Here is a 57,154-nt window from a genome sequence, read left to right as displayed (position 1 = left end):
CGTGCGGATGGCGCTCCTGCTGCTGGTCGCCGGGCACGAGACGACCGCGAACATGATCTCGCTGGGCGTCCTGGCGCTGCTGGAGAACCCCGACCAGCTGGCGGAGATCGTCGCGGCCCCGGCCAAGACCCCGACCGCCGTCGAGGAACTGCTGCGCTACTTCACCATCGTCGAGGCGGCGACCTCGCGAACCGTGACGGAGGACGTCGAGATCGGCGGTGTGGTGATCCCGGAGGGGGAGGGCGTCGTCGCGCTGGGCAGTTCGGCCAACCGCGACCCCGAGGCCTTCGACCAGCCCGACGAGCTGGACCTCGCCCGCAACGCCCGCGGGCACGTCGCGTTCGGCTTCGGCCCGCACCAGTGCCTGGGGCAGAACCTGGCGCGGCTGGAGCTGCAGATCGTCTTCGACACGCTGTTCCGGCGGCTGCCCGGGCTGCGGCTGGCCGTCCCCGTCGACGACCTCCCGTTCAAGTCCGACGCGAACATCTTCGGGATCTACGAGATGCCCGTGACCTGGTGAGAGGAGTGATCATGCGGATCGAGGCGGACCTGGACCGCTGCGTCGGGGCGGGCCAGTGCGTGCTGACGGAACCGGCGCTGTTCGACCAGAACGACGAGGACGGCCGGGTGGTGCTGCTGGCGGCCGAGGTGGACGACGGCGACGCTGGCTTGGCCGCGGCGGCCCGGGAGGCGGTGCACGTCTGCCCGTCGGGCGCACTGTCGCTGGTCGGCGACCGGTAGTCGCGGCGTGAAGCGGCGCCACCTCCCCCTCTCCTGGAGATGGCGCCGCCGGCGTGGTTGAGCCGCCACAGCGCAGCTTGCTGGCTGTGGCGGGCCGGTTGCAGGGCATTAGGTCCCTGGACAGGACCGATTAAGGTTTTCTTGATCTTTCCCGCACCAAGTCGGTGATTTCCCGGGCTGCCGCGCGGCCGGCGCGGTTGGCCCCGATGGTGCTGGCCGACGGCCCGTAGCCGACGAGGTGCAGCCGGGGCTCGGCGACCGCGCGGGTCCCGGCCACCCGGATGCCGCCGCCCGGTCCGCGCAGGTGCAGCGGCGCGAGGTGGGCGATGACCGGCCGGAAGCCGGTGGCCCAGAGGATCACGTCCGCGCGCTGCGACCGCCCGTCGGCCCATTCGACGCCGTCGGCGGTGATCCGCTCGAACATCGGCAGCCGGTTCAGCACGCCCCGGTCCCGCGCGGCCTGCACGGCCGGGGTGTTCGGGAGCCCGGTCGCGCTGACGACGCTGCCCGGCGGCAGGCCGAGCCGGACGCGGCGCTCGACCTCGGCGACCGCGGCCCGCCCGTCGACCGGCGTGAACTCGGCGTCGGTGAACTCCGGCGGCCGCCGGGTCACCCAGGTCGTCTCGGTGACGTCGGCGATCTCCAGCAGGTGTTCCACCGCGGAGATCCCGCCGCCGACCACGATCACGCGCCGGCCGCGGAACTCCTCGGGGCCGCGGTAGTCGGCGGTGTGCAGCTGGCGGCCGGCGAACGAGTTCTGCCCGGGGTAGTGCGGCCAGAACGGGTTCTCCCAGGTGCCGGTGGCGTTGAGGACCGCTCGGGCGGCCCAGGTTCCCGCCGAGCTGTCCACCAGCAGCCGTTCGCCGCCGTCGCGCACCGCGTCGACCTTGACCGGCCGCAGCACCGGGAGCTCCTGCTCGTACTCGTAGCGCCCGAAGTACTCCGGGACGACCTCGGCGGCGGGGCGGGCACCGTCGGTTTCGCGCAGCGGGCTGCCCGGCAGGTCGTGGATGCCGTGCACGCTGCCGAGACGCAGTGACGGCCAGCGGTGCCGCCACGCGCCGCCGGGCCCGTCGCCGTGGTCGAGCACCACGTGGTCGATGCCCGCTCGCTGCAGGTGGTACGAGCCGGTCAGGCCTGCCTGGCCGGCCCCGATCACCACGACGTCGATGTCCTCCACACCCTGCGGAACAGCCGCCGCGGCGGATTCTTCCCGTGCGGGAGGTGGTCTGTGCCACTGCCCGCGGAGTTGTTCGGATAGGCCAAGAGAGTGCGACGGAAGACACCCGTGGGGTGGCTTTAATCCCGCTCGAACAAAGCCCTACGATTGATTCCGTAAGCAGTGGTTCCCCAAACCTTCTTCCGTTCGTCCTGCCCTTTGCCGGGCGGTGCCTCGCGCGCGTGCGGAAGACGGGGAGGTTTGCAGAAGGGAGGCAAGAAGTGACAACGGTGTGGGTGGCCCTGGCGGCCGAGTCGGTTGTACTGCTGGCGGTGGCGGGAGCGATGACCAAGTGGGCGTGGCGGCTGCAGCCGGGCACCCCGGACCAGGTGATCGAGCCGGTCGGCCCCGCGGCCGAGCGCATCGCCTGAGCAAGCGCGCGGCGGGTTCGCTTCCACGACGGGAACGGGCCCGCATACCTCGAACCGGCCATGGCGGCGAATTCAATCGTCGCCCGGCCGGTTTTCGTTACCCAATTCCAGGTGCATTTTTCGCATTGACCGCATCGCGTTCATTCCGCGTTTAATTCGGACTCGGTTGTTTGCAAAGGTAACTAGCGCCGCGGGTGTCCCGGGCGCGCGGTGATCGACATGTGATGCAGCACATGCGGGTCGCGGCGGGTGTGGCGCCCGATAGGGTGGGCCGAACGAGGTCAGCACGCCGATCGGGAAGGGCATCCGTGAGTCCAGTCGAACAGTCCAGTGGTCCACAGCCGGGTGGTCCGGTGCTGCCCCGTTCGGGCTCCGGATCGGTGCTGACCCACTACCGGACGTTCATCGAACGCGCGGTCCGCAAGCCGAACCTGGTCGGCGCGGTCGCGCCCAGCTCGCCGAACCTGGCTCGCGAGATGGCGGCCGTGGTGCCGACCTCCGGCAACCCGGTGGTCGTGGAGCTCGGGCCTGGCACCGGGGCGCTCAGCGGCGCGATCGCCGAGCGGCTGCCCGCGGGCGGGCGGCAGGTGGCGATCGAACTGGACGCCGGGATGGTCGAGTACCTGGGCTCCGAACTGCCGTGGCTGGAGGTAATCCAGGGCGACGCGGCACGCCTCGGGGACCTGCTCGCCGACGCCGGTATCGACAAGGTGGACGCGGTGGTCAGCGGCCTGCCGTGGTCGATCTTCCCGGCGAAGCTGCAGCACGACATCCTGGGTCAGGTCGGCGCGGTCCTCGCGCCTGGCGGCGCCTTCACGACCTTCGCCTACGTGCACGCGCTGGGCATGGCCGGCGCGCGGCAGTTCCGCCGCCGCCTGGACCTGAGCTTCGACGAGGTGCTGACCTCGCGCACGGTGTGGCGCAACGTCCCGCCGGCCCGCATCTACGTCTGCCGCCGCCCCCGCCGGCTCTGAGCGCCGGGTCGCGCCCGGCGACTGCCGGTAGGGAGTGGTCCGGCATGGCGCGGCCGAAGCGGCGCCGGAAGGTTGCCGGGCTGCCCGAGCTCGTCCGTCGCGGCTGAATCCGCAATGCCGACAATGGAATCCTCGCGCATGAGGCGAACGCGGAGATCCAGCCGGGCCGGACTGGCCGGCACGTCGCCGAGTCCCGTGCTGTGAGTGGAGTGAACGGACCGTTTGTCGCGTCTAGCGCGGTGAGCGGTCCGTTCGCTTGATGTGGCCGCCTATTGACCTGAGCGCGGGGTCGGCCGCTGGGCTACATTTAGTCACGAATCTTGACTATCAATCTTCGTGACGGAGTTTCGATGCGGCTTTCCCTCGACGCCGGCCCGGCGTCGGTCGAACTGGAGACCGGCAGTTGCGCGGTCCTGGTGATCGACATGCAGAACGATTTCGCGGCGCCGGGCGGCATGGTCGACCGGGCGGGGCTGGACATCGGCCCGGTCCGGGACACCATCGAGCCGATCTCCCGGGTCACCGCCGCCGCGCGGGCCGCCTCGATGCCGGTCATCTACCTGCAGCACGGCTACCGGCCCGACCTGTCCGACCTCGGGGCACCGGGATCGAAGAACCGGCTCATCCACGAGGCGGTCGGCGTGGGCGACCGGATCACGACGCCCGCCGGCGGGGAAGGGCGGGCGCTGGTGCTGGGCACCTGGAACACCGAGATCCTGCCGGAACTCGCGCCCGGGCTCGACGACGTGGTGCTGCCGAAGAACCGCTACAGCGGCTTCTACGACACCGATCTGGACGCGACCCTGCGGCGGCTCGGAACCACGTCGCTGATCGTCACCGGCTGCACGACCAGCGTCTGCGTGGAGTCGACGATCCGGGACGCGTTCTTCCGGGACTACCTGCCGGTGCTCCTCGCGGACTGCGCCAGTGAGCCGCTGGGTCGGGCCAACCACGAGGCGTCGCTGGCGGTCATCGAGCACAACCTCGGCTGGGTGTCGGACTCGAAGTCCTTGCTCGCCGCCCTCACGCCCGTTCCGTGATGGTCCGCAGGGATTCCTTGAACTCGCGGTAGCGGGGCTCGGTGATCGCTTCGGCGTGCCGCCGCTCGATCGCGGCGATGATCCGGTCCGCGGTGCGCTGCTCGGCCAGCCCGCGTTCGGTCGGCACCACCAGCTTCGCCCGCCGGTCGGCGGGATCCGGCTTGCGCTCGACGTAGCCGAGCTCTGCCAGCTCGTCGACGATGGTGCCGATCACCTGTTTGTGCTGCCCCGAGAGCTGCGCCAGCTCGCTGGCGCGGACGCCGGCCGGATCCAGGTAGGCCAGCACGGCGCCGTGGCGCGGGGTGAGGTCGGCGAATCCCCGCTCGGCCAGCGCGTCGAACAGTTCCCGCTGCAGGGCGAGCAGCAGCCGCGCGCTCAGGGCCGCCAGATCGGGATCCGACGTCATCCGCTCGACCCGACGGTTGCGCTGCACTGCCACCTCGCCAGCCGTCGTCGGTCAGGACGCCCGCCAGTTTACGGGGCTCCCCAACGGGAACGGGCCCGGTGCGCTTGTGGCGCACCGGGCCCGTTCGGTAGTGCCCGCCGGATTGGCAGGGGATCAGGAGCGGATCATCTTGCGCAGCACGTACTGCAGGATGCCGCCGTTGCGGTAGTAGTCCGCCTCACCGGGGGTGTCGATTCGGACCTTGGCGTCGAACTCCACAGTGGAGCCGTCGGCCTTGGTCGCGGTCACCTTCACCGTCTGCGGCGTCTCGCCCTCGTTGAGCTTGGTGATGCCCGCGAAGTCGAAGGTCTCCGTGCCGTCCAGGCCCAGCGACTTGGCCGTCTGGCCCGCCGGGAACTGCAGTGGGATGACGCCCATGCCGATCAGGTTCGAGCGGTGGATGCGCTCGAAGGACTCGGCGATGACGGCGCGGACGCCCAGCAACCGGGTGCCCTTGGCCGCCCAGTCGCGCGACGAACCGGAGCCGTACTCCTTGCCGCCGAGCACCACCAGCGGGATGTCCTGGGCGGCGTAGTTCTGCGCGGCGTCGTAGATGAACGCCTGCGGGGCGCCGTCCTGGGTGAAGTCCCGGGTGTAGCCGCCCTGCACGTCGTCCAACAGCAGGTTGCGCAGCCGGATGTTGGCGAAGGTGCCCCGGATCATCACCTCGTGGTTGCCGCGGCGGGAACCGTAGGAGTTGAAGTCCTTGCGGTCGATGCCGTGGTCGGTGAGGTACTTGCCCGCGGGCGAGTCCGGCTTGATCGCACCGGCCGGCGAGATGTGGTCGGTGGTGACCGAGTCGCCGAGCAGCGCGAGCACGCGGGCACCGGAGATGTCGGTGACCGGCGCCGGCTCCATCGCCATGCCCTCGAAGTACGGGGGCTTGCGCACGTAGGTGGAGTCCGCGGCCCAGTCGAAGGTCTGACCCTCCGGAGTGGGCAGCGACCGCCAGCGCTCGTCACCCTTGAAGACGTCCTCGTAGGACTTGGTGAACATCTCGTTGGTGATCGCCGAGTCGATGGTGTCCTGGACCTCCTTCGGCGACGGCCAGAGGTCGCGGAGGAAGACCGGCTTGCCCTCGGTGTCGGTGCCCAGCGGGTCGTTCTCGAAGTCGAAGTCCATCGAGCCCGCGAGCGCGTAGGCGATGACCAGCGGCGGCGAGGCCAGGTAGTTCATCTTGACGTCGGGGTTGATCCGGCCCTCGAAGTTCCGGTTGCCCGACAGCACCGAGACGACCGACAGGTCGTTGTCCTGCACGGCGGCGGAGATGTCCTCCGGCAGCGGGCCGGAGTTGCCGATGCAGGTGGTGCAGCCGTAGCCGACCAGGTGGAAGCCGAGCTTCTCCAGGTATGGCCAGAGCCCGGCCTTCTCGTAGTAGTCGGTGACGACCTGCGAACCCGGGGCCATCGAGGTCTTCACCCACGGCTTGCGGGTCAGGCCCTTGTCCACGGCGTTGCGGGCCAGCAGCGCCGCGCCCAGCATCACCGACGGGTTGGAGGTGTTGGTGCAGGAGGTGATCGAGGCGATCACCACGGCGCCGTGGTCCAGCTCGAACTCGCCGAGCTCGTCGGAGGACACCTTGACCGGCTTGGAGATCCGGCCGTGGGAGCCGTTGGCGGCCGAGACGGCGGCCGGTGCGGACTCGTGGTGGGTGACCGCCGGGGCGTCGCTGGCCGGGAAGGACTCCTCACCGGCCTCGTCCACGGCCCGGTCGTCGGCGGTCTCGACCTTGGCGTAGTCGGTCAGCGCGGTGCGGAACGACTGCTTGGCCTCGGACACCACGATCCGGTCCTGCGGGCGCTTCGGGCCGGCGATGGACGGGACCACGGTGGACAGGTCGAGTTCCAGGTACTCGGAGAACTCCGGCTCGTGGCTCGGGTCGTGCCACAGGCCCTGCTCCTTGGCGTAGGCCTCGACCAGCGCGACCTGCTCGGCCGGGCGGCCGGTGAGCTTGAGGTAGCGGACGGTCTCGTCGTCGATCGGGAAGATCGCCGCGGTGGAGCCGAACTCCGGGCTCATGTTGCCGATGGTGGCGCGGTTGGCCAGCGGCACCGAGGCCACGCCGGAGCCGTAGAACTCGACGAACTTGCCGACGACGCCGTGCTTGCGCAGCATCTCGGTGATCGTCAGCACCACGTCGGTGGCGGTGGCGCCGGCCGGGATCTCGCCGGTGAGCTTGAAGCCGACGACGCGCGGGATGAGCATCGACACCGGCTGGCCGAGCATCGCGGCCTCGGCCTCGATGCCGCCGACGCCCCAGCCCAGCACGCCCAGGCCGTTGACCATGGTGGTGTGCGAGTCGGTGCCGACGCAGCTGTCCGGGTAGGCCTGGCCGTTGCGGGACATCACGGTGCGGGCCAGGTGCTCGATGTTGACCTGGTGCACGATGCCGGTGCCCGGCGGGACGACCTTGAACTCGTCGAAGGCGCCCTGGCCCCAGCGCAGGAACTGGTAGCGCTCCTTGTTGCGGCCATACTCGAACTCGACGTTGCGCTCGAAGGCGTCCGGCCTGCCGAACACGTCGATGATCACCGAGTGGTCGATCACCAGCTCGGCCGGGGCCAGCGGGTTGACCTTGGAGGTGTCGCCGCCGAGGTCGGCCACCGCCTCGCGCATGGTGGCCAGGTCGACCACGCAGGGCACGCCGGTGAAGTCCTGCATGATCACGCGGGCCGGCGTGAACTGGATCTCGGTGGCCGGCTCGGCCTTGGCGTCCCAGTTGGCGAGGGCTCGCACGTGGTCGGCGGTGATGTTCGCGCCGTCCTCGGTGCGCAGCAGGTTTTCCAGGAGGATCTTGAGGCTGTAGGGCAGCCGCTGCGCGCCGTCGACCGCGCTGAGCCGGAACACCTCGTAAGAGGCGTCACCGACGTTCAGCGTGCCGCGGGCGCCGAAGCTGTCCTTGCTCGCAGGTGCAGTCACGTTCAACTCCATCTCGCGACGGGCGCAAGTTCGGGAACGATTGCGAGTCTCGCGCACGTCAGCAGAGCATGCGCGGGGACCCGCTCTCTTCGGTGCTAACAGTACGCTTGTCCTGTATTCGCCCTCAACTAAGGGTCGGCAAACTCTCGATCACATGTACCGGGGTGTGCAAAACCGCCGTTTTTCCGGCCTTCCCAGTGAGTGGGACGGAAGTACCGAAAGCGGGTGCCGGGGCGTCGGAGCGGCGTGCTTCGATTGGCGCATGCGCAACCTGACCGACAACGCGAAGTCCGCCGGTGTGGCGGTCGCGATCGTCTCCGCGTTCTGCTTCGGCGGATCCGGGCCGTTCGCCAAGCCGCTGATCACCGCGGGGTTCACCCCGCTCCAGGTGGCTTGGCTGCGGTTGGCCGGTGGCGCGCTGCTGATGCTGCCGTTCGTGATCCGCTACGCGCCCGCGGTGCGCCGCGCGCCGAAGCTGCTCACCGGGTACGGGTTGTTCGCCATCGCCGGGGTACAGGTCTTCTACTTCGCCTCGATCGCCCGGGTGCCGGTCGGGGTGGCGCTGCTGATCGAGTTCCTCGGCCCGGTGATGGTGCTGGGCTGGATCCGGTTCGTCCGCCGCAAGCCGGTGACCCGCTCGGCGGCCATCGGCGTGGCGATCGCGATGGTCGGCCTGGCGTGCGTGGTGGAGCTGTGGTCCGGGCTGAGCTTCGACCCGATCGGCCTGCTGCTGGCGCTGGGCGCGGCGGGCTGCCAGGCCACCTACTTCCTGCTGTCCGACAGCGGGCCGGAGGTCAACCCGTTCGCCCTCGCCGGCTTCGGGCTGCTGCTCGGCGCCGCGGTCGTCACGCTGCTCGCGCAGCCGTGGGAGCTGGACTGGGCGCTGCTGCTGGGGCAGGTCGAGCTGGCCGGGTACCAGTTCCCGGCGCTGCTCGCGGTCGGCTGGATCGTCGTGCTGAGCACGGTCCTGGCTTACCTGACCGGGATCGTCGCGGTGCGCCGCCTCTCGCCGCAGGTGGCCGGGGCGGTCGCGTTCCTGGAGCCGGTGGTCGCCACGGTGCTGGCGTGGGCGCTGCTGGCCGAGGCGCTGGGCCCGATCCAGCTGGTCGGCGGGGCGCTGATCCTCGTCGGTGCCTTCGTCGCGCAGCGCGCGGCACCGGCGAAGACCCAGTCCGCCGAGCTGGCCGGGGTGTAGGTCAGGCGGTGCGGATGGCCGACCTCACCAGGTGGATCAGCAGGGTCTCGATGAGTGCGATGGCCACGCCGGTCAGGACGGTGGTGAGGAACTGGGGCATCTGTCTGCTTTCTCCCGCGTTGCTGCGTCGTTACGAACCGAATGTGCGCCAACCGGGTTAGCCGCCGTTGCGCGGGAGGTGAAGCGCAGGTGAATCGAGACAGAACAGTGCAGGTCAGACGCTGTTCGGCGACCACTTCTGCCACAGCAGCACCGCCAGCGTCGCCGCGACCGAGGTGCCGAGCGCGATGAGCCAGTGGTGCGGCAGGAGCGGGCTGCTGCCGAAGAACTGGCTGACACCGGGGACCTGCACCAGCCCGACGAGGACCAGCGCCGACCCCACGCCGGCGACGAGGACCAGCGGCGTGCGGCCGCGGACCGCGAGCGTCTGCGCCAGCTGCGCGGCGACCAGCGCGACCAGACCGGTGGTGCGGGCCTGGGCCGCGGTGGACAGCGGCCTGGCCAGCATCCAGGCGAGCCCGGCAGCTCCGGCGGTGGCGGCCGCGCGGGCGGAGACGTCGCGCGCCAGCGCCGAGCCGAGCGAGGCCTCCGGGCCTTCCGCGAGCAGCTTCTCCGGGGTGGCGTGCGGTGGCGGGCGCACCGCGATCGCGATCGCCGGCATGATGTCGGTGAGCAGGTTGACCACCAGCAGTTGCCGGGCGTTGAGCGAGGCGCCGGCGCTGACCAGGCCGGTGCCCAGCGCGTAGCCGATCTCGCCGAGGTTGCCGCCGAGCAGGATCGACAGCGCGTCGCGCACCGAGGTCCACATCGCGCGCCCCTCCACGATGCCGTCCGTCAGCGTCTCGATGCGGTCGTCGGAGACGACGAGGTCGGCCGCCTGCCGGGCCGCCGGGGTGGCGCGGGACCCGAACGCGATGCCCACCTGTGCCAGGTTGATCGCCGGGACGTCGTTCGCGCCGTCGCCGGTCATCGCCACGACCCGGCCGCCGGCCCGCAGCCGGCGCACGATGCGCGCCTTCTGCGCCGGGCTGACCCTGGCGAACACGGAGACCTTCGGCAGCTCGCCCGCGAGCTGCTCGTCGTCGAGCTGATCGAGCTCCGCGCCGGTGAGCACCCGCTTGTCGCCGAGCATGCCGAGTTCGACCGCGATGGCCTCGGCGGTGCTGGGGTGATCTCCGGTGATCATGATCACGTCCACGCCTGCTCCGCCCAGCTGCGCGACCGCGTCGGCGGCGGTCGGGTGCACCGGATCGGCCAGGCCCAGCAGCCCGACGAACTCGAGTCCGTCCACATCGGACTCGGTGAGATCGGTGCCCGCCGGGACGGCGCGCTCGGCCACGGCCAGCAACCGGTAGCCGCGCAGCGCCAGGCGCTCGATCTCCGCTTCCACGTCGGCGCGGGCCTCGGCGTCGAACGCCCCGCGATCTCGCCAGCCGGTGCACCGGTCGAGCACGACCTCGGGCGCCCCCTTCACCGACATCAGGTCGCGGGTTCGCACCGCGTGGAAGCCGCGCGAGGGCTCGAACGGCAACTCGGCCAGCACAGCGCCATCCGCCGCGACGCCCGCCGCGCGGGCGCCGTCGAGCACCGCCCGGTCGGTGAGGTGCGGCAGCGGGTGCTGGTCGTGCGGGCGGGGCGTGGCCCGCACGCCCGCGGCCACGATCTCCCGGTGTCCGTCGTCGAGGTCCTCAGTGGACTGGCCGGTGCGGCCGTCGGACACCTGGCGCAGCGTGATCCGCCCCTGGGTGAGGGTGCCGGTCTTGTCGAAGCACAGCGCGTCGACGCGGCCCAAGGCCTCGATCGTCGCCGGACTGCGCACCAGGACGCCGCGCTTGGACAGGCGGCGCGCCGAGGCGAGCTCGGCGAGGGTGGCGACGAACGGCAATCCCTCCGGGACCGCCGCCACCGCCAGGCCGACCGAGCGCGCGACGGTCTGGCCCAGCGGGATGCCGCGCACCAGATCGGCGAGGAACAGCACGACGCCGGCGCCCACCGAGATCGGCAGCACCCGCTTGGTCAGCTCGCCGAGCCTGGCCTCGACGCCGCCGTCGTGCTCCGCCGTGGTGCCCTGCGCGGTGCGCCCGAGCTCGGTGGACGTGCCGACGGCCACGACGATCCCGGTGCCGGCGCCGCTGGCGATGGCCGTGCCCTGGTAGAGCATGCACGCGCGGTCGGCGACCGCGGGCGCGGTCGTGGCCTCGATTTCCTTGGCGACCAACTGGGATTCGCCGGTGAGGCTGGACTCGTCGACCTCCAGGGCCTCGACCGCCAGCAACCGGCAGTCCGCAGGCACCCCGTCGCCGGCCCGCAGCTCGATCACGTCGCCGGGCACCAACTGGTCGGCGGGCACCAGCTGCGCGACCCCGTCGCGCCGCCGCCGCGCGGGCATCTGGCCGGCTTCGAGCAGCCGCGTCAGCTCGCGGTCGGTCGCGACCCGCTGAACGCCGTCGACCAGCGCGCTCGCCAGCAGCACGCCGCCGATCAGCGCGGCGTCGATGATCGATCCCAGGCCCGCCGAGATGACCGCGCCCGCCCCGAGCACCGGGGTGATCGGGGTGATCAGGCCTTCCACGGTGGCTCCGGCCACGGTCGGCGGGACCCGGTCGCCGTCGTGCGGCCGGTGCCGGGAATCGGCGATCGACTCGCTGAGCCCCCGTTCGGAACTGGACAACGCGGACAGCACCGCGGGCGGCGGCATCGCGTGCCACGGGGTGCGTTCCTGCGGGACCGGGGGAGCGCGGTTCGCCGCGGACATCCCGGCCCAGGTGCCGGTGACGTAGGCGGCCAGCGTCGCGGCGTGCACCGGCATCGAGGCCCGGGCGGGCGCGCCGAGCGCCGGGCCGAACGCCGCGAACAGCGCCGCGATGCACGATCCGGCCACTGACAGCACCGCGGCGTGCCGGCTGGCGCGGCGAGCGCTTTCGGTCGCGGCCAGCAGCATGTGGGCCACATCTGCCCTCGGGCACAGCACATCGGCGCCCCACAGCTGGGTGACCATTGTGGACAGTCCGATGCCGACGTCCGCGGCGGCCAGCGCGGAGTGCGCGCGGTCGGACACGACGGCCACGACGGCACCGTCGGTCTGCAGCCGCCGCACCGAGCGGGCCAGGTTGTTGCCGCCGGCGACGAGCCGATCCAGCGGCAACCGCTGGTCCAGCCGGCTGCCGATCCCGGCCACCACCGCCGATCCGTTGGCGCGCGCGGCTTCCACCAGCGCCTCGGCCAGCGGATCGAGTTCGTCGGAGACGCTCACCAGGGCGACCATCGTGGCGCCCCGGTTCAGCGCCAGAACCGTTGCGCCGCGCGAGGATTCGGCCTCGACGACGTCACGTGCGGCATCTGGGACGTCGTCCGGGAGCGGCGCGGTCGACCACTCGCCGCGAACCCGCTCGGTCAGCGGGTCCCGGGGATCGACGAGTTCGCCGGCGCGGGCGAACAGCTCCGCGGCATCGGCTTCGGGATCCAGCGGGATCACGGCGTCCAGGACCCGGCGACCGGTGAGCAGGACCGGCGCGTCGAACACGACGGTGTCGACCCGGTCCAGCCGGCGCAAAGCGTCGGGTTCCAGCACGAGCCCGCCGCGCGCCGAGATCGCGGTGGTCAGGTGGGTGGCGAAGGCCTCGCGACCGGCCTTCGAGGGACGCGGCACACCGGCCAGCAGCGCCGCGAGGGCGCGCTGCGGGTTGCGCGACCCGGCGAGGACGATGCCGTACCCGGCCAGCGCCATGCCGCCGGAGACGCCCGCGACCCGCTCCACCGGCCCGTCCGGGATCGGGAGCGGGCGGGCGGTGACCTCCACCGGATCGCAGCGGTGCGAGACCTGCTCCCAACGCTCCCAGGCCAGGTTCCGCGCGATCGCCTCGCGGGACGCGCAGAACCTCCCGCACATGTCGGTGAGCACGCCCAGCGGGCGGCGAGCCAGGCCGTGCGTGATGGCGCCGCCCAGCGCCAGCGTGGTGTCGACCGGGGCGCGGCCGAGCTTGCGCTCCAAGCCTCCGCGCATCCACGGCACCGAGTCCACCAGCGACACCACGGCCGGAACCAGCGGGGAAACGGCCCGCACCGGCAGCAACGCGCCGACCGCGGAGTAGCCGAGCCCGGCCACGCCCGCGAGCAGGGCGCCCACGTCGCGGAGCACGGCTTCGGCGTTTCCCGGGTGCGCCGCGCTGCGCGGCGACATCGGCTCGTCGTCCAAGCCGTGCTCAACCTCGGTTTCCGCGATCATGCGGGCGAGCGCCGCGATGTTCACGATCTCCGGATCGTGCGTGACCACGACCCGGCCCAGCACGCCGTTCACCTCGGCGTCGCGCACTCCGTCGACTTCGCGCAACCGCTGCTCGACGTCGCGCGCCGCAGCCTCGGTGCCGGGCTTGTGCACCCCGCGCATCTCGAGGTGGCTGCGGTTGCGGCCGACCCACACCCGCCGATCGGCCGGTGCGGCGGCCACCGCGCGGGCCGCGCGTGCCACCGGTGCGACGACCTCGGCGGCCTTCGACAGGAGCCAACCCAGCGGCATCGGAGATCCTTCGCGATCAGGCCTCGCTGATCTCCTTGTGCACGCTGCGCTGGATGAGCGCGTTGCCGATGCCGATCGCCGCGGCCACCGGCCATTCGATCAGGCTGAACGCGGCCGCCGCGGTGAGCCCGCCGTAGAACAGCGCCTGTTCGCGGGATGGCAGCTGACCACGCACGGTGTCGACGGCGGACGCAAGTTCCTTGCGGCCGGGCAGCCCGGGCAGGTGGACCTTGGTGGTGTGGAGCTCCGCGGTGACGTAGGGCAGGGTGATATCCGTGCCGCCTTGCGCCCGGCCGGCCCTGGTCGGGGGCTGCTTGCGAGTGCGGTGCGAGGTGCCCGAGCTCGTCGACGAGGTGCTCGAACTTGTCGTGGTGGCCATCGTTGGGACACCCCCTCCTCCGGAGCCGTCGCCGTTCAGGCCGCGCCGGACGTCAGATCGCCTTTTAAGCCGGTCGATCCCGTTGAAGTACCCCGATCCGCGCGGACGAATCCCGGTGTGGGGAGTTCGGGCGGAGGAAAACGCGATCGTGCACCGCCGACCGGTAGCGGCGGGCGATCAGTTCGATCACGCCAGGGTGGGTGCCGATCGGCTCGGCTACGCCGGCCACCGGCAGCTCCGCGAGCCGCCGGTGGAACGACCCCGGGGCCAGCAGGTATGGCGCGACGAAGTCGGCCGGACCGCACACGTCGGCGATCGCGGGCGAGGCGGTGGCGACGTAGCTCGGCGTGAGCCACCGGCCGACGCGGCGGCCGAGCAGTCGCGCCGCGGCGCGCACGTCGGCCAGCGCCCGCTCGTCCGATGAACCGGCTGCCGCGAACGCGACCCGGTCGCCGGGCCGCCACCCGGCGGAGACCAGCCGCCGCAGCATCGCCTCGACGATCTCCGGCGCCGGGCCCAGCGGGGCGCAGACCGCCACGTCCTCGCGCCCGGTCGCGGCGATCTGCGCGGGCAGATCGGTGCGCACGTGGTAGCCGGCCGCGAGGAAGGCGGGCAGCGCGACCACCGGCCCGTCGCCGGCCGCCCGCAGGGCATCCGCGACGGTGGGGCCGATGACGTCCACGTACGCGACGTGCACCGGCACCCGCAGGCGGGCGGCTGCGGCTTCGGCGAGGCGTTCGACCACCCGCGGCCCGGCGGGATCGCGGGTGCCGTGGGCGACCAGCAGCAGCGGGGGAGTCAGGGTTGCGGATCGGCGCATCGCGATGCGTTCCCCATCGGTTCCAGCGGAAGTCGGTATCCGCGCTTGATCACGGTCTGCACGAGCTCCGGCGCCCCCAGCGCGGCCCGCAGCCGCGCGACGGCCTGCTCCACGGCGTGCTCGTCCGCCGGGTTCCCGGCGCCGTTCAGTGCCTCGGCCAGGCTGCGCCGCGACACCACCCGGCCGGGCCGTTCGGCGAGCGCGCGCAGCAGCGTTTTCCCCTGCGGTGAAAGCGGTTTCACGACGCCGTCGACGACGGCGGCGTGCCCGCGCACCTGCAGTTGCCTGCCGCCGACCGGCAGCGTCGGCGCCCGGCCCGGCAGCGCGACGCACAGCGAACGAACCAGCGCGCCGATGCGGAACCGCTGCGGGATCACCGCGGGAACGCCGTGATCCGCCAGCGGGGCGTGCGTCACCGGCCCGACGCAGGCGACCAGCACCGGTCCGCGCAGGGCGGCGAGCAGCTCGTCCTGGCAGCGCCGCTCGGCGGCCAGCGACAGCAGGCTCGCCGCCGCCGGCGCGCTGGTGAACGTCACCGCGTCGACCTCCCGCGCGCACACCGCGGCCAGCAGGTTGTCCAGCGCGGTGATGTCGGCGGGCGCGGTCCAGCGGTACACCGGGACCTCGATGACCTCCGCGCCCGCGCAGCTCAGCGCCTCGACGAAGTCGGGCAACGGCTGGCCGTGCAGCTGCACCACCACCCGGACCCCGTCCAGCGGCTGGTCGAGCAGGTGTTCCAGCAGTTCCGCCGACGATTCCGAGGCGGGCGACCACGGGTCGGGCAGCCCGGCGGCACGGACCGCCCCGCGCGCCTTCGGCCCGCGAGCCAGCAGCTGCGCCGGGCGCAGCGCGTCGAGCAGCTCGGTGCCGATGCCCCAGCCGTCGGCCGCCTCGATCCAGCCGCGGAACCCGATGCCGGTGGTCGCCACGACCACGTCCGGCGGGTCGGCGACGCAGTCCCGGCTCGCGCGGCGCAGCTCCGCGTCGTCGGCCAGCGGCAGGATCCGCAGCGCGGGGCCGTGCAGGACCCGCGCGCCGCGGCGCTCCAGCAGGGAACCGAGTTCTTCGGCCCGTCGTGCCGCGGTCACCGCGACGGTGTAACCAGCGAGTTCGTCGGTCAAGGGACGGCGACCTCCACCACGTCGGCCCGGCGCCGCACCGGGTAGACCGGCAGCCGCGCGCCCGGGTCGTCCAGGCACCGCCCGGTCCGCAACGAGAAGACCTGCTTGAGCATCGGCGAGGCGACCGTGGGTTCGCCGTCGCGATCGCCGACGATGCCGCGGCACATCACGCCGGCCCCGCAAAACGGGTCCACGTTGCCGACGGCGAACAGCTCGTCGTCGCGGGTGCGGAACAGCGCGACCGCGTGGTCGCTGATCAGCGCGGGCAGCCCGAACTCGGGCGGCAGCAGGTCGAGTTCGCAGATCTGTTGCCAGTTCACGTGAGCACCTCCTGGTTCGGGACGGCGGGCATCGGGAGCGCGATCGGGCCGGGCCGGATCTGGCCGCGCTCCTGGACGAAGCGGATCGTCGGATCCGGCGCGTCGGGGGCGTTGACGAAGGACACGAAGCGGGCGAGCTTGCCGGGATCGGCCAGCACCCCGGCCCACTCGTCGGCGTAGTTCTCGACGTGGCGGTGCATCGCGGCTTCGAGCTCCTCGGCGATGCCCAGGGAGTCCTCGACCACCACGTCCCGCAGGTGTTCGAGGCCGCCGTCGAGCGCCTCCAGCCACGCCGAAGTGCGCTGCAGCCGGTCGGCGGTGCGCACGTAGAACATCAGGAACCGGTCGATGGTCCTGATCAGCCGCTCGTCGTCGAGGTCGGCGGCAAGCAGGTCGGCGTGCCGGGGGGTGAAGCCGCCGTTGCCGCCGACGTAGAGGTTCCAGCCCTTGTCGGTGGCGATCACGCCGAAGTCCTTGCCGCGCGCCTCGGCGCATTCGCGGGCGCAGCCGGAGACGCCGGCCTTGATCTTGTGCGGCGCCCGCAGGCCGCGGTACCGCAGCTCCAGCCGGATGGCCATGCTCACCGAGTCCTGCACGCCGTAGCGGCACCAGTCGTTGCCGACGCAGGACTTCACGGTGCGCAGGGCCTTGCCGTAGGCGTGACCGGATTCGAACCCGGCGTCCACCAGCCGCCGCCAGATCAGCGGCAGCTGCTCCACCCTGGCGCCGAACAGGTCGATGCGCTGCCCGCCGGTGATCTTGGTGTAGAGGCCGAAGTCCCTGGCGACCTCGCCGAGCACGATCAGCTTCTCCGGCGTGATCTCGCCGCCGGGCACCCGGGGCACCACCGAGTAGGTGCCGTTGCGCTGCATGTTGGCCAGGAACCGGTCGTTGGTGTCCTGCAGCCCGGCCTGCTCGCCGTCGAGGATGTGGCCGTGGCCGAGGCTGGCCAGGATGGAGGCGACGGCGGGCTTGCAGATGTCGCAGCCGCGACCGCTGCCGTGCCTGCCGATCAGATCGGAGAACGAGCCGATCCCGGTGGCCCGGACGATCTCGAACAGTTCCGCGCGGGATTGCGGGAAGTGCTCGCACAGCGCCTTGGAGGCGGTCACGCCGCACTCGGCGAGCAGGTTCTTCAGCATCGGCACGCACGAGCCGCAGCTGGTACCGGCCTTGGTGCAGGTCTTGATCCCGGGCACGTCGGTGAGCCCCTGCCCGGTGATCGCCGACGTGATGTCCTCTTTGGACACGTTGTTGCAGGAGCAGACCGTCGCGTCGGCGGGCAGCGCGCCCGCGTCGACGCCGGAACCCGCGGGCAGCAGCAGCTGTTCCGGCGGGGCGGGCAGTTCGCGGTCGATCAGCGGCCGCAGCACCGAGTAGGCGGTCGCGTCGCCGACGAGCACGCCGCCGAGCAGGATCCGCGCGTCATCGCTGAGCACGAGCTTGGCATAGGTGCCCGCGGCGTTGTTGGCGTAGACGACCTCCAGCGCGCCGTCGGCCTGGGCGTGGGCGTCGCCGAAGCTGGCGACGTCGACGCCGAGCAGCTTGAGCTTGGTGGACAGGTCCGCGCCGGGGAAGGTCCCCTCGCCGCGGGCGAGCAGCTGATCCGCGACGCCCTCGGCCATGCTGTAGCCGGGCGCCACCAGGCCGTAGCAGCGGCCTTCCACCGCGGCGCATTCGCCGATGGCCCAGATGTTCTCGTCGCTGGTGCGGCAGCTCGCATCGACCAGGAACCCGCCGCGCTCTGCGCGCGCCAGCCCGGCGAGCTCCGCGAGCTCGTCGCGCGGCCGGACACCGGCGGAGAACACCACGACCTCGGTGTCGATCACGGTTTCGTCGGCCAGCGTGACGCCGCGGACGCGCCCGTCGCCGTCGATGGACTTCGTCGCGGCGCCGCAGTGCACCGTCAGGCCGAGATCGCCGACCAACCGGCCGAGCACCTGGCCGCCGCCCTCGTCGACCTGCAGCGGCATCAGCCGCGGCGCCATCTCGACGACGTGCGCGCGCATGCCCAGCAGCCGCAGCGCGTTCGCGGCCTCCAGGCCGAGCAGGCCGCCGCCGATGACGACGCCCGGCTCGCCCTCGGTGGCGGCGGCGCGGATCGCGTCGAGGTCCTCGATGGTGCGGTAGACGAAGCAGCCGTCGAGGTCGTGGCCGGGCACCGGCGGCACGAACGGCCGCGAGCCGGTGGCCAGCACCAGCGCGTCGTAGCGCAGCCGCGAACCGTCCGATGTGGACACAACGCGGGCTGCCCGGTCGATGCCTGTCGCGCCGGTGCCCAGCCGCAGGTCGACCATCGGGTCGCCGAGCAGCTCGTGGCGGACCAGGCTCAGGTCCTCGGCGCTCTTGCCGTCCAAGTAGGACGACAGCGCCACCCGGTCGTAGGCGGGCCGGGATTCCTCGCCGAGGACGACGATCCGCCAGGTGCCGTCCGCGTCGCGCTCCCGGAGCGCTTCGACGAGCCGGTGGCCGACCATGCCGTGGCCGACGACGACGAGCGTGCGGGTCATGCTGCGCCCTCCTCCTGGTGTTCGGTGCGGTCGGCCAGCGCGCCGCAGAGGCGGCCGACGTCGTCGACGCAGCCTCCGCAGCCGGTGGTCGCCCGCGTTGCCCTGGCCAGCTCGGGGACCGAGCGGGCGCCGCCCCGCCAGGCGGCGGTCAGGGCCTTCTTGGTCACGTTGTTGCAGCGGCAGATCACCGCGTCGTCGGGCAGCTCGGCGGGCGCGCCCGGCACGGCGGCCGGCGTGCCCAGCAGCAGCGCGAGGCGGTCGGTGGGCACCGGCAGGTCGCGGTCGTGCAGCTGGCTGACCGCCGCGATCGCCTCCGGGAAGCCGAAAAGCACCGCGCCGGCGATCCGTTCCTCGCGCAGCGCGAGCTTCGCGTAGCGGCCGCGGGCCGGGTCCGACAGCGTCACCACCTCGGCGTCCGTGCTCTCGAGGCAGTCGACCGAGCCGATCGAGGCGAGGTCGATGCCGCGCGCCTTGAGCCGGGTGACGGTGCGGGTCCCGCGGTAGCGGGTGTCGCCGCCGGCGAGCAGCTCCGCCAGCGCGTCGGCCTGCTCCCAGGCCGAGGCGATCAGGCCGGACGCCTCGCCTTCGTGCTCGGCGCAGTCGCCGATGGCGTGGATGCGCGCATCGCTGGTGCGCAGCCGGTCGTCGACGACGATCCCGCGCCGCACCGGCAATCCGGCCCGCACCGCCAGCCTGGTCTCCGCGGTGACTCCGGTGCACGCCACGACGAGGCCGGCCGGCACGACGTCGCTGCTGTCCAGGACGAGCTGCCCGCGCCGGTAGGCGACCGCCCGGCGGCCGAGCCGGAGCTCGACGCCGAGCTTGCCCAGCCGCTCGGCGAGCAGGCGCCCGCCGACGTCGTCGAGCTGCCGGTCCATCAGGTGCGGATTCGGGTGCACCAGCGTCACCTCGTGCCCGCGCGCCAGCAGCGCCCGCGCCGCCTCGACGCCGAGGATCCCGCCGCCGAGCACCGCGACCGGTCCCGCGGCGGAGCCGATCCGCGCGCAGTCGGCGAGCGTGCGCAGCGCCTGGAGGCGTTCGCCGCACAGCCCGGGGATCTCGGGCAACCGGGGCCGGGAGCCGGTGGCCAGCACGAGCACGTCGTACGGGTGCTCGTCGCCGGTGTCGGTGCGCACCACCCGTCGGCTGCGGTCGATCTCGGTGGCGGTGACCCGCAGATGCACCTCGGCGTCCACGATGGGCAGTGCCAGGGTGGCGGGCGTCAGCGTCCGGTCCAGGACTGCGCCGAGCAGAACCCTGTTGTAGGCGGGGTGTTCCTCGCGGCCCAGCACCGTGATCCGGCCCGCGTGGCCGTGTGAGCGCAGCCGCTCGACCAGCCGGTGCGCGGCGGGCCCGTTGCCGACGACGACGATGCGGTTCATCGGGCGGCCACCTCCTCGGCGGGCTCGATCCGCACGGCGCTGACCTTGAACTCCGGCATCCGGCTTCGCGGGTCCAGCGCGTCGCCGGTGAGCAGGTTCGCGCGCCCGGGGCCGGGGAAGTGGAACGGCAGGAACACGGTGTCGGTGCGCATCGTGGCGACGATCCGCACGCGCGCCAGCGCGCTGCCGCGCGGCGACGTGACCCGGGCGAGGGCGCCCTCGGCGAGGCCGGCGCGGTCGGCGGTGTCCGGGTGGATCTCCACGAACGCCTCGGCGGACGCCTCGTTGAGCTCGGCCACCCGCCGTGTCTGCGCCCCGGACTGGTACTGCGCCAGCACCCGGCCGGTGGTCGCGGTCAGCGGGAACGCCTCCTCCGGCGTCTCGGCCGGAGCGCGGTGCTCCACGGCCTCGAACCGGGCCAGGCCGTCCGGATGCGCGAAGCCGTCGAGGAAGAGCCGCGGCGTGCCGGGATGTTGCGAGTCGGGACAGGGCCAGTGCAGGGCCTCGCCGGAATCGAGGCGGTCGTAGGTGATGCCGCTGTAGTCGGCCTTGCCACCGGCCGACGCGCGGCGCAGCTCGTCGAAGACCTCCCGGGGCGAAGTGGGGTAGCGGTGGCCGGGCTCGCCGAGCCGGACCGCCAGGCCGTGCAGCACTTCGAGATCGCTGCGGGCGTGGCCGGGCGGCACCTGCAACCGGCGGCGCCGCAGCACGCGGCCTTCGAGGTTGGTCATGGTGCCCTCCTCCTCGGCCCACTGCGTCACCGGCAGCACCACGTCGGCCAGCTCCGCGGTCTCCGAGGGCACGAAGTCGGCCACCACCAGCAGGTCCAAAGCGGACAGCCGCTCGACGACGTGACCGGCGTTGGGCGCCGAAACCGCCGGGTTGGAGCCGAAGACCAGCAGTGCCCGGGGGCCGTCGGCGCGGCCCGCCGCGTCGAGCAGCTCGTAGGCGCTGCGGCCCGGACCGGGCAGCACCTCGGGCGGCACGCCCCAGACCCCGGCCACGTGCGCCCGCGCGGCGGGATCGGTGATCATCCGGTACCCGGGCAGCTGGTCGGCCTTCTGACCGTGCTCGCGCCCGCCCTGACCGTTGCCCTGACCGGTGAGGCAGCCGTAGCCGCGACCAGGTCGTCCCGGCAGGCCGAGCGCGAGGGCGAGGTTGATGAACCCGGACACGGTGTCCACGCCCTTGCTGTGCTGCTCGGCCCCGCGACCGGTGAGCACGTAAGCGCTTCTGGCCTCGGCGAGCATCCGCACCGCCTGCCGCTGCGCCGTCACCGGAACCCCGGTGACCCGCTCGACGCGCTCCGGCCACCAGGTCGTCGCCCGCTGCCAAGCCGCGTCGAAACCCGTTGTCCGGGAGCGGATGTAGGCGGTGTCGGACCAGCCGTCGACGACGGCGATGTGCAACAGCCCGAGCACCAGCGCCAGGTCGGTGCCCGGGGCGGGCCGCAGGTGCAGCGCGGCGCGCTCGGCGGTCGCCGTGCGCCGGGGATCGATGGCCACGAGCTGCGCGGCGCTCAGGTGCTGTATCAGCGGCGGCATGGTCTCGGCCGGGTTCGCCCCGGCCAGCAGCACCACGTCCGCGCCGCCGAGGTCGGTGACCGGGAACGGCAGCCCCCGGTCGACGCCGAAGGCGGCGTTGCCGGCGGCCGCGGCCGAGGACATGCAGAACCGGCCGTTGTAGTCGATCTGGCTGGTGCCCAGCGCCAGCCGCGCGAACTTGCCGAGCAGGTAGGCCTTCTCGTTGGTCAGCCCACCGCCGCCGAACACCCCGACCGCGTCCGGGCCGTGCTCGCGCCGGACCCGGTCGATGCCGGCGGCGACGGTGCCCAGCGCGGTGTCCCAGTCGACCGCCACGAGCTCGCCGCCGCGGCGCACCAGCGGGTTCCGCAGCCGGTCCGGGACGTCCAGCAGGGCAGGCGCGGTCCAGCCCTTCTGGCACAACCCGCCCCGATTCACCGGGAAGTCCGTCGGCCGCACCGACACGCCGCGCCGCTCCCGCGTCAGCCGGGTGCCGCACTGCAGGGCGCAATAGGGGCAGTGGGTGGCAACGGTCCGGATGTCAGGCACGACCGACCTCGGCTTTCGACGGCTCCTGCGCCGGCCGCGACGTGGGCGTGCTCTTGAGCGCCCCGCGCAGGTACACGACCCAGGTGACGAGCCCGCAAACCACGTAGTAGCCGAGGAACGTCGTCAGGGCGGCGTCGCCGCTGGCGGCCGCACCGCCGTAGGAAGCCCGGAAGGCGAGGTTGATGCCCACGCCGCCGAGCGCGCCGATGGCACCGGCGATGCCGATCACCGCGCCGGACATCCGCCGGGCCCAGGCGAAAGCCGCGATGGCCTCGCCGCCATCGGTCACGTCGTCCTCGGCCTCCTTGGCGAAGATCGCGGGGATCATCTTGTACGTCGAGCCGTTGCCGATGCCGGTCAGCACGAACAGCGCGATGAACGCCGCGAGGTAGAGCGCGAAGGAGCCCTGCGACGACGCGAACAGCAGGACTCCGGTGCCCGCCGTCATGCCGGCGAAGGCCCCGAGGGTGACCCGGGCCCCGCCCAGCCGGTCGGACAGCCAGCCGCCGAACGGCCGGGACACCGAGCCCATCAGCGGGCCGAGGAAGGTCCAGCTCGCGGCCTGCAGCGGGGTGAAGCCGAACTCGGTCTGCAGCACCAGGCCGAAGGCGAAGCTGTAGCCGATGAACGAGCCGAACGTTCCGATGTAGAGGAACGAGACCCACCACGTGTGCTTGTTCGCGGCGGCCTCGCGCAATGCGCCGGGGCGGGCCCGCACCGCGTCCACGTTGTCCATGAACAGCGCCGCGCACAGGGCGGCCACCACGATCAGCGGCAGGTAGATCGCCGCGACGTAGGACGGGTGAGCGTTGCCTGCGGTGGCGATCACCAGCAGGCCGACGACCTGGATCGCCGCCACGCCGAGGTTGCCGCCGCCCGCGTTGAGCCCCAGCGCCCAGCCCTGGTGGCGCTGCGGGTAGAAGGTCGTGATGTTCGTCATCGACGAGGCGAAGTTGCCGCCGCCGACCCCGGCCGCGGCGCCGATCAGCATGAACGTCCACAGTGGCGTGCCCGGCTGCTGCACGAAGTGGAACGCCAGCGCGGTCGGCACCAGCAGCACGGCGGAGCTGAAGACCGTCCAGTTGCGGCCGCCGAAGCGGGTGACCGCGGCGGCGTAGGGCAGCCGCAGCACGGCCCCCACCAGGTTTGGGGTGATCACCAGCAGGAACTTCTCGGCCGCGGTGAACGGCAGTCCGATGTCCGGCGACATGAACAGCACCAGCACCGACCAGATGCTCCAGACGGAGAAGCCGATGTGCTCCGAGAGGATCGAGAAGATCAGGTTCCGCCGCGCCACGTGCTTGCCGGTCGATTCCCAGAACCGCTCGTCCTCGGGGTCCCAGCCCTCGATCCAGCGGCCGCCGCCGGCCTTGGCTCTCGCGGTCAACTCGGCTCCTCTCGTCGGATTGCTCCGAAGGTAGGAACCGGGTGTTTCGCGCGAGGGCGTCGATCGTTACCACGGTGCAAACCGGCCTTCACAAGCGCAGGTCCAGGCGGTGTGAGCAGCGGAACGGTCCCCGAGCACGCCTCGGCCGGTCGGTCCATGGCACCGTGGAGTCGTGATGCAGCGAGGCACGGCCGACGGCACGGGTGACGGCGCGGACTGGCAGCGCGCCCGCGAACTGTTCGGCCGCGCGCGCCGGATCACCGCCCTCACCGGCGCCGGGGTGTCGACGGCCTCCGGGATCCCGGACTTCCGCGGACCCAACGGCGTGTGGACCAAGAACCCCGCCGCCCAGCGGCTCACCGACATCGACACCTATCTCGCCGATCCGCAGGTCCGCGAGGAGGCCTGGCGCAGCCGCGCCGAGCACTCGGCCTGGCACGCCGAGCCCAACGCCGCCCACCGCGCGTTCGTGGACCTCGACCGCTCCGGGCGGCTGGGCGCGCTGCTGACGCAGAACATCGACGAGCTGCACCAGCGCGCCGGCCTGGACCGCGACCGGGTCCTGGAGCTGCACGGCACGATCTACCGGACGGTGTGCCTGGACTGCGGCGCGACGGGCCCGATGAGCGCCGCGCTGGAACGGGTGGCGGCCGGCGAGCCGGACCCGCCGTGCCGTTCCTGCGGTGGCATCCTCAAGTCGGCGACCGTCTCCTTCGGACAGTCGCTGGATCCCGACGTCCTGCGCAGCGCCCAGCGCGCGACGCTGAACTGCGACCTGTTCGTCGCGGCCGGCACCTCGCTGACGGTGTACCCGGCGGCGGGCTTCGTGGAGCTGGCCGTCAAGGCGGGCGCGGCGCTGGTCATCTGCAACGCCGAGCCGACCCCGTACGACGACGTGGCGTCGGCGGTGCTGCGCGAACCGCTGGTCGAGGTGCTGCCGGAGCTGGTCGCGGCGCCGCTGGTCGACTCGCCGAATCCGCTGCGCACCTGGGGCGACCCCAGCACCTGGGGCTGAACATCCCTCCATCGATGGGACACGTGTGGCTGATGTTGCACGTGTCGTGATCGTGCCGAGTGGTGCAATCGGGACAGGAGTGGCAAAGTTCGTGGCTGTCGTGTGACTCCATTCGGCTCATTGGCTGACCGCCAATCGGGCGCATCAGCTGGAGGTGGCGGTCGTGTCGCGAACCCGAGGAGCGCTCCACGCGCGGAGCATTGCCACGATCACGCTGCTGGCGGCAGTCGGCCTGGCGGCGTCCGGCAGTGCCCTCGCGGTGCCACCCCCGCCGCCCAACCCCAGCGACGCTGAGATGAACGCGGGCCGCGAGACGGCGCAGACCACGGCGAACCAGGTGGGGGAGCTGGCCAACCGGCTCGCCGATGCGGAGTCGCAGCTGGTTGGCCTGCAGGCCCAGGTCGAGCTCAAGATGGAGGACGCGAACAAGGCGCGGGTCGACCTCGGCCGCGCCGAACGCGCCTACGACGACGCCCGCCGCGCCGCCGAGACGGCGGGAGCCGAGGCCGACGCCGCGGCCGGGCAGATCGAGGAACAGCGCAAGCGGCTCGACCAGTTCGCGGCCAGCAGCTACCGGCAGGGCAGCACGATCGGCTCGGCCACGGCCTTCATCGGTTCGAAGACCCCGCAGGACGTGCTCGACCGGGCGGTCTTCCTGGACGCGATCAGCGAATCCCAGCTCGACGTCATGGACGACCTGGAACGGGCCCGGATCGAGAAGGTCAACAAGGACTCGCTGACCAGGGCGGCCCTGCAGGACGCGGACGAGAAGCGCCTCGCCGCCGATCAGGCGCACAGCGCCGCGGAAGCCGCGGAGCAGGCGGCCATCACGGCGCAGGCGACGCAGGCGGAGCAGGCGCGCCGGCTGGAGTCCGACAAGGCAGGCGTGGAAGCGCAGCTCGCCGAGGCGCGCTCCCACGTGGCGGGCCTGGAAGCGCAGCGCGGCCGGTACGAGAGCTGGCAAGCTGCGAAGCAGCGCGAGGAGGAGGCCGCCGCGGCCGCGCAGGCCACGTCGAGCACCGTGGTCACCGCGCCGTCGTCGGGTGCGGGGACGCGGCCCAGCGGGCGGTCGGTCGAGGCGGTCATCGGGCGGGCGCTGTCCCAGCTGGGTGTGCAGTACGCGTGGGGCGGCGGGACTTCGCGCGGCCCGACGCGGGGCATCCGGGACGGGGGAGTCGCGGACTCCTACGGCGACTACGCCAAGGTCGGGTTCGACTGCTCGGGCCTGATGATCTACGCCTTCGCCGGGGCCGGCGTCAGCCTCGACCACTACAGCGGCTACCAGTACCAGTCCGGCCGCCGGGTGCCGGTGTCGCAGATGCAGCGCGGCGACATGCTGTTCTGGCAGGACGGCGGCCGGATCCACCACGTGGCGCTCTACCTCGGCAACGGAAAGATGGTGGAGGCGCCGTACTCGGGCTCGCGGGTCCGGGTCACCGCCGTCCGCTACGGCGGCATCGCCCCGTACGCGGTCCGCATGCTCTGAGGCGCCTGGGGTCGACCGGTCACCGGGAAGACCGTGCGGCCGCGGCGAATCCGGCGAGCAGCTCAGCTACTCCAACGGCGGCATGATCGTCGCGGGCCGCCTGCTGGAAGTGGTGACCGGCACACCGTTCGGGGACCTGCTCGAGCGCGAGGTCAACGCGCCCGTCGGCATGAGCGACTCCAGCACGTCGGCCGAACGCGCCATCCTGCGCAGCACGGCCATCGGCCACTTCCTGGACCCCGAGACCATGGCGGCCAAGCCCACCGGCATGTTCACGTTGCCGGACACCTGGGCGCCGGCCGGTGGCACGCCGATCGGCACCGTCGCCGACCTGCTCGCCTTCGGCCGCACCCACCTCGCGGGCGGCGTCGCCCCGTCCGGCGCTCGCGTCCTGTCGGCCGAGTCGACAGAGCTGATGCAGCAGGTCGCCCACGACATGGGAACCCCGAACACCCCGCCGATGGGCCTGGGATGGGTGCGGTACCCGTTCGGCGACACGACCGTTCTCGCCATGTCGGGCGCGTCGCCCGGCGGGGTGGCCATTCTGTGCGTCGTGCCCGAGCACGACCTGGTCTTCGCCGCTTTCGGCAACAACCCGGGGGCGATCCTGCTGCAGGACCAGATCCTGCAGGGCCTCCTCGGCGAGCACCTCGGCGTGCCGGTCCCGACCCTGATCACCGAGGTGGAGCAGGACGTCGACCTCACCCCGTACGCGGGCACCTACCGCTCCAACCAGCTCCGCATCGACGTCCGCGTCGTCGACGGCGAGCTCGAGGAAACGACGACCTACGAGCCGGCCGACGAATCGCAGGAGCGGATCTTCACCGAGTTCGCCGGCGGCGCGACCTCCGCCCCGCCGCAGCGCTACGTGCCGATCCGGCCCGGCCTGTTCGCACCCGCCGGATACCCGCTGGAGGCGTTCGACGGATACCTGCGGCTGCTGCTCGTCTCCTACCACGACGTCCGCGACGGCCGGGCGCGCTTCCGCAACGGCGGCGGCCGCCTGACCCGCCGGGCCTGACCTCCAGATCGATCGACAGGTGAGAGGATCTCGGACATGCTCACGATCGGCCGGCTCGCGGACTACGCCGGGGTGACCACCAAGACCATCCGGCACTACCACGAGCGCGGTCTGCTCGCCGAGCCCGACCGGGATTCGTCCGGCTACCGGCGCTACACCGCCAAAGACGCACTCGACCTGGTCAAGATCAGGACCCTGGCCGATGCGGGTGTGCCGCTGGCCCGCATCAAGGACCTGCTCGACGCCGATCCGGACGCGCTCGCGGCGGCGATCGCCGAGATCGACGACAACCTCGAAGACCGCATCGCGCAGCTGCGGCGGGCACGCGAACAACTCGCCCAGCTGCGCGGCGGCGACCGGCTGTTCGTCTCCCCGGAAGTCGCCGACTACCTCGACGAGTTGCGCGAGATCGGGGTCAGCGAGCGCCAGGCGAACCTGGAACGCGACGGCTGGATCCTCATGCACACGGCCTCGCCCGAGGACATGGCCGTCTGGCTCGCCGAGAAGCGCGAGCTCATCGCCGATCCCGGGTTCCGCGCCCTCTACCTCGAACACGACGCCGCCTACGACTGGTCGCCGGACGATCCCCGCCTGCCCGATCTCGCGGACCGCACCCGGAACTGGTTCGCCGACCACCACAGCCGCTCCGAGACCCGCCCCGTCCACAACGCGGCGATCGCGAGGCTGGCCGCGCAAACCCAGCCCGGGGCCTCGTCCCCGGCTTGGGACCGCCTCGCCCAGCTCGTGGCGGGCTAGCCCCGAGAGCCGGAACCCGCGGTCCGGTTGGCCGCGGGTTCCGGTCGGCTGGGAGCATTGCGCGGCGTGGCGGTGGAATTCGCGGCACTCGTGCTGGCTGGCGGTCGGGCGCGTCGGCTCGGCGGCGTGGACAAGGTCTTGCTGCCGGTCGGTGGCCGGTCGTTGCTGGATCGCACCCTCGACGCCGTGGCGGCGGCGGATCCGGTGATCGTGGTCGGCCCGCAACGGGAGACGGCCAGGGCGGTCGAGTGGACCTTGGAGGAGCCGCCTGGCGGCGGCCCGTTGGCGGGCGTGCACGCCGGGCTGCGGAAGTTGCCGGCGTCGGCGCGGCTGGTCGCGGTGCTCGCCGGAGATCATCCACACCTGGAGCCGGTGACGATCTCGCGTCTGCTGGAAGCGCTGCTCGCCGATCCCGGAGCTCCTGGCGCGGTGCTGGCCGACGACGCGGGCGAACCGCAGTGGCTGGTGGGGGTGTGGCGGACCGCCGCGCTCCGGGAGGCGATGCCGGGGGAGGCGCGCAACGGCTCGATCCGCTCCGCCTTCGCGCCGTTGGCGCCGCTGCTGATTCCCGCATCCGGGGCGGAAGCCTCCGATGTGGACACCCCGGAGGATCTCCGCCGGGCCCGCGAAACCTGAAGAACCGAGCGGCTCACCCCGGGAAGCAACACATGCTTGTTGTGTCTATAGCTTCAGTGAAGAGTGAAATCAGCCGCTTAACAGCGGTCACACCGCGCGTGCGGTTGGGTGTGCGTGGGGCATTGCCCCCGCGCGAGCCTGCGATCGGCGCGTGTCAGGATCTTGATCGGCCACGAACGGCCGCATCGACGACAGGAGGCTGGGAGAAGTGACCGAGGCCGGCAACGGTGAGAGCGGGGGCGCCGGAGCCGCGGCGGCGCGCCCGGCGGACCAGGTGAGCACCCCGGCGCGGGACGCGCAGCTGCTGGAGCGCACCGTCTTCGAGGTCAAGCGGGTGATCGTCGGCCAGGACCGGCTCGTGGAGCGGGTGCTGACCGGGCTGCTGGCCAAGGGCCACATCCTGCTCGAAGGCGTGCCCGGCGTCGCCAAGACGCTCGCCGTGGAGACCTTCGCGCGGGTCGTGGGCGGCTCGTTCTCCCGCCTGCAGTTCACCCCCGACCTGGTGCCCGCCGACATCCTCGGCACCCGGATCTACCGGCAGGGCAGCGAGCGCTTCGACGTCGAGCTGGGCCCGGTGCTGGCGAACTTCGTGCTCGCCGACGAGATCAACCGCGCGCCCGCGAAGGTCCAGTCGGCGCTGCTGGAGGTCATGGCCGAGCGGCACGTCTCCATCGGCGGCCAGAGCTTCCCGATGCCGGCCCCGTTCCTCGTGCTGGCCACCCAGAACCCGATCGAGAACGAGGGCGTCTACCCGCTGCCGGAGGCGCAGCGGGACCGCTTCCTGTTCAAGCTGCCCGTCGAGTACCCCTCGGCGGAGGAGGAGCGGGAGATCATCTACCGGATGGGTGTGGCGGCGCCGGAACCCAACCCGGTGCTCAACCCCGACGAGCTGATCCGCCTGCAGAACGTGGCCGCCGGCGTGTTCGTGCACCACGCGCTGGTCGACTACGTCGTGCGGCTGGTCGTGACCACCCGGCTGCCCAACGAGCACGGCCTCTCCGACATCGCCGGCTGGGTGTCCTACGGCGCATCGCCGCGCGCCAGCCTCGGCATCATCGCCGCCTCGCGGGCGCTGGCCCTGGTCCGCGGCCGGGACTACGTGCTGCCGCAGGACGTGGTGGACGTGGTGCCGGACGTGCTGCGGCACCGCCTGGTGCTGTCCTACGACGCGCTGGCCGACGGGATCCCGGTCGAGCACATCGTCAGCCGGGTCCTGCAGACCGTGCCGCTGCCGCAGGTGTCGGCGCGGCCGCAGGCAGGTCCGCCCGCGCCGGTGGGCCCGGCTGGCCCGGTCGGCCCGGTCGGCTACGCGCAGCAGCAGCCGCACCTCGGGCCGAACCCGCACCAGTGAGGAGCGACGCAGCGGTGTCGGCGACATCCCATTCCGACCGCGACGGCCGCCCGCCGTGGGCGCCGCCCGCCCTGGACACGGGCCGGCTGGAGGTCTCGCTGCGGACGCTGGAGCTGAGCGTGCGCGGCCGCCTCGACGGCCTGTTGCAGGGCAACCACCTGGGGCTGGTGCCAGGCCCGGGGTCCGAGCCCGGCGAGGCCCGGGCCTACCAGCCCGGCGACGACGTGCGGCGGATGGACTGGGCGGTCACCGCCCGCACCGCCGAGCCGCACATCCGGCAGACGGTGGCCGACCGCGAGCTGGAGACCTGGGTGGCGATGGACCTCTCGCCGAGCCTGGACTTCGGCTCGGCGGCCAGCGACAAGCGGGAGCTGGCCGTCGCGGCGCTGGCCGCGGTGATGTTCCTGACCAGCGGCGGCGGCAACCGGATCGGTGCGGTGGTGGACAACGGCACCGGCCAGGTCCGGCTGCCGGCGCGCGGCGGCGCCGCGTACGCGCGGGCATTGCTGAAGAAGGTGGCCGAGACGCCGCGCGCGGCGGAAGGCACCCGCGGTGATCTCGCGAAGCTGCTGGAGTCGCTGCGCCGGCCGCCTCGGCGGCGCGGGCTCGCGGTGGTGATCTCGGACTTCCTGGGCCCGACGGACTGGCAACGCGCGCTGCGCGGTCTGGGGGCCCGCCATTCACTGCTGGCGATCGAGGTGCTGGATCCGCGCGATCTGGAACTGCCCGATGTCGGCACCGTGCTGCTGTCGGACCCGGAAACGGGGAAGCGGCGCGAAGTGCACACCACCCCGGTGCTGCGCAAGGAATTCGCCGCCGCGGCGGCGGCGCACCGCGATGAGGTCGCCGCCGTGCTGCGGCGCGCCGGGTGCGCGCACCTGGCGCTGCGCACGGATTCGGACTGGATCGCCGACGTGGTGCGATTCGTCGTTGCGCGCAAGCGGGGTTGGTCCGGAGGAGCTGCTTGATGTTGAGTTTGTCGGGATTCGCCACGCCGTGGTGGTTCCTGCTGTTGTTGGTGGTCGCGGCGCTGATCGTCGGCTACGTGTGGGCGCTGCGGCGCCGCCGCCGGGACACGCTGCGGTTCAGCAACCTGGAGGTGCTCGACCAGGTCGCCTCGAAGCGGCAGGGCTGGTGGAAGCACGTGCCGCCGGCGCTGCTGGGAGTGGCGCTGATCATGCTGACGGTGGCGCTGACCGGCCCGACCGCCGAGCAGCGGATCCCGCGCAACCGGGCCACCGTGATGCTCACCATCGACGTGTCGCTGTCGATGAAGGCCACCGACGTCGAGCCCAGCCGGCTGGAGGCCGCGAAGGTCGCGGCGAAGGAGTTCGCCGACAAGCTGACGCCGGGTATCAACCTCGGGCTGGTGTCCTTCGCGGGCACCGCGACGGTGCTGGTGATGCCGACGACGGACCGGGCCAGCGTCAAGCAGGCCATCGACAGCCTGAAGCTGGCGGAGGCGACGGCCACCGGCGACGGGATCAACGCCTCGATGCAGGCGATCGACTCGTTCGGCAAGATGGTCGGCGGCCCGGCCGGGGCACCGCCGGCGCGGATCGTGCTGATGGCCGACGGCGGGCAGACCATCCCGCGCGACCTGGACGCTCCGCGCGGCGCCTACACGAAGGCCAAGGAGGCCAAGCAGGCCGGCATCCCGATCTCCACGATCTCGTTCGGCACCAAGCACGGCAGCATCGAGATCCAGGGCGAGCAGGAGTGGGTCGAGGTCGACGACGACGCGATGCAGGAGATCGCCCGGCTCTCCGGCGGCGAGTTCCACAAGGCCGCCAGCGCGGAGCAGCTGCGCGAGGTGTACGCGACGCTCGGCGAGCAGATCGGCTACGAGACCAAGCACACAGACGCCAGCAAGCCGTGGCTGGTGCTGGGTACGCTCTCCGCGATCATCGCGGCCGGGGTGTCGATGTTCGCCGGCCGCAGGTTGCCTTAGTGACGGGAGCGCCGGTGGGCCAGGCAGCGGGTTTTCTGTGGGAGTTCGTCAAATCGCCGACCACGACCGCTGCGGTCGGTCCCAGCTCCCGGTCGCTGGCCGAGCAGATGGTCGCGCCGGTCCCGCACTCGGGCGACCCGGTGGTCGTCGAGCTGGGGCCGGGGACCGGCGCGTTCACCGAGGCGATCCAGCGCCGCCTGGGCGGCCGCGGGCGGCACCTGGCGCTGGAGCTCAACCCGCGGTGGGCGGCGGAGCTGGGGGAGGGGTACCCGGCGGTGGAATCGGTGTGCGCGAACGCCCGGGAGCTGCCGGAGTTGCTGCGCGAGCGAGGTTTGCGGGCCGACGTCGTGGTCAGCGGGCTGCCGTGGGTGGCGCACGCGCCGGTGGCCGGGGTGCCGCTGATCCGGCTGGTCGCCGAGTCGCTGGCACCCGGCGGCGCGTACACGCAGTTCGCCTACACCTGGACTAGGTGGGCCCCGCCGGCTCGACGGCAGCTCGCGGACCTGCGGGCCGAGTTCGAGGAGACGGTGATCAGCCGGACGGTCTGGCGCAACCTGCCGCCCGCGGTGGCCTACCTGGCCCGGCGGCCGCGGCGGGCGAGCTGATCGTGACCGCGCGGCGCCGGTGCGTTACGTTCCAGGGGTGTCTGGAGCGGTAGTAGCCGGGTTGGGCGAGGTTCCGCTGCTCGTCGAGTTGGGCACTGCGTTGCTGCTGTCCAGCCTGGTCGGGCTGGAGCGCGAGGTCCGGGCCAAGAGCGCCGGGCTGCGCACGCACGCCCTGGTCGGCGTCGGGGCCGCGCTGTTCGTGCTGGTGTCCAAGTACGGCTTCGGCGATCTGCTGGCGTTCGACAGGGTCTCGTTCGACCCGTCGCGGGTGGCGGCGCAGGTCGTCTCGGGCATCGGGTTCATCGGCGGCGGGTTGATCTTCGTGCGCCGGGACGCGGTGCGCGGCCTGACGACCGCGGCCACGGTGTGGCTGGTCGCCGCGATCGGCATGGCCTGCGGCAGCGGACTGGTGCTGCTGGCCGCGGCGGCGACGGCGGTGCACTTCCTCGTGGCGATGGGCTATCCGCGGTTGCTGCGGTTGATGCGCAAGTCGTTGCGGGAGCCGCAGGTGCTGCGCGTCGGCTACCTCGACGGGTACGGCGTGCTGCGGAGCGTGCTGACGCTGTGCACCAGCCGCGGGTGGACGGTGATGGACCTGGAGGTCGAGCGCGAGGACACCGACGACGAGCGACAGCGGACGGTGATGGTCGCGCTGCGGCTGCGTGGGAAGGTGCCGGCAGCCGCGCTGGTCGAGGAGATCAGCGCGCTGCCGGGCGTGCTGCACACCGCGGTCGGGGAGGCCTTCGAACCGGGCTTCTAGCTGGTCATTCATGATGTCGGGGATCCCACAGCGAGAAGGCGACAGCAACTCCCGCAGGGGGGGCCGCCACCCGCACCGCCACGCAAGACGCGCCCAACGAATGCTGGTCATTCCTTCGCGCTGTTACGGACCTCTTCCATGTCGAGCTCGCGGGCCTGGCGGATGAGGTCTTCGAAGACGTTCTCCGGCAGGGCGCCGGGCTGCTGGAAGACCAGGACGTTGTCGCGGACGATCGCCAGCGTCGGGATGGAGCGGACTTCGAAGGCCCCGGCGAGTTGCGGCTGGGCCTCGGTGTCCACCTTGGCGAAGACGATGTCGTCGTGCTTCTCGGCGCTGCGCTCGAAGACCGGCGCGAACATCTTGCACGGGCCGCACCAGTCGGCCCAGAAGTCGATGATCACGAACTCGTTGCCGGAGACGACCTCGTCGAAGTTGTCGGTGGTCAGTTCGACCGTTGCCATCTGCTTTTCCTCCTGGGCGGTTGCGGGCGTACCGGGGCAACGCGGCGTGGCCGTCCGCGCATTCCCCGACGAGTGTGTCGCATTCGCCACCCCCGGTCACGGGACGCCGAGTGCGCGGGCGACGAGGCTGGCGAGGTGGACGGGTTCGGCGTCGGTGGTCTGGCGGAGCTGGGTCCGGCAGCTGAAGCCGTCGGCCACGATCTCGGTGCCCGGCTCGGCCGCCCGCACGGCCGGGAGCAGGACCTGTTCGGCGCAGGCGACCGACACGTCGTAGTGGCCGCGTTCGAAGCCGAAGTTGCCGGCCAGGCCGCAGCAGCCGGAGTCCAGCACCCGCGCGCGGGTTCCGGTGGCGTCCAATGTGGCCTGATCGGCGGCGAAGCCGAGTTCGGCGTGCTGGTGGCAGTGGACCTGCACCAGCGCGTCCGGCCCGGACTCCCGCTGCCACCGCGCGCGGGTCGGCTCGACCTGCTCGGCGAAGGTCTTGGTCGCGGCGGCCAGCGCGGCGACGTCCGGGTCGTGCGGCGCGAGTTCGAGCGCATCGTTGCGCAGGAACGCCGTGCAGCTAGGTTCGAGGCCGACCACCGGCAGGCCGCGGTCCAGCTGCGGGCGCAGTAGGCGGGCGGTGCGGCGGGTGACCGCGCGGGCGATGCGCAGCTGCCCGGTCGAATGCCAGGTGAGTCCACAGCAGACCGGTTCGCGCGGCATTTCCACGGCGTGGCCGAGCGTTTCGAGCGCCACGACGGCGTCCCGGCCGATATGCGGGTCGAAGTGGTTGGTGAAGGTGTCCGGGAACAGCACTACGCGAGTGGTGAGATCGGGGATCGTGCGCCGCCCGGACCACCACGCCTGTAGTGTCTGCGCGGCCAGCTGCGGCACTTCGCGCCGCCCGTCGATCCCGCCGAGCCGCTTGATCGCGGGTGCCAGCGGGCCGGTCAGCACCCGGTTGGCCAGCCGGGGCGCGCGGTGCCCGACAGCCAGCCACAACGGCAGGAAACCCATCGAGTAGTGCGCGGCCGGGCGGATGCGGTGCCGGTAGTGGTGGTGCAGGAACTCGGCCTTGTAGGTCGCCATGTCGACATCCACCGGGCAGTCCGACTTGCAGCCCTTGCACGACAGGCACAGGTCCAGCGCGTCCCGGACCTCCGGCGAGCGCCAGCCGCTGCGGATGACGCGGCCGGCCAGCATCTCGAAAAGCAGGTGCGCCCTACCACGGGTGGAGTGCTTCTCCTCCCGCGTCGCGCGGTAGCTCGGGCACATCACCCCGCCTGTGGTGTTCAGGCACTTGCCCATCCCGACGCAGCGGCGGGTCGCGGCGGCGAGATCGCCGCCGTCGGCGTGCAGTGCCAGCTCGGTCCGGCCGGGCAGCCGGGGCGGGGCCACCAGCAGCCGCAGGTCGGCGTCGACCGGGCGCGGGCGCACGATCTGGCCCGGGTTGAGCAGGTCGTCCGGGTCGAAGGCGGCCTTGAACCGCTCGAACGCCTTGATCACCTCGGGCGGGTACATCCGGGCCAGCAGCGCGGACCGGGCCCGGCCGTCGCCGTGCTCCCCGGAGACCGAGCCGCCGTGGGCGACGACCAGGTCCGCGGCGGCCTCCAGGAAGTCCCGGTACTCGGTCGCGCCGGGCGAGGACAGCAGGTCGAAGTCGATGCGGACGTGGATGCAGCCGTCCCCGTAGTGGCCGTAGGTCACCCCGCGGCGGCCGTAGGAGGCCAGCAGCGCGTCGAATTCCCGCACGTAGGAGCCCAGCCGCTCGGGCGGCACCGCGGCGTCCTCCCAGCCGGACCACCGCTCGGAGCCGGCCATCCGCGTCGAGTACCCGGAACCCTCCTCGCGGATCTTCCACAGCGCCGCCATCCGCGCCGGAGCGGTGTGGATCACGCTCTCCGCGCGCTCGCCCATCGCCGCCGCGATGCGCCGCGCCGCCGCCTCGGCCTCGCCCTGATCGGCGCCACCGGATTCGACCAGCAGCCAGCTGCGCCCGCCGGGCAGCAGCGGCAGCGCTGGGGAGGCCGGGTTGCGCCGGCGCACGACGTCGACGAGTTCCGCGCTGAGCCCCTCGATCGCTAGGGCGTCCAGCCCGCGCAGCCGGGGCACTTCGTCGGCGGCGGCGTAGGTGTCGGGGAAGCCGAGCACCGTCATCGCCCGGACCGCCGGGGAGGGCACCAGCTGGACCGTCGCGCCCAGCACCACGGCGCAACTGCCCTCGGTGCCGACCAGCGCCCTGGCCAGGTGGAACCCGTTCTCCGGCAGCAGCTGGTCCAGGTTGTAGCCGGACACCCGCCGGGTGAGGTCCGGGAACGAGCGCCGGACCAGGTCGCCGGTGTCGTCGCACAGCGCCCGCAGCTCCTGGTAGAGCCGCCCGGTCCGGTCGCCGCGCGAGCACAACCGGTCGAGCTCGGCCGGCGTGGTCTCGCCGACCTGCAGGCGGGTGCCGTCGGCGAGCAGCACGTCCAGCGAGTGCACGTTGTCGACGGTCTTGCCCCAGGCCACCGAGTGCGTGCCACACGCGTTGTTGCCGATCATGCCGCCGAGCGTGCAGCGGCTGTGCGTGGACGGGTCCGGCCCGAAGGTGAGGCCGTGACCGGCGACGGCCGCGCGCAGTGAATCCAGCACGACGCCCGGCTGCACGCGGGCCAGCCCGCGCTCGGGGTCGACGTCCAGGATCCGGTTGAGGTGCCGGGAGAAGTCGACCACCAGGCCGGGGCCGACGGCGTTGCCGGCGATGCTGGTGCCCGCGCCGCGTCCGGTGACCGGCACGCCGTGCCGCCGCGCGACGGAGACCGCCGCGGCCACGTCGTCCTCGGTGCGCGGGAATACGACACCGACCGGCACCTGGCGGTAGTTGGAGGCGTCGGTGGAGTACATCGCGCGGGTGCCGGGGTCGAAGCGAGCGGGGCCGGAGAGCTCGCCGCGCAGTTCGGCGGCGAGGACGTCGGCTGAGGTTGCCATGCAAGCGCCTCCCGGGTTGCGATCGGGCCGGTGGTCATACACAAGTCGGGGACCCCGGAGTCCAGACGGCGTCTGCAACTCCCGCAGGGGGGCCGCCACTCGCACCGCTACACAAACCGGGGCCTCGACCTTTCCCTAGCGCAGTGTGCCTTGTCCCGTCGCTGTAGGGGGACCACGACATGGTGCAGTTATTTCTGTATGGAGGCGATGAGCGGCCGTGGGCGGCGAGCGGATAATGTCGCGGCTGAAACGAATCTTGCGGCATTGTTCGAGGGGAGATCCACAGTGGCACGGTCCGTTCTGGTGACCGGCGGCAACCGCGGCATCGGGTTGGCCATCGCGAAGGCCTTCCAGGCCGCCGGGGACAAGGTCGCGGTCACGCACCGCGGCTCGGGCGCCCCGGAGGGGCTGTTCGGCGTCCAGTGCGACGTCACCGACCCGGATCAGGTGGCCGCGGCTTTCGATGAGGTCGAGGCCGCGCACGGGCGGGTCGAGGTGCTGGTGGCCAACGCGGGCATCACCGACGACACGCTGCTGCTGCGGATGAGCGAGGACCAGTTCGGCCGGGTCATCGACGCCAACCTGGCCGGTTCCTTCCGGGTGGCCAAGCGCGCGGCGAGCAGCATGCTGCGCCTCCGCCGCGGCCGGATGATCTTCATCTCGTCGGTGGTCGGGCTCTCCGGCGGGGCCGGGCAGGCCAACTACGCGGCGAGCAAGGCGGGCCTGGTGGGCCTGGCCCGCTCGATCGCCCGCGAGCTCGGTTCGCGCAGCATCACGGCCAACGTGGTGGCGCCGGGCTTCGTCACCACGGACATGACCGACGCGCTGTCCGAGGAGCGGAAGAAGGAGATCTTCGGCCAGATCCCGCTGGCCCGGTTCGCCGCCGCGGAGGAGGTCGCGGGCACCGTGGAGTGGCTGGCCTCCGACGCCGCGGCCTACGTCACCGGCGCGGTGATCCCGGTCGACGGCGGCCTCGGGATGGGCCACTGAGCCCACGCCCTTGCGGTCGAACACTGTGGACGGACGCAGTGGACGATCCCTTCTTCTCGCGCCCGGCGGCGGCGCCCGGCGGTAGTCGCAGGTGCCCAGGCGCCTCACGAAAGCATTGCGGAGGAAACACGTGAGCGGATTGCTCGAAGGCAAGCGGATTCTGGTCACCGGTGTGATCACCGACGCGTCGATCGCGTTCCACGCGGCCAAGGTCGCGCAGGAGCAGGGCGCCGAGGTGGTGCTCACCGGGTTCGGCCGGATGAGCCTGGTGCAGCGCATCGCGGGCCGGCTGCCCAAGCCCGCGCCGGTGCTGGAGCTGGACGTGACCAACGCCGAGCACCTCGACAGCCTCGCCGACCGGGTGCGCGAGCACGTCGACGGGCTCGACGGCGTGCTGCACTCCATCGGCTTCGCCCCGGCGTCCTGCCTGGGCGGGGACTTCCTGGCCGCGCCGTGGTCGGACGTCTCGACGGCGGTGGAGGTCTCGGCGTACTCGTTCAAGTCGCTGAGCACCGCGACGCTGCCGCTGCTGGGCGAGGGCGCCTCGATCGTCGGCATGGACTTCGACGCCCGCGTCGCCTGGCCGGCCTACGACTGGATGGGCGTGGCCAAGGCCGCGCTGGAGTCGACCTCCCGCTACCTGGCGCGCGAGCTGGGGCCGAAGGGCATCCGGGTCAACCTGGTCTCGGCCGGTCCGGTGCGGACGATGGCGGCCAAGTCGATCCCGGGATTCGCCGACCTGGAGGCGGGCTGGGGCGACCGCGCGCCGCTGGGCTGGGACGTCAACGACCCGACGCCGGTGGCCAAGTCGGTCTGCGCGGTGCTGTCGGACTGGCTGCCCGCGACCACCGGCTCGATGATCATGGTCGACGGCGGCGTGCACGCCCTCGGCATCTGAGGCGATCGCGGCCCGCAGCCGGTGCCCCCGGCTGCGGGCGCTCGCCGCTCGGCGGCATCATGGTCGGGTGAGCTTTGATGCGTTGCTGTTCCTGTCGTTCGGTGGGCCCGAAGGCCCGGATGAGGTCCGGCCGTTCCTGGAGAACGTGACCAGAGGCAGGGGAGTGCCGCCGGAACGCCTCGACGAGGTCGCCGAGCACTACCACCACTTCGGCGGGGTGTCGCCGATCAACCGGCTCAACAAGGACATCATGTCCGCGCTGGAGGGCGAGCTCGCCGAGCAGGGCCGTCGGCTGCCGGTGTACTTCGGCAATCGCAACTGGTACCCGATGGTCGAGGACACCGTCGCGAAGATGGCCGACGACGGCGTGCGCCGCGCGCTGGTGTTCGCCACGTCCGCGTGGGGCGGTTACTCGGGTTGCAAGCAGTACCACGAGGACATCGCGCGGGCCCGCGCCGCGGTCGGCGAGCGGGCACCCGAACTGGTGAAGATCCGGCAGTTCTTCGACCACCCGCTGTTCATCGAGGCCAACGCCGACGCGGTCCGCCGCGCCTTCGCCGAGCTGGACCCGGCGCAGCGCGAGCAGGCGCGGCTGGTGTTCACCGCGCACTCGATCCCGCTGAAGGCCGACGCGCAGGACGGGCCGGACGGCCGCCCCCAGTGGTACTCCCGCCAGGTCGCGGAGGCGTCGCGGCTGGTCGCCGAGGCGGCCGGGGTGGACGCCTACGACCTGGTGTGGCAGTCGCGGTCGGGCCCGCCGCAGGTGCCGTGGCTGGAGCCGGACATCTGCGACCACCTCGACGACCTGCACGCCAAGGGCGTCCAGGCGGTGGTGGTCAGCCCGATCGGCTTCGTCTCCGACCACCTCGAGGTGGTCTGGGACCTGGACAACGAGGCCGCGGAGAAGGCCGCCGAGCTGGGCATGGGCTTCGCCCGCGCGGCGACGGCGGGGCCGGACCCGCGCTTCGCGAAGCTGATCGTCGAGCTGATCGCGGAGCACACCGACGGCGCCGAGCCCCGCAAGCTCTCCGAGCTGCCAGCGGCGGGTTCCAGCGCCAACGGGGAACCCTGCGCCCCGGGCTGCTGACGCGCGGACCAGACGAAACGATGGGGGTCACCTTCGGGCGAAGGTGACCCCCATCGTGATGTTCAGGGCTTTTCCGCGTGGTCGCCGAGGACGCGGACCATTTCGGCGACCGACGAGCGGCGGGCCGCCCGGACCGCGTCGAACAGCGGGCGCAGGGCCTCCGTGCGGCCGCGGATCGCCGAGGCGGACAGGGCGCCGCCGGGAGCGTCGTCGGTGGCGACCCACAGGATCGCCTCCACCTCGGTGGCTCGCTGCAGGATGCGCAGGGTGCGCTGCGGCACGCCCTCGGGCCACGGCGGCGCCGGGCGGGCCGAGATGGTCTGCGCGATCTCCTCGCGCACCCCGGGCCGGTGCTTGGCGACGCCGAGGTCGACCAGCGTGCTGGCGGCTTCCCGCATCGCCGAGGCCATGCCGTGCTCGGCCTCGCCGATCGGCAGGTGCTCGGCAGGCGGCAGGTCCCCGATGCCGAACACCGTCCAGCGCAGGATTCCCTCGGCGATGCGCTGGGGGACCAGCCCGATCCCGGCCTGCGGCAGCACGACGGCCTCGCCGACGCGCATGGCCAGCTTCGCGAACGGGCTCGAGCCGCCGAGACCGCGGGCATCGCCGGGCACTGGCAGCACCAGTTGGCCGCCGCCGGCACCGGCTTTGCGCAGCGCGGCCAGCAGCAGCGCCGGACCGGCCGGGGTCTCCTGGGGGCCGGGGAGGTCTAGCCGCGCGGCCAGATCCTCGTCGGCGGCGAGCACTTCCTGGGACTCGGCCCAGGTCTGCAGGGCATCGAGCAAGTCGTCCGAGGCGGCTGCACCGTGCAGCCAGGCGGACGTCCAGACAACCATCGTGGCGCTTGGGCAAGGCACGTCGAGAGAGGGTACGGACCGGATCCGCGTCCTGTCGTCCCGGGGGCGGCCACTGTGATCTGCGTTTCGGCGGCGCGCCGCCGACCACGTTGTCCCCGATCGGATTAACGTGACGCCTCGTGCGTTCGGTCAATTACGGCAAGGACATCCTCGCGGGCCCGCGGCGGCGGAATGTGCCCGAGATCCCCGCTGAACCCGGCCTGGTCGTCGAGGACCCGGCCAGCGGGTTCTGCGGCGCGGTGCTGTGGGTGGAGAAGGACACCGTCGTGCTGGAGGACCGGCACGGCAAGCAGCGCTTGTTCCCGATGCGCCCGGCCGCGTTCCTGTTCGAGGGCAAGCCGGTAACGCTGGTGCCGGTGCGCGGCGGCGCGCCCGCGAAGCCGAAGCAGTCGGCATCCGGTTCGGTGCGCGTCGAAGGGCTGCGGGCGCGCACCGCGCGCGGCAGCCGGATCTGGGTGGAGGGGCAGCACGACGCCGAGCTCGTCGAGCGGATCTGGGGCCACGACCTGCGGGTGGAAGGCGTGGTCGTGGAGCCGCTGCACGGCGTCGACGACCTGCCCGGGCTGCTGGCGGAGTTCGCGCCCGAGCCGGGACGGCGGGTCGGTGTGCTGGTGGACCACCTGGTGCCCGGCAGCAAGGAGTCCCGCCTCGTCGAGGGCATCGACGACCCGGACGTGCTCATCACGGGCCACCCGTACGTCGACATCTGGGAGGCGGTCAAGCCGCAGGTGCTGGGCATCCCCGGCTGGCCGCGGGTGCCGCGCGGCACGGACTGGAAGCAGGGCGTCTGCGCCGAGCTGGGCTGGGGCGAACCGGCCGACGGGTGGCGGCGCGTCCTGTCGTCGGTGTCGAGCTTCCGGGACGTCGAGACGCCGCTGCTCGGCGCGGTCGAGCGGCTCATCGACTTCGTCACCGAGCCGAGCTGAGCCGAGCGTGGCCGGCGACATCACGCGTTGATCACGTCGGACGATTCGTCCCTTCCCGTCGCGGGTGTCGTGTCACCATGGGTTACATGACGCCCGCGCTGCTTTGGCTCATCGCCGGGGTACTGCTGATCGCTGCCGAGGTGCTTTCCGGGGAATTCGTCCTGGTGATGCTCGGCGCCGCCGCGCTGGGTGCCGCCGGCTCATCCGCGCTGGGTGCGCCGCTGCCGGTGGATGCGGTGGTGTTCGCGGTGCTGGGACTGGGGTTGATCTTCGTGGCGCGGCCCGCGTTGAAGCGGCGGCTGCAACTGCCGCACGAGCTCAAGACCAATGTGGACGCCCTGGTCGGCAAGCACGCGCTGGTAGAATCCACTGTGGACGCGCATGGTGGTCAGGTGCGCATCGAGGGGGCGCTGTGGTCGGCGCGGGCGTTCGACGAAACCCAGGTTATCGAGGCGGGCCAGACGGTCACCGTGATGGAGATCGCGGGCGCGACCGCCGTCGTGTGGGCCGAGCCGTGAGGAGATTGAGGTACGCATGACCGGACTGATCGTGCTAGTGGTCGTGGTGCTGCTGGTGCTGATCATCGCCGTCAAGTCGGTGATGGTCGTGCCGCAGGCCCAGTCTGCGGTGATCGAGCGGCTCGGGAAGTTCCGGTCGGTGGCCGAGCCGGGCCTGAACTTCCTGGTGCCGTTCTTCGACCGGGTGCGCGCCCGGATCGACCTGCGGGAGCAGGTCGTCTCGTTCCCGCCGCAGCCGGTGATCACCCAGGACAACCTGACGGTGTCCATCGACACGGTGGTGTACTTCCAGGTCACCGACTCGCGCTCCGCGGTGTACGAGATCTCCAACTACATCATCGCGGTGGAGCAGCTGACGACCACGACGCTGCGCAACGTGGTCGGCGCGATGAGCCTGGAGGAGACGCTGACCTCGCGGGACGCGATCAACACGCAGCTGCGCGGGGTGCTGGACCAGGAGACCGGGCGCTGGGGCATCCGGGTCGCGCGGGTGGAGCTCAAGGCGATCGACCCACCGCCGTCCATCCAGGACTCGATGGAGAAGCAGATGCGCGCCGACCGGGAGAAGCGCGCGATGATCCTCAACGCCGAGGGCGCGCGGGAGTCGGCGATCAAGACCGCTGAGGGCCAGAAGCAGGCCTCGATCCTCGCGGCTGAGGGCCAGAAGCAGGCGGCGATCCTGACCGCCGAGGCGGACCGGCAGTCCAGCATCCTGCGGGCGCAGGGTGAGCGGGCCAGCCGGTACCTGCAGGCGCAGGGCCAGGCGAAGGCGATCGAGAAGGTCTTCGCGGCCGTCAAGCGCGGCAAGCCGACGCCGGAGCTGCTGGCCTACCAGTACCTGCAGACGCTGCCGCAGATGGCGCAGGGCGACGCGAACAAGGTGTGGCTGGTGCCCAGCGAGTTCGGCAAGTCCCTGGAGGGCTTCGCGCGGATGCTCGGCGCGCCCGGCGAGGACGGCGTGTTCCGCTACGAGCCGCCGAAGGAGGAGCCGCCGGCCGGCGCGCCAGAAGAGGAGGAGGACTCGGTCAAGTCCTGGTTCGACACCTCGACCACGCCGGAGGTCGCGGAGGCCGTCCGGGCGGCCGAGGCGGTGGCCCGCAAGGAGGTGCCCAGCGCGACCGACCTGGGCACCCGTGCGCTGCCGGAGCAGCCGGAACAGCAGGGCTGAGCTGAGAACAGGAGAAGGGCCCGGCGGAACGTCGTTTCCGCCGGGCCCTTCTCGTCGTCGTGGCCGTCAGCTGCCCGCGTAGGTCCCGAAGCTCCAGGTGTTGCCTTCCGGGTCGCGGACGACGAAGTCCCGCGAACCGTAGTCCTGATCGGACGGTTTGAGGACGACCTCGGCCCCGGCGGCGACGGCGCGTTCGAACAGTGCGTCGGGATCGTCGGTGACCACGTAGGCGGTGCCCGAGCCCCGCGGCTTGGCGAACGGGCTCGCCGCGTCGCAGGTGCCGAACATGATGCCGCCGCCGTGCGGCCAGCCGAGTTCCACGTGCACGATCTCGCCGTCGTCGCCGGGCACGATCAGGGTTTCTTCGAAGCCGAAGGCCTCGACCAGGAAGCGGATGGCGGCCTTCTTGTCGGTGTAGGGGATCAGCGGCCAGATCCCGGTCCGGGTCGTGTTCGTCGTCATGGCCTCAGGATGCGTCGGCGAGGTGCGTCGCGCCTTGGACGAATGGAAGCTCCTCCGCCATCCACCGCGACGGTGGCACGCCGGTGAACTCCAGCCAGTCGCGGTTGAAGTGGGCCTGGTCGGAATAACCGCAGTCGGCGGCGACGTCGGCGAGGCTGCCGCGGGTACCGTTGATCAACCGGCCGCGCGCCTGTTCGAGGCGCATCACCCGGCTGATCAGCTTGGGTGGCAGGCCGAATTCGCGGCGGAACCGCGAGCCGAGGTGCTGGCGGCTCCAGCCGACGTCGGTGGCCAGGGACGCGACGGGAACGTGCCCGTGGGTCTCGGTCATCCGCCGCCAGATCCAGTCGAGCTCGGGGGAGGGGAGCGCGGCCGGGGCCGCGAGCCGGGCGAGCGCGTCGTTGAGGAGGGCGAAGCGATCGCTCCAGGTGGTCGCGGAGCGCAGCCGCTCGACGAGTTCCTCGGTGCGGCCGCGCCCAGCATCGCGGCGAGGTCGACGCCGGTGTCGGCGAGTTCCCCGGCGGGCATGCCCAGCAGCGCGCGGGCACCCAGCGGCGTCAGACCCAACTGGATGCCGTGCTGCAGTTCGCCGTGCGTGATCCGGGTCGGTTTGCGGTGCAGACCGCCGACGAGGGCGGTGTAGGACTGCGCTGGTCCCGAATCGGGGGCGATGTCGACGGTTTCGTCCAGCGTGAGGATCACGGTCAGGCTCCGTGACGGCAGGCCGCGGTGCACGCCGGGCGCCGAGCGGATGCGGTATCCCGCCATGTCGGTGATCAGCGGTCGCAGGTGGGGCGGCGGCTTCGCCTTGACGTACTGCGTCTCAGCCACGCCGGAAGACTAGACGCCGGGCCTGACGTCCGCGTTGCCCTACTCGACGGCGGCACCGGATCGCGCCGCGGTGGCCGCCAACGTCGTGTACGCCATCGTGAAGCCGCCGCCGATCTCGTCGATGGCGGTCCCGACGGCGTCCAGCACCTCCGTCAGCTCGTCCGGCGGGAGCAGGGTGAGGGCACCGGTGGTGGGCAGCAGGTTCAGCCATTCTTCGCGGGTGTAGCGCTGCTCCCAGTCGAATCGCCACTGCTCCGGCTCGCCGAACTCGCCCGACTGCCGGATCCCGTCGACGGCCGTGGCGAACATCGTCTGGTAGACGTCCTGGGCAGGCTTGGCCGATCGGGCGTGGAGGTTCAAGGGCGAGTCCGGCGCCACCCGCCGGTAGGCCGCGGCGAAGGCCTCCGCCACCGGGGGAGGGGGTTCGAAGACGTGCGCGAACACCGCGAGCCGACCTCCGGGCCGGAGCACCCGCGCGGCCTTGGCGGCGCCCGCGACCGGGTCCACCCAGTGCCAGGCCTGGCCGGCGACGACCGCGTCGAAGGTCCGGCCGGCGGGATCCCACGCCTCGAAGGTCGCCACCTCGACCTCGACGCCGGTTCGCCGGGCGAACTCGGCCATCCGCGCGTCGGGGTCGACGCCGAGCACGGCGCAGCCGGCCGCCTGGAACTGGCGGGCTTCGATGCCGGTGCCGCAGCCGACGTCGAGGACGTCGGGGCCGGGGCTGGCGGCGACGATCCGCTCCACCAGGGCGTCGGGGTAGTGGGGCCGGGCCTGGTCGTAGCGCTCGGGGTTGACGCCGAACGACTCCGCCATCTTCCGGGCTCGATGCGGCTCTGGCCGGGCCGGGGAAGAGTCCCCGGACGGTATAGTGGGCATGTGCCCACCCTAGTGGGCGCATGCCCACTAGGGCAACGTGACCATCGAAGTGCGGAGGGATTGCGCGGTGCCGACCGGGGTGCACATTCGCGACGCGCGACAGCAGCTGTTCGACGCCGCCGAGCGCGTCCTGCTGCGGGACGGGCCGAGCGCGCTGACCAGCAGGGCGGTCACCGTCGAGGCGGGATGCGCCAAGGGTGTCCTGCACCGGCACTTCGCCGACTTCGACGCCTTCCTCGCCGAGCTCGTGCGAGATCGCATCGCCCGGATCGAGGCCCAGACCGCCGACCTCCGAGCCGCGGCCGGAACCGGCGAGGTCGCGGGCAATCTCACCGGCGCGCTGGCGGACCTGTTCGACTCGGTCGCGGTGGCGATCGTCGGCCTCGTCGTCTTCCGGGACGAGCTGCGCGCCCGGCTGCGCCGGACCGGGCACGCCCACGGCATCCCGCTCCTGGCGGAAGCAGGCACCATGATCGCCTCCTACCTCGCCGACGAGCGCGAGCTGGGCCGCATCGCCGCCGACGCGGACGTCGACTCGCTCGCGCTCTCGCTCATCGGCGCCGGGCACCTGCTGTTCGCGGGTAGGGCATCGCCGGACGCCGGAGCGCTGGACAAGGTCGTGACCGCGGTGATCGCCGATGTCGTGCAACGACGACTGCTGTGAACCGGCGCCGGTTCACCGGGGAGCGGCGGCGATCTGCACGCGGTCGCTGTCCTTGTCGGAGAGGAACGACGCGAGTTCCTGCCCGTGCTCGGCGACGGCGGTGCGGTCGGCCGGGGAGAAGCGGCGCAGCGGGGTGACGATCACGGTGTCGGCCTCGACGGTCCAGGTCGCGGCGACCCGGCCGTCGACCAGGACGAAGCGCGCGCCGGTGACCGACAGGCCGCGATGGGCGTCGTCGATGATCCGGCTGCGGTCGTCGTAACCCAGGACCGCGTTGTCGAACGCCGGCAGGAACCGCACCGGGGCGGGTGCGTCGGGGCCGGGGCGCGGCGCGTCGGGCAGATCCAGCAGTTTCCGGCCTCGCTCGTCGCGGAAGACCACCAGCTCGTCGCGCATCGCGGCCACCGCTGCGGGCAGCCCGGCCAGACCACACCAGGCGCGCAGGTCGGCCGACGAGGCCGGGCCGAACGCGGCCAGGTAGCGCCGCACCAGCGCCTGGCCCACCGGATCGGAATCGTCCGAGGGCAGCGGGTCCATCTCGCGCCCCAGCCAGGAGGAGAACAGTGCGTTGCGCACGCCTGCCTTCGCCAGCCAGAGCCCGCGCGGTGGCAGCTGCACCACCGGGATGAGCGCAGCGAGCAGCATTTCGCCCAGCGCCCGCACGCCCGCCGTCGGCCAGTGCTCAGCGAGAGCCCGCGCGAGCTCGGGCATCGAGCGAGGCTCGCCGTCGGCCATCACCGCCCGGCCCGCCGCCGCGAGCTCGTCCAGGTCGACTCCGTCGAGCTCGCGGCGGTAGGTCCCGAGCACCCGCTGGCGCAGCATGGCGTCGTAGCGGGCCCGCCAGGACAGGGCGTCGGCGGCGGTGACGAGGTGGACGGTGCGGCGCATGAGGTGGATCCGCACCGCGTCCCGCCCCGTCAGCAGGTCCGAGAGCGCAGGTGGGGTGAACGCGCGCAACCGGGACCAGAGTCCGACGAACGGCTCCTGCGGTTCCTGCGCCTGCAGGCCGCCGAGGTGCGCGACGGCGTCGAGAGCAGGCATGTCGGCGCGATCGAGCAGCAGCTGCCGGGCCAGCGTCGCGCGATTGAGCGCCCGGGCGTCGAGAACGGTCATCGGGTCAGCACCTCGCCGATGAGCCGGACGCGGTCGGTCATGGTGCCCGGGCGGTAGTGGAGAACCCGCCCGGGCTCGCACATCTTCACAGCGATGCAATTCCTTTCGATTTCGTGCAAGTCCGGGCGAGCTCGATCTGGTCGGGATGCCGCCGGTCAGCTCGACGTCTGGCCGTCGAGCGTCTCGCGCAGGATGTCCGCGTGCCCCGCGTGCTGGGTGGTCTCGGCGATGACGTGCACCAGTACCCGGCGCACGCTGTGCGCTGCTCCTGGCTCGTTCCACGGCGCTTCCGGAAGCGGGTGCGTCGCCGACAGGTCGGGCACGGCGGCGATGATCTCCTCGCTGCGGGCGGCGACCTGCTCGTAGCGCTCGATGACACCGGCCAGCGTTTCGCCGGGCAGCATCCGGAAGCCGTTCTGGTTGTCGATCGCCCACTGCGGGATCTCACGTGCGGTACCGGCCGCCAGGTCTGCCCAGGTGACGCCGGCGGGCAGGTCGAAGCGCATCGCCGACGGCCCGTCGAGCGCGAAACGCATCCATTGTTCCTCCATGGCCGCCACGTGCTTGATCAGCCCGCCCAGGCACAGGGCGCTGGCCGTCGGGCGCACGCCGGCCTGCTCGTCGCTGAGCCCGCGCGTCGTGTTGATCAGGGCGGATCGCGCGGTCGCGAGCTCGGTGAGCAGGTCGGCCCGCTCGCCGTCGAGGGTGGCGGTCGTGCCCTCGCGGTCGTTCTCGTCGTTCAGCATGGGACCACGGTCGCAGGAGAAGCGGACAGGATGTGGCCGCTTCTTGGGGCAGTATTGGTTCGTGCCGAAGACATCAGCGCGACTGCTGTCGTTGCTCTCCCTGCTCCAGGCGCGCCGCGACTGGCCGGGGGCGCTGCTGGCCGAGCGGCTGGAGGTCAGCGAGCGGACCGTGCGCCGCGACGTCGACCGCTTGCGCGAGCTCGGTTATCCCGTGGTGGCGATCAAAGGTCCCGACGGCGGGTACCGGCTGGACGCGGGCGTGGAACTGCCGCCGCTGCTGTTCGACGACGAGCAGGCCATCGCCCTCGCCGTCGCGCTCCAGAGCGCCGCCACCGCCGGTGCGGGCATCAAGGAAGCCGCGGCGCGAGCGCTGAACACCGTCCGGCAGGTCATGCCCGCACGGCTACGCCGCCGGATCGACACCTTCCAGATCACCGCCGTCGAGCGGCACGCGACCGGGCCGCCCCCGCCGGTCGACAGCGGCGTGCTCATGGCCCTCAGCGCCGCGGTCCACACCCGCGAGGTGTTGCGCTTCGACTACGCGCCCGTGTCCCCGTCGCGGGTGGGCGGCAGTGGTGCGCCGCGCCGGGTGCAGCCGCACCATCTCGTCACCTGGGGCGGGCGCTGGTACCTCGTCGCCTGGGATCTCGACCGCGAGGACTGGCGCACCTTCCGCGCGGACCGGATCACCCCGCGCATCCCCACGGGCCCCCGTTTCGTCCCGCGCGAACTGCCGGGAGGTGACGTGGCCGCCTTCGTCTCCGGCCGGTTCCGGGGCTTCGGCGGCTCCGGCGACTGGCCCTGCCGCGGCGAGGTGATCCTCGACGTGCCCGCCGACGAGGTATCCCCCTACGTCCGGGAGGGCGTGGTCGAGGAGCTCGGCCCGAACCGCTGCCGGCTCGTCCTCGGTTCCTGGTCGTGGCCCGGACTGGCCGCCACCATCGGCAGGTTCGACGCGGACATCGAGGTCGTCGGGCCGACCGAGCTCAAGGACGCCTTCGCGCACCTCGCCCGCCGCTACGCCGCCGCGGCGAGCTAGGGGAGTACGGCCCACCGCTTGCCGCCGAATCCCGGTAACCGATATAACTGGTTACATGGCACTGAGCTGGAAGCTGGTCATCGACAGCACGAACGCACCCGTCCTCGCAGACTTCTGGGCCGAGGCCCTGGGCTACGAGGTGGAAGACCCCAGCGCGCTCATCGAGCAGCTGCTGGCCGCCGGCCACATCGGCGAGGAGGCGGTCGTCGAGCATCGAGGCCGCAAGAACTTCCGCGGCTACGCCGCGGTCCGCCACCCCGAGGACCCGTTCGACGGGACCAGCGGCGTCGGCCGCGGCCGACGCCTGCTCTTCCAGGACGTGCCCGAGGGCAAGGCCGGCAAGAACCGCCTGCACATCGACGTCCACAGCGAGCCCGGCGGCCGCGAGGCGCTGGTGGCCAAGCTGGAGGGGCTGGGGGCGACCCGCGTCCGCGAGGTCGATCAGGGGCCCGCCGGGCACTGGTGGCTCATGCAGGACCCCGAAGGCAACGAGTTCTGCGTGGCGTAGACCTGTGTCGGGCCGAACCTCGGTTCGGTTCGACACAGAATTTTTATAATCACAATCATTTCAGTGTTGATCGAAATTAAACCTCCGGCTGGCCGCTGACCACTCCGGCTCGCCGATCGAAAACGGCTTCAGACGTCCGAATCCGGGTCGAGGTAGGGGCCGCCTGCCACGCCGAACACGCGGACCGTACCCAGGAGGTGCTCGCGCAGCCGGGTCTTGGCCAGCTCGGGATCGCCGTCGCGCAGCGCGTCCGCGAGGTGCGCGTGCTGCTGGGTGATGCGGGGGCGCACGGCGTGGGTGCGGGCCATGGCCGTGATCCGCATCTGCTTGTCGCGCAGGGCGTTGTAGAGGTCGGCGACCACGGGATTGCCCGCCGAAGCCACCAGGGTCGCGTGGAACGCGCGGTCGGTCTCGTGCATCTCGGCATCGCTGAGGTCGGCGGCATCGCAGGCCGGGTGCGCGGCCAGCTGCTCGCCGACCGCGGTCATCGCCTCGCGGCCCTGCATGGCGAGCTTGTCGATGGCGAAGCTCTCCAGCGCCAGCCGGGCCTCTACGACCGCCCGCGCCTCGGTGGCGGTCACCGGCACGACCAGCGCGCCGCGCTTCGGGTACAGCCGCAGGAATCCTTCGGTCTGCAGCCGCAGGAAGGCCTCGCGCACCGGGGTGCGCGACATCTGCAGCGCGTTCGCCACTTCGCCCTCGGACAGCAGCTCGCCGTCGGGGTAGCTGCCGTCCAGCAGATCGGCCTTGACGTGGTGGTAGGCGCGGTCCGCAGCGGGGAGCTCGGCTGCGGCGGCAGTGGCGGAGGACACGGCTTCGCGTGGTGTTGCGCTCGACACGAGGTCATCGTACTTCTACCCAACTTGTATCTATGCTGAATACAAGATTTTCCAGGGGAGGAGTTTCCGGTGTCCGAGACCGTCATGACCGCGCCACCCGCCAGGGAGCAGGGTGATCGCCCCAGCTCGTCGAGGGTGGCGTGGCTGGTGTGGGGAGTCGGCGCGCTCTGCTACTGCGCGGCGCTTTTCCACCGCGCCAGCCTCGGCGTGGCGGCGCCGGAAGCGCTGCAGCGCTTCGAAACCGGGCCCGCGGTCCTGGCGCTGTTCTCCGCGCTGCAGCTCGGTGTCTACCTGGTCCTGCAGGTGCCGTCGGGGCTGCTGGCGGACCGGCTCGGGCCGCGGAAGGTGATCACCGGCGGCATGGTCGCGATGGCCGTCGGCTCGGCGGTGTTCGCGCTCACCGGGTCGATCATCGGCGGGATCGCCGGCCGGATGCTCATCGGCTTCGGCGACGCGTTCATGTTCACCAACGTGCTGCGGCTGGCGGCGCACTGGTTCCCACCGCACCGGTTCGGCAAGGTCGCGGCCCTGACCGGGCTGGCGGGCGGTCTGGGGCAGGTCGTCTCGACGCTGCCGCTGGGCCTGACGCTGCACAGCCTGGGCTGGGTGCCGACGTTCCTCGGCGCGGCCGGGCTGACGGTCGTGCTCGCGGTGGTCGCGGGGCTGGCGATCCGGGACCAACCGGCGAACGCCCGGCCGGAGCACGAAGCGCCGGCGTCGCCGGAGCGGGTCTGGCACACGTTGCGCCACGTCGTCGCGCAGCGCGGCACCAAGCATTCCTTCTGGGTGCACTTCGTGCTGATGTCGCAGTTCCTGGCGGTGACGACGCTGTGGGGCGGGCCGTGGCTGACGAAGTCGCAGGGGCACGGCCAGGCCGAGGTCGGTTCGCTGCTGATGCTCAGCGTGTTCGGCTTCATCGCGGGCTCGTGGTTCGCGGGCCAGTACATCTCCGGCCGCCCGCAGCGGCGCGACCGGTTCACCCTGGGCCTGTCCTCCGTCGTGGTGCTGGTGTGGGCGGTGCTGGTCGGCTGGCCAGGGACGTTGCCGATGCCGGTGCTGGTGGTGGCGCTGGTGCTCGTCGGTGTCGGTGGCGGCGGGGCCATGCTGGCCTTCGACGGGGCGCGAATGGCCAACGCGGCGCACCGCTCTGGGACCGCCTCGGGCGTGGTCAACATGGGCGGGTTCTCCGCGGCCGTGCTGGTGCAGCTGCTGGTGGGCGCGGTGCTGCAGGCGGTATCGCAGCTGCCCGCGGCGCAGGCGTACCGCTGGGCGTTCGCCCCGGTGCTGATGCTGATGGCGGTGGGCACCCTGGCGCAGTGGTTGCGGCGGCCGGTGAAGGCGGGCTGACTCGGCGAGCCGTCTACACGCGCCCGGCGTGGCGGCTAGGGTCGGTGGGCAGACGTGGCACCGGCCGGCCACCGACGGTCGGGCTCAGCGATGGAGGCCTTTGTTGACCGCGGCGCTGGAACTGCACAACTTCGTCGGCGGCGAGCCCGCCGGCACCCTGGCCGGAGAGACGCTGCCGTTGGTGGATCCGAGCACCGGCGACGAGTACGGCACCGCTCCGCTGACGCGGTGGATGGATGTGGACGCGGTGATGGCCGTCGCCGCGTCGGCGTTCGAGCCCTGGTCGCAGACGACCCCTCGGCAGCGGCAGCAGGTGTTGCTGGACGTCGCCGACGCGATCGAGGATCGGGCCGACGAGCTGGTGGTGGCGGAGTGCCGCAACACCGGCAAGCCCTGGACGGTGGTGCGCGATGACGAGCTGCCGTTGGCGGTGGACCTGATCCGCTTCTACGCGGGGGCGGCGCGGGTGCAGGAGGACGGCTCGGGCGGCGAGTACCAGCCGGGGCACACGTCGTTCTCGCGGCGGGAGCCGATCGGCGTGTGCGCGCAGGTCACGTCGTGGACGCATCCGTTGTTGCTGGCCGCGGCGAAGTTCGCGCCGGCGTTGGCGGCGGGGAACACCGTGGTGCTCAAGCCGGCCGAGACGACGCCGGTGAGCACGGCGTTGCTGGTGGAGATCGCGGGTGGCTTCCTGCCGGCCGGGGTGTTGAACCTGATCTGCGGGGATCGCGACAGCGGTCGGGCGATGGTGGCGCACGAGGTGCCCGGGATGTTCTCGATCACCGGCACGGTGCGGTCCGGGATGGAGGTCGCGGGTTCGGTGGCCGCCGATCTCAAGCGGGCGCACCTGCAGCTGGGCGGGAAGGCGCCGGCGGTGGTGTTCGACGACGCGGACGTGCCGCGGGCGGCGCGGCGGATCGCCGCGGCGGCCTTCGGGAACGCAGGCCAGAGCTGCACGGCGGCGAGCCGGGTGCTGGCGGGTCCGGAGGTGTTCGACGAGCTGGTGGCGGCGTTGGCGGAGTGGGCCGAGGCGATGCGGCCGGGACCGCCGCAGGATCCGGATGCGGCGTTCGGGCCGTTGAACAGCCTGGGGCAGTTGGAGTTGGTGCAGGCGCATCTGGAGCGGCTGCCGGAGCACGCGCGGATCGTCGCGGGTGGGCGGCGCAAGGGGGAGCGGGGGTTCTTCCACGAGGCGACGGTGGTCGTCGGGGTGGAGCAGGACGACGAGCTGGTGCAGAACGAGGTGCTGGGGCCGGTGCTGACGGTGCAGCGCTTCGACAGCGAGCAGGAGGCCGTGGAGCTGGCCAACGGGGTGCGCTACGGGTTGGTGTCGAGCATCTGGACGCGCGATCACGCGCGGGCGATGCGGGTGTCGCGGCGGATGCAGGCCGGGACGGTATGGATCAACACGCACCACCCGCTCGTGGCGGAGATGCCGCACAGCGGGTTCAAGCATTCGGCGTCGGCGCGGGACTTCGGTCGTTATGGGCTGGAGGAGTACAGCCGGATCAAGCACGTGATGTCGGCCTGGGACGAGGAGTAGACCCCGTTTCGGGCTCGGTTGGTACGCCGCTGCAGAGCCGGCGTGCGCTCATCCGGCGGCGCCGGTGTCCGAGGTGCGCATGGCGATGGCCAGCAGGGCGGCGGCCGGGCCGGTGAGCTGGAGGCCGGCGCGCCAGACCGCGTGCAGCGGCCGGTGCAGGTCGAGGCCGGTGACGGGCACGTCGACGAGGCGCTGTTCGGCGAGGTCGGTGGCGACGGCGAGGACGCTGAGGACCGCGGGGCCGGCGCCGGCGACGACGGAGTTGCGCACGGCTGTGGTGGAGCGCAGTTCGAGCAGCGGGGTGACGGGCTCGGCGCCGACCTCGACGAGGGCGCGGTAGAGGGTTTCGCGGGTTCCGGAGCCGTGTTCGCGCACGATCAGCGGGGTGGCGGCGAGCTCGGTGGCGGGCAGGGGGCGGCGCAGCCGGGCCCAGGGGTGTTCGGGCGGTGCGACGACGACCATGCGGTCGCGGGTGACGAACCGGACCGAGACGCCTTCGGGTGGCACCGGGGTTTCGATGAAGCCGAGGTCGGCGTGGCCGTGGCGGACGGTTTCGGCGACGGCCAGGGAGTTGGCGACGTCGAGTTCGAGGTGCACGTCGGGGAGGGTGGCGCGGAGCCGGCTGATCCACCGGGGTGCGAGGTATTCGGCGATGGTCATGCTGGCGGCGACGCGGAGTTTGGCTTCGTGTTGGGCGCGCAGGGCGCGTACGCCGTTCATCAGGCCGTCGACGTGGGCGAGGACTTGCCCGGCCCAGTCGCAGACCATGGTTCCGGCGGGGGTGAGCGTGCAGCCCTGGCGGGTGCGTTCCACCAGCGGGAGGGCGAGTTGGCGTTCCAGCCTGCTGAGCCGTTTGCTGGCGGAGGGCTGGCTGATGCGCAGCTCGGCCGCGGCGGCGCCGATGCTGCCGAGTTCGCCGACGAGGACCAGCAGCCGGAGCGATTCGGGATCGGGCGGGGCCATGCCCCAAGGATAGGTCGGTGGCCGGGCGGTGTCGGTCGGCAGCCGGTTGCCGTGCTGGTGGGCCATGCACTTGGGCTATGACGTCCTGTGCAGATCATGGCTACTGCGCGGGTGTCCTGGTGGCGAGCCTGTACTGGTGACGAAGACATTCAGCTCGCAACAGTCCGGTGTCGGTGCGTTGTGGCCGGGGCTGTTGGTGACCGGCGCGGCGGTCGTGGTGTCGTTGGTGGTTTCGGGCCTGGTCCCGGCGGTGAGCGCGTTGACCGCTGCGGTGGTGCTGGGCATCGTGGCCGGGAACGTGCCGGGTTTTCCGGTGGCGACCCGGCCGGGCATCGCGTGGGCGACGAAGAAGCTGCTGCGCGTCGGGGTCGTGCTGCTGGGTTTGCAGCTGTCGGTTTCGCAGGTGCTGGGGCTGGGCGCGGGCACTGTGGTGGCGGTGTTGCTGATCGTGGGGCTGACGTTCCTGGGGACGTTGCTGCTCGGCCGGTTGATGGGGGTGCCGCGCGGGTTGTCGGTGCTGGTGGCGACGGGGTTCTCGATCTGCGGTGCGTCGGCGGTGGCGGCGATGGAGAGCGTCGTCGAGCGCGAGGACGAGGACGTGGCCACGAGCGTGGCGATGGTCACGGTGTTCGGGACGATCACGATGCTGGCGTTGCCGGCGGTGGCGGTCGGGATGGGGTTGTCCGCTGATGAGATCGGCCGGATCGCCGGTGGGAGCGTGCACGAGGTGGCGCAGGTGGTGGCGGCCGCGTCACCGGCCGGCGGTGCGGCGGTGGCGGTCGCGGTGGTCGTCAAGCTGAGCAGGGTGGTGCTGCTGGCGCCGATGGTGACCGCGGTCAGCCTGGTGGAGCGCCGGCGCCGCGGTGCGGCCGGCGGCGAGCGTCCGCCGGTGATGCCGTTGTTCGTGCTCGGTTTCCTGGTCGCGGTGGCGGTGCGCAGCGTGGATGTGCTGCCGGTCGAGGTGCTCGATGGTGCGAAGCAGCTGACCACCGTGCTGCTGGCGGGTGCGTTGTTCGCGCTGGGTTTCGGGGTGCGGATCAAGGCGTTGCTGCGCAACGGGCCGAAGGCCTTCGCGCTGGCGGCTTGTTCCACTCTGCTGGTGACGGCGCTGGGCTTCGCCACCATGTTGACGCTGGCGTGATCGCGGTGTCAGGGGGTGTGCGGGCGGAGCCGGGGCTGGGTCTGCTCGTAGGCGCGGGCGGCGCGGAGGACCTTGGCGTCGGCGTGGCGGGGGCCGACGATCTGCAGGCCGATCGGCAGCCCGTCGGTGGTGTTCCCGCAGGGGACGCTGATCGCCGGTTGCTGGGTCATGTTGAACGGGTAGGTGAACGGCGTCCAGCTGGTCCAGCGCGGCTGGGGGGAGCCGGGCGGCACTTCCAGGCCCGCTTCGAACGCCGGGATCGGCACGGTAGGGGTCAGCAGCAGGTCGTAGGTCTGGTGGAAGGCACCCATGCGCTGGCCCAGCAGCATCCGGGTGTTGGTGGCTTCGAGGTAGTCCTGCGCGGAGTAGGTGAGGCCTTGGCGGCAGATCTCGTGCAGCCCGGGGTCGAGCAGTTCGCGCTGTTCGGCAGTGAGGTGTTCGACGGACTTGGCGGCACCGGCGAACCACAGCACGTGGAAGTCCTCGACGGGGTCGGTGATGCCGGGGTCGACCTGCTCGACGACGGCGCCGAGCTCTTCGAAGACGCGGGCGGCGGCGGTGATCGCGCGGGCCACGTCGGGGTCGACGGGCGTGTCGAAGCCGAGGTCGAGGCTGATCGCGATGCGCAGGCCGCGGACGCCGACGTCGAGCCCGTCCAGGAAGGACGTGGTCGGTGGTTCGAGCGCGGACCAGTCGCGGCTGTCCGGTTCGGACAGCACGTCGAGCATCAGCGCGGTCTCGGTGACCGTGCCGGTCATCGGTCCGGCGTGGGCGAGGGTTCCGTAGGGGCTGGCGGGGTAGTGCGGGATCCGGCCGTAGGTGGCCTTGAGGGCGACGATGCCGCAGAACGCGGCGGGGATGCGCACGGATCCGCCGCCGTCGGTGCCGATGGCCAGGGGCGCCATGCCCAGCGCGACGGCCGCGGCGGCGCCGCCGCTGGATCCGCCGGCGGTGCGGGTGGGGTCCCACGGGTTGCGGGTGACGCCTTGCAGCGGGCTGTCGGTGACGCCCTTCCAGGCCAGTTCCGGTGTGGTGGTCTTGCCGACGAACACGGCGTTGTGCTCGCGGAGGCGGGCGACGGCGGGTGCGTCGGCGGTCCACTGCTGGTGCGGATCGATGGTTCGGGACCCGCGCAGCGTCGGCCAGTGCTCGGTGAGGAAGATGTCCTTGATCGAGGTCGGCACGCCGTCGAGCCGCCCGGCGGGTTCGCCGCGGTGCCAGCGCTTTTCGGACGCTCTGGCCTGGTCCATCGCGCGGTCGGCGTCGACCAGGCAGTAGGCGTTGACCGCCGGGTCGGCGTCGGCGATGCGGCGCAGCGCGGCCTCGGTGGCCTCCACCGGGGACAGCTCGCCCGCGGCGTAGGCGGCGAGCAGTTCGGTGGCGGTGAGGTCGGCGACCGTGCGTTCGGCCGGGTGCGTGTTCGCCATCAGTGCTCCGTTCCGCTGATGTAACCCCGTTGCTTGTCGACCACGTTGCGCAGCTGCGTGCCGTCGGTGTAGCTGCGCAGGTTCGCGAGGAACAGGTCGACGAGTTCGTCGACCCAGCCGATGGTGTCGCCGGACATGTGCGGGGAGACGAGCACGTTGGGCATCTCCCACAGCGGCGAGGTCTCCGGCAGTGGTTCGGTGTCGAAGACGTCCAGGGCCGCGCCGCCGAGCTGCCCGGCTTGCAGGGCGGCGATGAGATCGGTTTCGACGACGAGTTCGCCGCGGCCGACGTTGATCAGCCGTGCGGTGGGCCGGCAGTGGGCGAGGACCTCGGCGTCGACGAGTCCCTTGGTCTGCTCGGTCAGCGGGGCGGCGAGCACGACGTAGTCGAAGGCGCCGATGACGTGGGCGAGGTCGCTGGAGGCGTGCACGTCGCCGAAGTCGGGGTCGCCGCTGCGCCCGACGCGGCCGGTGCCGGACACGGTGAGCCCGGCGGCGGTGAGCTGGCGGGCGATGGCGCGGCCGATCGGTCCGGTGCCGACGACGAGGGCGGATTTGCCTGCGACGCGTTCGGTCACGCGGTGCTGCCACTGCTTGCGGTCCTGCAGTCGCAGCGTGGTGTGCAGGTCTTTGGCGAAGGCGAGCACGGTGGTGAGCACGTATTCCGCCATCGGGCGGTCGAAGACGCCGCGGGAGTTGGTCAGCAGCACCTCGGAGTCCTGCAGTGCGGGGAACAGCAGGCGGTCGACTCCGGCGCTGGCGGCGTGCATCCAGCGGAGGGCGTCGGAGCGGGGCCAGGCGTCGGC

At 72.2% G+C, this 57,154-nt stretch carries 52 protein-coding genes and 1 pseudogene (2 of these 53 cut by a window edge); 28 read left to right on the top strand and 25 right to left on the bottom strand.

Annotated features, from left to right (window positions below; translation table 11 throughout):
- Both BLW84_RS21305 and BLW84_RS21300 read left to right on the top strand, forming a co-directional pair.
- A protein-coding gene (locus BLW84_RS21305) for a cytochrome P450 (protein WP_093267800.1) crosses the window boundary here: on the top strand, positions 1-520 show its 3' end. The gene continues 689 nt to the left of window position 1, outside the view; only the last 520 of its 1,209 coding nucleotides appear in the window; its start codon lies beyond the left edge, outside the window; it ends in the stop codon at positions 518-520.
- A gap of 11 nt (positions 521-531) precedes the next feature.
- A complete protein-coding gene (locus BLW84_RS21300) occupies positions 532-741 on the top strand; it encodes a ferredoxin (protein WP_093267798.1) in 210 nt (69 codons plus the stop codon).
- A gap of 130 nt (positions 742-871) precedes the next feature.
- Here the strand turns inward: BLW84_RS21300 and BLW84_RS21295 are convergent, their stop codons facing one another.
- Positions 872-1,921 carry an NAD(P)-binding domain-containing protein gene (locus BLW84_RS21295; protein ID WP_093267797.1) on the bottom strand — a complete coding sequence of 350 codons (1,050 nt, stop codon included), beginning with the start codon at positions 1,919-1,921 and terminating at the stop codon, positions 872-874.
- Between the two features lie 260 nt (positions 1,922-2,181).
- Between BLW84_RS21295 and BLW84_RS47595 the strand changes: the two genes are divergently transcribed.
- From BLW84_RS47595 to BLW84_RS21285, 3 genes are all read left to right on the top strand, one after another.
- Positions 2,182-2,331 (top strand): hypothetical protein, encoded by a 150-nt coding sequence (locus BLW84_RS47595; RefSeq protein WP_177226602.1) that lies wholly within the window; start codon positions 2,182-2,184, stop codon positions 2,329-2,331.
- A 380-nt stretch (positions 2,332-2,711) separates the two neighbouring features.
- On the top strand, positions 2,712-3,305 hold the full coding sequence (locus BLW84_RS21290; protein WP_177226618.1) for a class I SAM-dependent methyltransferase: 594 nt from the start codon (positions 2,712-2,714) through the stop codon (positions 3,303-3,305).
- A gap of 350 nt (positions 3,306-3,655) precedes the next feature.
- Positions 3,656-4,345: a cysteine hydrolase family protein gene (locus BLW84_RS21285; RefSeq protein WP_093267795.1), complete on the top strand. Its 690-nt coding sequence runs from the start codon at positions 3,656-3,658 to the stop codon at positions 4,343-4,345.
- On the opposite strand, the gene BLW84_RS21280 is transcribed toward BLW84_RS21285, so the two are convergent.
- Entirely contained in the window at positions 4,329-4,778 is a 450-nt protein-coding gene (locus BLW84_RS21280) for a MarR family winged helix-turn-helix transcriptional regulator (RefSeq protein ID WP_245761287.1), read from the bottom strand. The two genes, BLW84_RS21285 and BLW84_RS21280, sit on opposite strands and share 17 nt — an antisense overlap.
- A 126-nt stretch (positions 4,779-4,904) precedes the next feature.
- Positions 4,905-7,721, bottom strand: a complete 2,817-nt coding sequence (gene acnA, locus BLW84_RS21275) for an aconitate hydratase AcnA (RefSeq protein ID WP_177226610.1) — start codon at positions 7,719-7,721, stop codon at positions 4,905-4,907.
- A 250-nt stretch (positions 7,722-7,971) separates the two neighbouring features.
- Between acnA and BLW84_RS21270 the strand changes: the two genes are divergently transcribed.
- A complete protein-coding gene (locus tag BLW84_RS21270; protein ID WP_245761286.1) occupies positions 7,972-8,904 on the top strand; it encodes an EamA family transporter in 933 nt (310 codons plus the stop codon).
- Between the two features lie 214 nt (positions 8,905-9,118).
- On the opposite strand, the gene BLW84_RS21265 is transcribed toward BLW84_RS21270, so the two are convergent.
- From BLW84_RS21265 to BLW84_RS21225, 9 genes are all read right to left on the bottom strand, one after another.
- Complete coding sequence (locus BLW84_RS21265) at positions 9,119-13,420, bottom strand: cation-translocating P-type ATPase (protein WP_093267792.1); 4,302 nt, start codon at positions 13,418-13,420, stop codon at positions 9,119-9,121.
- A gap of 16 nt (positions 13,421-13,436) precedes the next feature.
- Positions 13,437-13,799, bottom strand: coding sequence for a hypothetical protein (locus BLW84_RS21260; protein ID WP_245761285.1), 363 nt, complete (start codon positions 13,797-13,799; stop codon positions 13,437-13,439).
- Between the two features lie 64 nt (positions 13,800-13,863).
- Positions 13,864-14,619, bottom strand: coding sequence for a sirohydrochlorin chelatase (locus BLW84_RS21255; RefSeq protein ID WP_093267791.1), 756 nt, complete (start codon positions 14,617-14,619; stop codon positions 13,864-13,866).
- A complete protein-coding gene (locus BLW84_RS21250; RefSeq protein WP_093267789.1) occupies positions 14,598-15,740 on the bottom strand; it encodes a uroporphyrinogen-III synthase in 1,143 nt (380 codons plus the stop codon). The genes BLW84_RS21255 and BLW84_RS21250 overlap by 22 nt, the downstream gene beginning before the upstream one ends.
- Entirely contained in the window at positions 15,737-16,060 is a 324-nt protein-coding gene (gene nirD / locus BLW84_RS21245) for a nitrite reductase small subunit NirD (protein ID WP_093267788.1), read from the bottom strand. Before nirD ends, BLW84_RS21250 begins: the two co-directional genes overlap by 4 nt.
- Positions 16,057-18,570 carry a nitrite reductase large subunit NirB gene (gene nirB / locus BLW84_RS21240; RefSeq protein WP_093267786.1) on the bottom strand — a complete coding sequence of 838 codons (2,514 nt, stop codon included), beginning with the start codon at positions 18,568-18,570 and terminating at the stop codon, positions 16,057-16,059. The genes nirD and nirB overlap by 4 nt, the downstream gene beginning before the upstream one ends.
- A complete protein-coding gene (locus tag BLW84_RS21235) occupies positions 18,567-19,952 on the bottom strand; it encodes an FAD-dependent oxidoreductase (protein ID WP_093267785.1) in 1,386 nt (461 codons plus the stop codon). Before BLW84_RS21235 ends, nirB begins: the two co-directional genes overlap by 4 nt.
- Positions 19,949-22,024 (bottom strand): molybdopterin oxidoreductase family protein, encoded by a 2,076-nt coding sequence (locus tag BLW84_RS21230; RefSeq protein ID WP_093267783.1) that lies wholly within the window; start codon positions 22,022-22,024, stop codon positions 19,949-19,951. Before BLW84_RS21230 ends, BLW84_RS21235 begins: the two co-directional genes overlap by 4 nt.
- Complete coding sequence (locus tag BLW84_RS21225) at positions 22,017-23,411, bottom strand: nitrate/nitrite transporter (protein ID WP_093267782.1); 1,395 nt, start codon at positions 23,409-23,411, stop codon at positions 22,017-22,019. The genes BLW84_RS21230 and BLW84_RS21225 overlap by 8 nt, the downstream gene beginning before the upstream one ends.
- Positions 23,412-23,586: 175 nt before the next feature.
- Here BLW84_RS21225 and BLW84_RS21220 point away from each other — a divergent pair, with 175 nt between their 5' ends.
- The 10 genes and pseudogenes from BLW84_RS21220 to BLW84_RS21175 all read left to right on the top strand — a co-directional run bounded on the left by BLW84_RS21220 (position 23,587) and on the right by BLW84_RS21175 (position 32,992).
- A complete protein-coding gene (locus BLW84_RS21220; RefSeq protein ID WP_177226609.1) occupies positions 23,587-24,426 on the top strand; it encodes an SIR2 family NAD-dependent protein deacylase in 840 nt (279 codons plus the stop codon).
- Positions 24,427-24,589: 163 nt separating this feature from the next.
- Positions 24,590-25,912 (top strand): NlpC/P60 family protein, encoded by a 1,323-nt coding sequence (locus tag BLW84_RS21215; protein WP_245761284.1) that lies wholly within the window; start codon positions 24,590-24,592, stop codon positions 25,910-25,912.
- A gap of 58 nt (positions 25,913-25,970) precedes the next feature.
- A pseudogene (locus tag BLW84_RS21210) lies at positions 25,971-26,933 on the top strand (serine hydrolase domain-containing protein); the annotation flags it as partial.
- Between the two features lie 36 nt (positions 26,934-26,969).
- Complete coding sequence (locus tag BLW84_RS21205; protein WP_093267780.1) at positions 26,970-27,689, top strand: MerR family transcriptional regulator; 720 nt, start codon at positions 26,970-26,972, stop codon at positions 27,687-27,689.
- Positions 27,690-27,755: 66 nt separating this feature from the next.
- Positions 27,756-28,325 carry a molybdenum cofactor guanylyltransferase gene (gene mobA / locus BLW84_RS21200; protein ID WP_093267779.1) on the top strand — a complete coding sequence of 190 codons (570 nt, stop codon included), beginning with the start codon at positions 27,756-27,758 and terminating at the stop codon, positions 28,323-28,325.
- A gap of 208 nt (positions 28,326-28,533) precedes the next feature.
- A complete protein-coding gene (locus BLW84_RS21195; RefSeq protein ID WP_093267777.1) occupies positions 28,534-29,676 on the top strand; it encodes an AAA family ATPase in 1,143 nt (380 codons plus the stop codon).
- Between the two features lie 14 nt (positions 29,677-29,690).
- Entirely contained in the window at positions 29,691-30,644 is a 954-nt protein-coding gene (locus BLW84_RS21190; RefSeq protein ID WP_093267776.1) for a DUF58 domain-containing protein, read from the top strand.
- Positions 30,645-30,646: 2 nt separating this feature from the next.
- Entirely contained in the window at positions 30,647-31,627 is a 981-nt protein-coding gene (locus BLW84_RS21185) for a VWA domain-containing protein (protein ID WP_177226617.1), read from the top strand.
- Between the two features lie 14 nt (positions 31,628-31,641).
- Entirely contained in the window at positions 31,642-32,232 is a 591-nt protein-coding gene (locus tag BLW84_RS21180) for a class I SAM-dependent methyltransferase (protein ID WP_093267870.1), read from the top strand.
- Positions 32,233-32,269: 37 nt separating this feature from the next.
- Positions 32,270-32,992, top strand: coding sequence for an MgtC/SapB family protein (locus BLW84_RS21175; RefSeq protein WP_093267773.1), 723 nt, complete (start codon positions 32,270-32,272; stop codon positions 32,990-32,992).
- Positions 32,993-33,099: 107 nt separating this feature from the next.
- Here BLW84_RS21175 and trxA read toward each other — a convergent pair whose 3' ends face one another.
- Positions 33,100-33,453, bottom strand: a complete 354-nt coding sequence (trxA, locus tag BLW84_RS21170) for a thioredoxin (RefSeq protein ID WP_093267771.1) — start codon at positions 33,451-33,453, stop codon at positions 33,100-33,102.
- A 96-nt stretch (positions 33,454-33,549) separates the two neighbouring features.
- A complete protein-coding gene (locus tag BLW84_RS21165) occupies positions 33,550-36,402 on the bottom strand; it encodes an FAD-binding and (Fe-S)-binding domain-containing protein (protein ID WP_093267769.1) in 2,853 nt (950 codons plus the stop codon).
- A 285-nt stretch (positions 36,403-36,687) separates the two neighbouring features.
- On the opposite strand from BLW84_RS21165, the gene fabG reads away from it, so the two are divergent.
- From fabG to BLW84_RS21150, 3 genes are all read left to right on the top strand, one after another.
- Positions 36,688-37,392 carry a 3-oxoacyl-ACP reductase FabG gene (gene fabG, locus BLW84_RS21160; RefSeq protein WP_093267768.1) on the top strand — a complete coding sequence of 235 codons (705 nt, stop codon included), beginning with the start codon at positions 36,688-36,690 and terminating at the stop codon, positions 37,390-37,392.
- Between the two features lie 130 nt (positions 37,393-37,522).
- The gene (gene fabI, locus BLW84_RS21155; RefSeq protein WP_093267766.1) at positions 37,523-38,290 is read left to right on the top strand and encodes an enoyl-ACP reductase FabI; all 768 of its coding nucleotides are present in this window, start codon (positions 37,523-37,525) and stop codon (positions 38,288-38,290) included.
- 67 nt (positions 38,291-38,357) lie between these two features.
- Positions 38,358-39,377 carry a ferrochelatase gene (locus BLW84_RS21150; RefSeq protein ID WP_093267765.1) on the top strand — a complete coding sequence of 340 codons (1,020 nt, stop codon included), beginning with the start codon at positions 38,358-38,360 and terminating at the stop codon, positions 39,375-39,377.
- Between the two features lie 62 nt (positions 39,378-39,439).
- Here the strand turns inward: BLW84_RS21150 and BLW84_RS21145 are convergent, their stop codons facing one another.
- Positions 39,440-40,213: a hypothetical protein gene (locus BLW84_RS21145; protein ID WP_177226608.1), complete on the bottom strand. Its 774-nt coding sequence runs from the start codon at positions 40,211-40,213 to the stop codon at positions 39,440-39,442.
- Between the two features lie 140 nt (positions 40,214-40,353).
- Between BLW84_RS21145 and BLW84_RS21140 the strand changes: the two genes are divergently transcribed.
- The 3 genes from BLW84_RS21140 (at position 40,354) to BLW84_RS21130 (ending at position 42,846) form a co-directional block, all read left to right on the top strand.
- Entirely contained in the window at positions 40,354-41,160 is an 807-nt protein-coding gene (locus BLW84_RS21140) for a DUF3097 domain-containing protein (protein ID WP_093267762.1), read from the top strand.
- 86 nt (positions 41,161-41,246) lie between these two features.
- The gene (locus tag BLW84_RS21135) at positions 41,247-41,678 is read left to right on the top strand and encodes an NfeD family protein (RefSeq protein WP_093267869.1); all 432 of its coding nucleotides are present in this window, start codon (positions 41,247-41,249) and stop codon (positions 41,676-41,678) included.
- A 16-nt stretch (positions 41,679-41,694) separates the two neighbouring features.
- Entirely contained in the window at positions 41,695-42,846 is a 1,152-nt protein-coding gene (locus BLW84_RS21130; protein WP_093267760.1) for an SPFH domain-containing protein, read from the top strand.
- A 66-nt stretch (positions 42,847-42,912) separates the two neighbouring features.
- Here the strand turns inward: BLW84_RS21130 and BLW84_RS21125 are convergent, their stop codons facing one another.
- The 4 genes from BLW84_RS21125 to BLW84_RS21115 are packed head-to-tail and all read right to left on the bottom strand — an operon-like array spanning position 42,913 to position 44,955.
- Positions 42,913-43,308, bottom strand: a complete 396-nt coding sequence (locus BLW84_RS21125) for a VOC family protein (RefSeq protein WP_093267759.1) — start codon at positions 43,306-43,308, stop codon at positions 42,913-42,915.
- 4 nt (positions 43,309-43,312) lie between these two features.
- Positions 43,313-43,639 carry a helix-turn-helix domain-containing protein gene (locus BLW84_RS49205; RefSeq protein WP_245761283.1) on the bottom strand — a complete coding sequence of 109 codons (327 nt, stop codon included), beginning with the start codon at positions 43,637-43,639 and terminating at the stop codon, positions 43,313-43,315.
- Entirely contained in the window at positions 43,636-44,139 is a 504-nt protein-coding gene (locus tag BLW84_RS49200) for a DUF6597 domain-containing transcriptional factor (protein ID WP_245761282.1), read from the bottom strand. Before BLW84_RS49200 ends, BLW84_RS49205 begins: the two co-directional genes overlap by 4 nt.
- Positions 44,140-44,178: 39 nt before the next feature.
- Entirely contained in the window at positions 44,179-44,955 is a 777-nt protein-coding gene (locus BLW84_RS21115; protein WP_218157397.1) for a class I SAM-dependent methyltransferase, read from the bottom strand.
- 130 nt (positions 44,956-45,085) lie between these two features.
- Between BLW84_RS21115 and BLW84_RS21110 the strand changes: the two genes are divergently transcribed.
- A complete protein-coding gene (locus BLW84_RS21110) occupies positions 45,086-45,682 on the top strand; it encodes a TetR/AcrR family transcriptional regulator (RefSeq protein ID WP_093267757.1) in 597 nt (198 codons plus the stop codon).
- Positions 45,683-45,694: 12 nt separating this feature from the next.
- On the opposite strand, the gene BLW84_RS21105 is transcribed toward BLW84_RS21110, so the two are convergent.
- Both BLW84_RS21105 and BLW84_RS21100 read right to left on the bottom strand, forming a co-directional pair.
- Positions 45,695-46,795: a winged helix DNA-binding domain-containing protein gene (locus BLW84_RS21105; protein ID WP_093267756.1), complete on the bottom strand. Its 1,101-nt coding sequence runs from the start codon at positions 46,793-46,795 to the stop codon at positions 45,695-45,697.
- Positions 46,796-46,950: 155 nt separating this feature from the next.
- Positions 46,951-47,541 (bottom strand): DinB family protein, encoded by a 591-nt coding sequence (locus BLW84_RS21100; RefSeq protein ID WP_093267755.1) that lies wholly within the window; start codon positions 47,539-47,541, stop codon positions 46,951-46,953.
- A 61-nt stretch (positions 47,542-47,602) separates the two neighbouring features.
- Between BLW84_RS21100 and BLW84_RS21095 the strand changes: the two genes are divergently transcribed.
- Both BLW84_RS21095 and BLW84_RS21090 read left to right on the top strand, forming a co-directional pair.
- Positions 47,603-48,580: a helix-turn-helix transcriptional regulator gene (locus BLW84_RS21095; protein ID WP_093267867.1), complete on the top strand. Its 978-nt coding sequence runs from the start codon at positions 47,603-47,605 to the stop codon at positions 48,578-48,580.
- A gap of 55 nt (positions 48,581-48,635) precedes the next feature.
- The gene (locus BLW84_RS21090) at positions 48,636-49,088 is read left to right on the top strand and encodes a VOC family protein (protein ID WP_093267753.1); all 453 of its coding nucleotides are present in this window, start codon (positions 48,636-48,638) and stop codon (positions 49,086-49,088) included.
- Positions 49,089-49,216: 128 nt separating this feature from the next.
- Here the strand turns inward: BLW84_RS21090 and BLW84_RS21085 are convergent, their stop codons facing one another.
- Positions 49,217-49,927 (bottom strand): GntR family transcriptional regulator, encoded by a 711-nt coding sequence (locus tag BLW84_RS21085; protein ID WP_245761281.1) that lies wholly within the window; start codon positions 49,925-49,927, stop codon positions 49,217-49,219.
- A 69-nt stretch (positions 49,928-49,996) separates the two neighbouring features.
- Here BLW84_RS21085 and BLW84_RS21080 point away from each other — a divergent pair, with 69 nt between their 5' ends.
- Both BLW84_RS21080 and BLW84_RS21075 read left to right on the top strand, forming a co-directional pair.
- Positions 49,997-51,274: an MFS transporter gene (locus BLW84_RS21080; protein ID WP_245761280.1), complete on the top strand. Its 1,278-nt coding sequence runs from the start codon at positions 49,997-49,999 to the stop codon at positions 51,272-51,274.
- Positions 51,275-51,377: 103 nt separating this feature from the next.
- A complete protein-coding gene (locus BLW84_RS21075) occupies positions 51,378-52,817 on the top strand; it encodes an aldehyde dehydrogenase family protein (RefSeq protein ID WP_093267750.1) in 1,440 nt (479 codons plus the stop codon).
- 48 nt (positions 52,818-52,865) lie between these two features.
- Here BLW84_RS21075 and BLW84_RS21070 read toward each other — a convergent pair whose 3' ends face one another.
- Positions 52,866-53,780, bottom strand: coding sequence for a LysR family transcriptional regulator (locus BLW84_RS21070; RefSeq protein WP_093267864.1), 915 nt, complete (start codon positions 53,778-53,780; stop codon positions 52,866-52,868).
- Between the two features lie 136 nt (positions 53,781-53,916).
- On the opposite strand from BLW84_RS21070, the gene BLW84_RS21065 reads away from it, so the two are divergent.
- On the top strand, positions 53,917-54,921 hold the full coding sequence (locus BLW84_RS21065; RefSeq protein ID WP_245761279.1) for a YeiH family protein: 1,005 nt from the start codon (positions 53,917-53,919) through the stop codon (positions 54,919-54,921).
- Positions 54,922-54,929: 8 nt separating this feature from the next.
- Here the strand turns inward: BLW84_RS21065 and BLW84_RS21060 are convergent, their stop codons facing one another.
- Both BLW84_RS21060 and BLW84_RS21055 read right to left on the bottom strand, forming a co-directional pair.
- The gene (locus BLW84_RS21060) at positions 54,930-56,348 is read right to left on the bottom strand and encodes an amidase (RefSeq protein WP_093267746.1); all 1,419 of its coding nucleotides are present in this window, start codon (positions 56,346-56,348) and stop codon (positions 54,930-54,932) included.
- On the bottom strand, positions 56,348-57,154 hold the 3' portion of the coding sequence (locus BLW84_RS21055) for a D-2-hydroxyacid dehydrogenase (RefSeq protein ID WP_177226607.1). 171 nt of this gene lie beyond the right edge of the window; 807 of the gene's 978 nt are visible here — the last part of the coding sequence; its start codon lies beyond the right edge, outside the window; the stop codon is at positions 56,348-56,350. Before BLW84_RS21055 ends, BLW84_RS21060 begins: the two co-directional genes overlap by 1 nt.

It is taken from the genome of Saccharopolyspora shandongensis (assembly GCF_900106995.1).
GTDB lineage: Bacteria > Actinomycetota > Actinomycetes > Mycobacteriales > Pseudonocardiaceae > Saccharopolyspora > Saccharopolyspora shandongensis.
This window is presented reverse-complemented; position numbering and strand designations above follow the sequence as displayed.

Coding starts and splice junctions, on each gene's coding strand:
- trxA (WP_093267771.1), bottom strand. CDS start 33,453: ATGGCAACGGTCGAACTGACCACCGACAACTTCGACGAGGTCGTCTCC.
- nirB (WP_093267786.1), bottom strand. CDS start 18,570: ATGACCCGCACGCTCGTCGTCGTCGGCCACGGCATGGTCGGCCACCGG.
- acnA (WP_177226610.1), bottom strand. CDS start 7,721: ATGGAGTTGAACGTGACTGCACCTGCGAGCAAGGACAGCTTCGGCGCC.
- BLW84_RS21300 (WP_093267798.1), top strand. CDS start 532: ATGCGGATCGAGGCGGACCTGGACCGCTGCGTCGGGGCGGGCCAGTGC.
- BLW84_RS21285 (WP_093267795.1), top strand. CDS start 3,656: ATGCGGCTTTCCCTCGACGCCGGCCCGGCGTCGGTCGAACTGGAGACC.
- BLW84_RS21265 (WP_093267792.1), bottom strand. CDS start 13,420: ATGCCGCTGGGTTGGCTCCTGTCGAAGGCCGCCGAGGTCGTCGCACCG.
- BLW84_RS21100 (WP_093267755.1), bottom strand. CDS start 47,541: ATGCTGAACGACGAGAACGACCGCGAGGGCACGACCGCCACCCTCGAC.
- BLW84_RS21105 (WP_093267756.1), bottom strand. CDS start 46,795: ATGACCGTTCTCGACGCCCGGGCGCTCAATCGCGCGACGCTGGCCCGG.
- BLW84_RS21260 (WP_245761285.1), bottom strand. CDS start 13,799: ATGGCCACCACGACAAGTTCGAGCACCTCGTCGACGAGCTCGGGCACC.
- BLW84_RS21070 (WP_093267864.1), bottom strand. CDS start 53,780: ATGGCCCCGCCCGATCCCGAATCGCTCCGGCTGCTGGTCCTCGTCGGC.
- BLW84_RS21255 (WP_093267791.1), bottom strand. CDS start 14,619: ATGCGCCGATCCGCAACCCTGACTCCCCCGCTGCTGCTGGTCGCCCAC.
- BLW84_RS21090 (WP_093267753.1), top strand. CDS start 48,636: ATGGCACTGAGCTGGAAGCTGGTCATCGACAGCACGAACGCACCCGTC.
- BLW84_RS21130 (WP_093267760.1), top strand. CDS start 41,695: ATGACCGGACTGATCGTGCTAGTGGTCGTGGTGCTGCTGGTGCTGATC.
- BLW84_RS21220 (WP_177226609.1), top strand. CDS start 23,587: ATGCAGCGAGGCACGGCCGACGGCACGGGTGACGGCGCGGACTGGCAG.
- BLW84_RS21235 (WP_093267785.1), bottom strand. CDS start 19,952: ATGAACCGCATCGTCGTCGTCGGCAACGGGCCCGCCGCGCACCGGCTG.
- BLW84_RS21205 (WP_093267780.1), top strand. CDS start 26,970: ATGCTCACGATCGGCCGGCTCGCGGACTACGCCGGGGTGACCACCAAG.
- BLW84_RS21115 (WP_218157397.1), bottom strand. CDS start 44,955: ATGGCGGAGTCGTTCGGCGTCAACCCCGAGCGCTACGACCAGGCCCGG.
- BLW84_RS21135 (WP_093267869.1), top strand. CDS start 41,247: ATGACGCCCGCGCTGCTTTGGCTCATCGCCGGGGTACTGCTGATCGCT.
- BLW84_RS21165 (WP_093267769.1), bottom strand. CDS start 36,402: ATGGCAACCTCAGCCGACGTCCTCGCCGCCGAACTGCGCGGCGAGCTC.
- BLW84_RS21145 (WP_177226608.1), bottom strand. CDS start 40,213: ATGGTTGTCTGGACGTCCGCCTGGCTGCACGGTGCAGCCGCCTCGGAC.
- BLW84_RS49205 (WP_245761283.1), bottom strand. CDS start 43,639: ATGACCGAGACCCACGGGCACGTTCCCGTCGCGTCCCTGGCCACCGAC.
- BLW84_RS21270 (WP_245761286.1), top strand. CDS start 7,972: ATGCGCAACCTGACCGACAACGCGAAGTCCGCCGGTGTGGCGGTCGCG.
- BLW84_RS21060 (WP_093267746.1), bottom strand. CDS start 56,348: ATGGCGAACACGCACCCGGCCGAACGCACGGTCGCCGACCTCACCGCC.
- BLW84_RS21125 (WP_093267759.1), bottom strand. CDS start 43,308: ATGACGACGAACACGACCCGGACCGGGATCTGGCCGCTGATCCCCTAC.